Origin of the sequence: Clostridium sp. (genome assembly GCF_036781005.1) — a bacterium.
In the GTDB taxonomy this organism is placed as follows: Bacteria; Bacillota; Clostridia; order Clostridiales; family Clostridiaceae; genus Clostridium_B.
On sequence record NZ_DAIQBT010000005.1, the window covers coordinates 57,672 to 115,342 of the forward strand.

Sequence of the window (57,671 nt, forward strand, 5' to 3'; positions counted from 1 at the left end):
ACTAATTATTATGGAACAGATAAACAGCTTTTTGAGGCGGAAATTCACATGATTAAAGCTATAAAAGAAAATGAAGGTATTCATGTTACTGGTCTTGCAGAAAAATTGGGAGTGACGAAAGGAGCAGTTTCCCAAATAATCATGAGACTTCAGAAAAAAGGCATGATCATCAAAGAGATTGACCCACATAACTTATCAAGACTAATACTACGACTAACACCTAAAGGAGAAACTGCACATTTACACCATGAAAAAATCCATCAGGAGTTTGATGATCTTGTTAACAATATTTTAAAAGATAGTTCTGATGAAGAAAAAACATTCTTAAAAAAATTTTTAATCTCTCTTGAAGAAAAAGTTGATGTTTGCTACGGGAAAAAAAGTGGTTCAAGACATAATTAAATAGGAAATTGACTATTGGCAAACTTGTCTATTAATATAGTTTGCTAATTTTCTCATTTCAGATGCTACTATGGAAGAACCCCTACCATGTTCACCTGCTCTTGAAGCTTCTATTATTGTATTTAATCCCAAAAGATTTGATTGAAAGACTATTCTATTGTACTTGCACATCCAAGTTTCTAATATTCAATTAGGAAACGTTGCTTAGGACACTTTTAGTAAAAGTTCTACAAGAGTGCAATACTAATTCCGTGGTAAAAAGTGAAAAACACCCAGAAATTCGTAACCGATACGAAACATCGCTACCACAAGAAAGCAATCATTACTATAACAAGAATGCTTCTAACAGCATTATACAACACGTTGAAAAAAAAGAACTATATAATCCACAAAGGTATTCAAGTTTTTATTTTATATTGCACAAAGTTTTGATTATTTGATTTACCTAAATTAATATTTATAATTTTAACGAAAGGAATTTATATGTATAAATTACAAATCAAGCCAGAAAAAAGTATATTTTTAATAACTTTTAAGGGATTATTATCAAAGGAAAAAAGTGAGGAATTTTTATCAAATTATCAAGTAAGCTAAAAACCTTTGATACATCAAGATACAATTTTCTGGTTGATTACGCAGGAACTTAAAGCTTCCACACAAGATTCTACTGACAATATAAAAAATACTATAGAATTACTTGCTTTTCTTTCTATAACTTTCTAAACATTTCCCCACAATTTGTATGCTTAAAGCTAAACCTACGGACAGTAAATTTATAATTCCTGTACACTTGCCAGTTCTGAACTTTGTCATATATAATAATAATGGAAGTATTAATACATACGTCTGCAATGTGTTTATTAGTACCTAAAATTATTTTTAACTATTATAACAAAGGGAGGTTTTATTTTGAAAAGGGATCGTTGGAATTCTAAACTGGGTTTCCTATTAGCTGCAATCGGTTCCGCTGTGGGTCTCGGAAATATTTGGCGTTTTCCGTATACTGCAGTAGAAAACGGAGGCGGTGCGTTTCTTGTACCTTATTTTTTCGCAATTATTACGGCGGGTATTCCTATTCTTATTCTAGAATACACTATTGGTAAAAGCTACAGGGGAGGGGCACCTGTCGCTTTGGCTCGAATCAACAAAAAATTTGAATGGCTGGGCTGGTTTCAGGTCATGGTGGCCTTTATAATTACCGTTTATTACTTGGCCATCATCGTTTGGGTAATCAGTTATATCGGGTTTGCCTTTACTCAAGCATGGGGTAATGATCCGACTAACTTCTTTTTAAAGTATCTGGGGGTATCCTCGAGTGCCCTTAAACTGGGAGGTATACAGGGAAATCTTGTGGGACCTTTCCTGGCTATTTGGATCGTGGCCGCTTTTATAATGTATAGGGGCGTCAGCAAGGGAATTGAAATAGCATGCAAAATCGCATTGCCGGCATTGTTGATATTGACTGCAATACTGGTAGTAAGAGGCATCACACTGCCGGGGGCTATAGACGGTTTGAACTATCTATTCACTCCAAATTGGGAGAAGATTACCGATTCCAGCGTTTGGGTGGCCGCTTACGGTCAGGTCTTTTTCAGCTTGAGTATTGCATTTGCAATTATGATTGCATATTCCAGTTATCTACCAAAAGATACAGACGTAGTAAACAGTGCATTTATTACGGCCACTGCAAATCATGGATTTGAACTGTTTGCGGGGATCGGTGTGTTCAGCATCCTAGGATACATGGCTCACATGCAGGGTGTGGCCGTAAAAGAAGTAGCCGCAGGTGGAGTTGGACTAGCTTTCATGGTCTTTCCGGAAGCAATTAACTCACTGCCGGCAATGAACGGATTGATCGGAGTTTGCTTCTTCGGCACGCTGCTGTTTGCCGGGTTTACCTCACTAATCTCAATTATTCAGGCAGTTATTTCTGGTATTGCCGATAAATTTGAGCTCGAACATAAAAAAGCAACGACCATTGTCATTGTTCCGGCCTTTTTTATCAGCATCCTGTTTATTACCGGAGCGGGACTTAATATTTTGGATATCGTTGATGCGTTTATCAATAACATAGGCGTCGCAGGTGCAGGCTTGCTGGAAGTATTTTTGATTGGCTGGTTCTTTAATCTAGAAACTCTCCGTCAGGAGGCCAATGAATTCTCTAATTTCAGCATAGGAAAATGGTGGATTTACGCACTGAAAATCGTCACGGTCATCGTACTCGGCTTTATGGTCATATCCAATACCATTGGATATATCAGGAATGGTTATGGCAACTATGCCACCATTGACGTTGTTGTATTTGGATGGGGATCTCTTCTTGTCGGAATTATCGCAACAATTATCCTTACCTCTATGAAGGGTAAGGATGGTTATGCAGACCTGTCCAAACATAAGGAGGTTGAATAACATGAATACTGGAGCAATTATCATGATGATCATCGGATGCGGTGGTTTGTGGGGCGGATTCCTCGTGGCGGTTTCTATTGCATTAAAACATAGCAAGGCTAAGAAGGTGTAAGCTAGTGCAAAAAAGAACATCTTAGAGCTCAATACCATTTAGTTAAGATAATAACAGTGACAAATAAAGGACAGTGTATATAAGAAACATATACACTGTCCCTTTTTATGTCAAATTTCAAAAACCCCTTGACAAATATATAAAAATGTTCCTTATGGGAAATTGAAAGAAAAAGATATTATGGACAGCTAATTATATAGAAAAAATATTTAATTTTAACCGTTGTGCTAACTTGTACCTATTCAGGCATTAACAATATTTAATTTCACTGTTATTATAAATCTACAGAACACATGCGATAAGAGTCCCTGGTGGGTGCTATGCTCCTTTGTTTAATATTTCGCTGAATAAGATATTAAGCTGATTTACAACCATATCCCAATTTTCATAGGAACGGGTCCATTTCCTGCTTATTCTCTGTGTGGCAAGATATAACATTTTCATTAGACTATCGTCACTTGGAAATATAAGCTTAGTTTTGGTTATTTTCCTAAACTGACTGTTAAGGCTCTCTATGGCATTTGTAGTATACATGATTTTACGGATATAATCAGGAAACATGAAGAAGGTTACAAGGTTATCCCAGTTGTCTTCCCAACTTTTTATGGCATTTGGGTATTTGCTTTCCCATTTTTCTTTTGCATCCATGAGATTCTCAAGTGCGGCATCCTCATTTACTGCACCATAGACAGCTTTCAAGTCTTTTGCAAATGCCTTTTTATCTTTATATGGTATGTATTTCATACTGCTTCTCAGCTGATGAATTATACATCTCTGGATTTTGGCAAAAGGATATACAGCTCCTATTGCATCTTTAAATCCATTCCAAACTGGGTATCCATTTCTGCTTCCAGTGCTTCTTGAAGAACATCTTTAAACATTTCCTTCATAGCAGCTAGAACTTCATCAGGATTTCTAAACTTTTGTTCATTAACATAATTTCTTAAAATTTCTTTAGAAATATTCGACATAAAAAACTACTCCTCTATGTAAATAATTATAAATTTATCATCTAAAATTATTGCCTTGAAAGAGTGTTTTTTATTCACTTCACACAAAGTTTTTTAAAGGCTCAAAAAGAAAAACAGAGCAAACTATCTACTCTGTTTTCCATTTTTGTTTATCTTTCAACTGACAATCTACCTCTTTTATGAGGGACTCGGGAACTTACCTTAAGCCTTTCATTTCATCCATACCAAGCAGCCTGTAAAATTACTAATGTTTAAATTTCTCTATTTCCTCCACTGTCAAACCCGTTTTTTCAGCAATTATTTTTATATCTAATATATCGAGTAAACTTTTTGCTATTTTTATCTTTTCTTCTTTTCTACCTTCTTTTATGCCTTCTTTTATGCCCTCTTTTATCCCCTCTTCTCTGCCTTCTTCTCTGCCTTTCTGTGTGTAGTGTATTTTTCTTATTTCATCAACAGACATATTGAACACACCTCCCTGTGATTTTTTAAATTCATGATATTTGTTTTCTAATTCTGGATTTTCAATTAAAAATAAATATTCTAAAAAATCTACTAATGCCTTCACCTGTTCATTGTTTTTCACTTTATCATAACCTTTAAGTTCCCTCGCCAATTCTATTTTTGCATTATATATTTCTTCATCTGTTATACCTGTATTTAATAATTTTTTACCCATTTTAAATACCAATTTCAAAGGATTTTTATCACTTATACTTTCAAGTTTTATTTGCTCAACGTCTATGGTCCTGAAATTATATACAAGTATGTCTTCTGAAAGTTCCGGCAATTTGTATACGTATCTTTTATCTTTTCCTCTTTCTCCTTTATAGGTATAGATTGCCGCCGCCACTATTTCAGATTTATCATCATACTTATACCTAAACCTATCCCATATCCTGTAAAAATATCTGAACATCCTCTCCCCAAAGACTTCATGCCCACTGCTGTAACTTTGTACTTCCACATGTATAAATAGTATTTTGCTTTCCCCATGCTTAAATTTCACCTTTATAATCTTATCCGAAATTATTTTTTCACTACTCTTCTTGTCAAATATCTCTTTTTGTATTTCATTTAATTCCTTATCTAAAGATTCTGTCCCAAGTTCCCATGCTATTTTACAAAAAAGTTCCGGGAAAAGCAGCTCTACTATTTCTACTTCAAATGCTTCCAATATTGTTTTCCATGCTGTATCAAAATCATGTTTCTTTGTCAAAAGCTTTCACGTCCTCATATTTTGTGATTCATCTCTTAACTTTATTATATCAAATTTTTATTAATTTTTTCACTACTATTTTAATGAATTCATAATCAAAAAAATTAAAACAGAGCAGACTATCTACTCTGTTTTCTATTTCATTTCGCATCGATTCATATCCATTTTTTAACTTAAAGTCTAATACTTTTTAAAGACTTTCCCTAATGCTCTTCTTTCATTTTTTCTTATTCTCTACATTTTAGTGATAGAACGATGATTTAAATACAATCCTTGTTAAGGTTCAACCTAACGTAAATTAAGCATTTTTTATTTTTATTATAACCCTAAAAACATTGATAATAAAGAGTTTAATCGAAATTTTTCCAACCGTTTTCTATTTTTCAGAATAGACATAAAAAACTACCCAAAACCATTGTATTTAAACAGATAGAACTACTTTTACTTTAAAAGTCGGTTGGAAAAATTTTATTCTATTAAGAAAAATTTTTATAATCATCTGTTAGTGTAAATTATATAGGTACATTGTTAATAAACTATGCTTTGAAACAGTAGAACTGTTTGGTTTCTCTAATAGTTCTAAAATAATTTTAGCTCTTTCTTTGATTAAGTTATACATTGCTGCTACCTGCTATTTTTTCAAGAATTTTCAGCTGTTCAGGTGTTACATTAAAATTTTGTTGCGACTTAGTAAAGGCTGTATCTACAATTTTTGTTGATTTATCAGGTGATTCAACTCCTAAACACAGGTTCTCACTTTTTAATTTATCTATATCAATATTTTTTGTACTATTTTTCTTGAAAAAGTTTTTTAAACCATTTATAATTTTATTATGCATGATAGTTTCCTTCTTTTTTTAGGTGATTTTGGCAATACTATCATGCATATTTTTTATTCTTTTTACAAGTAACTATATGGAAATATTTTAATTTATTTACAAATTAGGTATCCACTTAATTACGTCTTGAACCACTATATAGTTTTCACTAACAGATAACTACAAAAATTTTTCTTAATGACTTTACCAGCTATTTAAGAGTTTTTTCAAGATTAGCTATGTGTTATTGTAAATTATATAGCTTGCTCAACATTATACTATAGTGTATAATTACACTATAATATAATTAATTGCTATAAAAGAATAACTATATCCTATTAAAAATATTATTAATGAGAGGACTACCATGACACAAGAAGAGTTTATAAAAATAGTAGATTCAAAAATCAAACTTTTAAGAAATGAAAAAAACTATACCCAAGATAAAATGGCTGATATGCTAGGTATATCGAAGAAAACCTTAATTCAAATAGAAAAAGGACGTCATTCCTTGGGATGGACTACTGCTGTTGCTGCATGCACTATTTTTAAAGACAGTGAAATTTTACAACTAGCTTTTGGAGATGATACAGAGAATATTATACTAACTTTAGCTTTCAACAGTTATGATAATAAAACTTATGAAAAAACCCTAGGTGGACATATATGGTGGAGAGATATTGAACTCAAAAGTACTTATAAAATTCAACAGAATATAATATCAAAACATTATAGAATTTTAAATAACAAAAATATGAGAATATGTTCATCCTTTGATTTTGATTATATACAAAAAAGATTAAAGGAACTTGAAAAATAGCTTTTTATATTGAAGGTCTCTGTAAAAAATGCAGTTATCTTTTCGCCCCCGAATTTTATCTTCTTTGCAGGAGAAATATTAAAGTTATTATTGATATGCTAAAAACTTATTTAAAATATGTTTAGGAGTGCTGCTTAATGATTACAAATTTATTGAGGTTCCTTTTTACAGGATCCTTAAAGCCCTTTATTTTTACCAATGAAGATAACTATAATTTTGATACAAATATTCAAGAGCTTGGTATATATATCCACATCCCCTTTTGCACCACTCTTTGTCCTTTTTGCCCTTATAACAAAGTAAAGTACGATAAGGCTTTGGCTTCTTCTTACAAGGATGCTTTAATAAAAGAAATCCATATGGTAAGTGCTTTAAATAACAAAAATAATGAAATAAGCAGTGTATATTTTGGAGGCGGTTCACCGGCACTTATGCTTGATGAACTTTCTGATATTTTGACTGTACTTAAAAATAACTTTCATATAAGATCCAACATAGGTATAGAACTTCATCCACAGGATATTAATGAGGAAGATCTTCTAAAGCTAAAAAATATTGGCTTTGATATGGTTAGCATAGGTATTCAGTCTTTTCAGGAAAAATGCTTAAAAATTTTAGATAGAGGGTACATAAATGGTACTGAAAAGGTAAAAATAGCAGCCGCTTCAGGCTTTACCACCATAGATGTGAATCTAATGTTTGGTATAAAGGGACAGACCAAGGAAGATTTAAAAAATGATTTTACTACTGCATTTAATTCAGGAGCAACTCAAGTTTCTACCTATCCTTTTATTGATTTTTCCTATGCAGATAATAAAAGTAAACCTTTAGGTAAAAAATACAAAAAGGAACTTTTTCAATGCCTTGAAACAATAAGCAGAGAACTTAATTGTAGCAGAACTGCTGTATGGACTTTTGGAAGGAAGGATATTCCCCAATACTCCTCTATTACAAGGGATAACTTTATAGGCTTTGGCTCAAGTGCTGCTACTATTTTAAAGGATTTTTTTAAAATTAATACTTTCTCAGTATCGGAGTATATAAACTGTATAAATAACAATAAGATACCCACTTCTCTTACTTTAAATTTTAGCAGGAAAACCCGTGCCCTTTACTGGCTGTTTTGGAATTGTTATACTTTAAAAATCCATAGTAACCACTTTAAAAAGCTTTTTGACACCAAATTAGAACATATATTCAAACTGGAATTATGGCTTGGAGTACTTCTAGGACTTATTATTAAAACAAAAGAGGGTTACGAATTAACCAAAAAAGGAGCCTATGCTTATCACCTAGTTGAACAAGCCTATACTCACTACTATATAGATAAAACCTGGAGAATATTAAAACAAGAAGCATGGCCTGATAAAATAAAATTGTATTAAAGATTAGTTTAATTATTTGAAAACCTTATTTCTCTGTATGATTATTTCCAATTTATCTCCATATCAGCACCCACTTCCCCTATAGGTAAAGATTTATACATTTCTGCTTTAACCTGAAAAGAAGTACAGTGACAGGGATATAATTCTTTTACATTATTTTTCCTTAAATACTCAATGGTTCTAACAGCTTGAAAATTCACCTGAAATAAATGCAGCCCCCTATAATTCCAAGTATTCTGTTATCACCACAAACCTTTTTAGCATATTCTTCTATATTACATATGCCGAACAAAGCTCCACCTACACCAACAACAAAACCTTCTAAGAAAGAAACCTTCGAACCTATTAAAAGAATTGCTGGCAATACAAATATCATACGCTGGCAATAGATTCCCCACCACTTGACATACCTTGAATCAAATTTTTACCGAGTATACCCTTTTGTTTAGCAAATATAGTTATAAATACGAAACCCAATATAGAACCAGGTATACCAGCAGCAACTGTAAGTCCTGCTTTCATACCTGAATAAGCAGTAGATGCCGAAAACAGCACAGCTAGAAGGATACCAATTATTAACACAGCAGTACTTCCTTCAGATTTAGAGCCGCTGGAAATATAGGGAACATAATCTTTACCAGATATTCCCCATAAGCACCTTTAGATAATTTTTTACTCACAATATATACCCTCTTTTATAGCACTGATTAAAATACATAAATTGCTATAAACTTCTCTAATTTTTGTAATGCTTATTCTTATTGCTTACTTAAGAGCTTTTAGCACTTCTACTAAATATTTCCATATTGTCTGGGTTGAAGGTATGCTAAGATGTTCCTCTGCAGTATGAACTCCAAACATAGTTGGCCCAAAAGATATCATGTCTAACTGTCCATTAAATTTTTCTTCAAAAAGTGCACATTCAAGTCCTGCATGAATTGCAGTTACCAAAGGTTTCTTTCCAAATAATTTCTCATAAACATCTATAAAAACTTCTCTTATTTTAGAATCAGGATTATACTTCCATTCTGGATAAGCCGATTCTGCAACTACTGTTCCATTTGTGACACTAGCTATAGCAACTATGGTATTAAATATATTCTCCTTTATACTTCCCACAGAACTTCTTATCGAACTTATAATCTCAATGCCATCCTCTTTAGTTTGAACTACCCCTAGATTCAATGAACTTTCTACCAAACCTTCTATATCCATACTCATACTTTGAACTCCATTTGGAATAAGATACAGAAAATCTATTATATTTTCTACAGTCTTTGCATCCATGACTCTTTTTGGCACTTCCTCTGCAGCCTTTAAATTAACTTTTAAATCTGGGTCTGTTCTATTGAATTCATCCTTGAATATTTTTTCTAAGATAGAAACCAGATCTTTTAATAGGGCTTTATCTTTATCATTGACACATATAACTGCGTTGGCTTCACAGGCAATAACATTATGCTTGGAGCCTCCCTTTATAGAACTTATACTATAATTTATTTTAGAACTTAAATTTTTAAGCAGCCTGGCTAATAATTTATTTGAATTAGCCCTTCCCTTATGTATTTCCGAACCAGAATGGCCACCTTTTAATCCTTCAATTTCAATTGTATAAGTATTAAAATCATTATCCATATTATTCCATGTTATGGGAATATTTATCTTTGCCGAACATCCTCCAGCACAACTTACAAGCAGTACCCCCTCTTCTTCTGAATCTATATTTATAAGTGTCTTGCCGGACACATTTTTAGGATCCAGTGCCAATGCTCCATCCATTCCTGTCTCCTCATCAGTTGTAACCACTAATTCAATTGGTGGATGAGCTATATTCTCTGATGCTAAAACTGCCAACCCCATAGCAACTGCTATACCGTCATCTCCTCCAAGAGTTGTATCTGTTGCATATAACATGTCATCTACTACTCTCAATTTAATTGGATCTTTCATAAAATCATGTTCTGTTCCAGATTTTTTCTCACAAACCATATCCATATGTCCTTGAATTATTATGCCGGGACTGGCTTCATATCCTTTGGAAGCCGATTTCTTTATAATTACATTTAATGCTTTATCTTGTATAGCATCCAAATTATATCTTGTTGCAAAAGAAATCAAATAATCGCTGATTTCCTTTTCATTACCTGAACCTCTCGGAATATTACTGATTTCTTCAAAGTACTTAAATACTTCAACAGGTTCAACCTTTTCCAATGTTCTATGTTCCATTTATAATCTCCTCCTAATATTTAGAACATTTATTTTTAATAATGTATTTATCAAGTGATTCTTAGGCTCAGGTGGAGTTTGCTTATAAGGAATACGCATCGTAATCTGAACCTTAGAAGAACTTATCCAAGGGCGTAGCAATGCTTATCCCCCCACTTTGAAAAAGATGGGGGGTGGTTAGCAATGGTAGTCTTCGGATAAAATAGTACTTATTTATATTTCATCATAAAAGCAAAAAAAAATCAATATATGTAATTATTTGATTTTTTGTTTTTTAGCTATCTATGTAAGGTATTGACAGGCTATATTAATAATTTTAATGACAATGATATAATAACAGGAAGCGTAACTATCATTAAAATCATACTCTGTATAACAGTCCTGGCAGCATACTCTGGATTACAATTATATTGTTCAGCTAATATAACATTTAAAGAACCTGATGGTAATCCAGTTAAAACAGCAATTATTACCGCCACTTCTCCTCTAATACCTATTAATAATAGTATTCCAATCACTGCTAAAGGGAATATCAGCAGCCTCAATAATGATACAAGATAAGAATATTTATCCTTTAATATTTCTTTTGGTCTTATATCAACTAATGTGCATCCAATTATTATCATGGACAGTGGAACCATCATTCCTCCAACTGTGGATAGGGATTCATTTATAAATACAGGAAATCTATAAGGAGATAAGTATATTATAACTGCTGCAAATGATGATAATGTAACTGAACTTTTAAATATTGAACTTATATTAAATTTTCCTTTATTATTTAACAAATTAATTCCATAGGTGAAGAAAAATATTTGATAAAACATATTATAAATCACGGTATAAAGCATTCCATTACTCCCAAATAATTCATCAGCTATTGGGAAACCTATGAATCCAACATTAGCAAATACAGACATTGTGATAAATATTTTCTTGGTTGAATTATCTGTTTTGAATGTACCTGTAATAAGATGGGTGAGTATCAATGTGGAAATATAATACATAAAGCACAATAAGGCAGTAATTAAAAGTCCTCTGGATAATTCTTTTGAAAATGGATTAGATGCTGATGAAAGAATACTTACTGGCAATATAGCCTTTAACAATAAATTGGATAACCCTTTTTGAAATTCATTAGTTATAATACCTGCTTTTTTCAGCATAAATCCAAATAAAATCATGAAAAATATTTTTCCAATAACCTCAATCAACGTACTTATTATCATAATGTGTATTTCCTTCCATAATTCATAATTGTGCTCAAATAAAACCGTTATATGGCTTTTGAGCAACGCTATTGTGAAGCCATTTAATTAAAGTGGTAAAATCAAAAACAGGTAATTTAACCGCTTTTTGAATTGCTGCTGCATAAGGAGGCATATCACTGCATTCTAATAAAATAGCTCCTGTATCCGGTTCTTTTTTAATAATCTCCATGGACTTTGCAACTACTTCTTGTTCTACAATACTATTATCAAACTCTCCCCTGCCTTCCAATATACATGAAAATTCCGCTTCATGCCTTAAATCTTCAATAATTAATTGTTCTTTATTTACAATTCCGCAATTTTGTAATAGTTTATCCGTTAGGGATGATTTATCTGCAGTTAAAACACCAATCTTTTGATTTGGTTTTATAATAGCAGCAATCCATGGTATTTGTATCAAACTTGAAATAGCTACAGGTACATCTAGAGCTTCCGCTAGTTCTTTTTGAAAATTTCCAAAAAAACCACAAGCTGCACTAATAGCTCGTATTCCTTCTTTTTCCAACTGTTTTCCTGCTTTTATTAAATCGTCTAAAACACTTTTCTCTGCTTTAAACAACCTAGGTATATCTAGTCCATCTACTGCCTTTAATCTAACTGGAAAATCAAATGTATAGGCATTGACAATATTGCCTGGTACCATAGGGTACCAGACATGTTCAATATATAAAATACCGATGGAATAACCTGCTATATTTTGTCCTTTTAACATTTTAACTTTACCGCAAGAATTTACTGAAGATATATATCCGTATGATCTGTTATTCATCAACATTCTCTCCCATCTAATTGAGCTGCTTTAGCCTTAAACCTGCTGAATTTCAGCTGACTAATATCAAAGTCTGTTTCTTCACCAGCTGCCATTTGTGCCATTAACTTTCCTGTAATAGGTGACAGACAAATTCCATCACCTTCATGACCTGCTGCTATATAAAAACCTGGAATTTCATCCACTTCAGATACTATAGGTAAATGATCTTCTACAAAGGGTCTGACACCAGCATAACTTCTTATACAATTGACATCTTTTAAGCAGGGAAAAAATCTCAATCCCCTTTCAGCAATAGCTTTCATGGCTTCAATTTCTGAACGATTATCAAATCCTCTAAATCCTCTGTATCCCCCTAATAATATATTCTCAGCATGGGTGTATTCAATATTAAATGCTACATTGTATTCTTCAACTAAAGCACTCACATTTCTTTTGAAATTAATATCATCAAATTTACTCATCATATATCCAAACTCTAATATTTTGTGAAATACAATTTTTTTAGTTTTTTCTGATACTAAATTCATGCCTTTTCTAGGCTGTATGGGAATGTCAATTCCTACCATATTCCCAATTACAGGTGCCCACACTCCAGCACAATTAATTATTTTCTTAGTGACTATTTCTCCTTCATCAAAAATAATTTTTTCAACTTCATTATTACTTCCTAATTTAATCTCCTTAATATTACAGTATGTAAATACCTCTAATCCCAACTTTTTTCCCTCTTCAATAAATGCAAAACATACTTTATAAGGACTCATTGCTGCATCTCCCGGAGTCCAAATTCCACCTACCATATCCTCTGCTAAATAGGGCTCCATATCCTGCAGCATTTTAGAATCAATCATGGACATATCATATCCATCTCTCCGCTGCTCAGCCACATAACTGGAGGCAGCTTCATATTCAGCTTCAGTTTCACAAACATACAAACATCCTTTTTGGTCAAATTCAAAATCATAGCTGAATTTTTCTGATAATTCCTTATAATGAGCAATGCTGGCGGCTCCCATTTTTGTATCAATTCCGGGTTTTTTATCACATATAAGTGCCACTGCGTCACAGTGGCTTGACGAGCCATGCGCTATATCTCCACTATCAATTATTGCTACACTAAAGCCTTTTTCAGCCAGATGGTATGCAACACTTGTTCCTATTGCACCTGCTCCAATTACTGTTACATCAAATATATTATTCATTGTACTTCCCCCTCTGCAAGTTCTCCAAAAGAAATTGGTCTCACCGGTGGCCTTGCAGTTGAGCTCCCTGCTTCCTTAAGTGTAATTCCAAGTTCCTGGCACAAAATTTGCTGAACCAACTTTTCGCAAGTTCTTCCCTGACATAACCCCATGCCAGCACGCACACGCCGCTTTACGCCAGTAACATCTCTTGCCCCTTGTCTGATTGCCTCTTTAATTTCTCCTAAAGTGACTTCTTCACAGCGGCATACTAATATATCATCAGTGAACTTTCCACTCACTACAATACCTCCCTTTTTATGCTGCGAACTTCATCAGCAAACTCCCACGGTATTTCTAAAGTAACAACACAAGTATGATCATAAAATTTAGGATTCATTGTTTTAACTATTTTTCCACCACAAACAACTTCCCCTTTCCTGTTTACTCCCTTCACAAAACTACCTACTTTGGGAATGGGATAATACTCATAGGGAAAAGTAACTGTTGCAGTAGTTTCAGAATAGGATTTATCAACAATAAATATTGCCATACCAGAACATTTAGCAACACATATTCCACATCCAACACATTTGTCAAAATCAACAGTAGGCAAATTTATTATAGGTTCACCTATTTTTATAGCTCCTTCTAAACATGCTGCCTCGCACGGATTACAAGGTATCTCCTGTACACACTCTATAACAGCTACAGGCCCTTTACTATACCTCTCATTACCGGGTAATTTTTGAATTGATTTTAATTCTTCATACTCTAAATAACCTGTATCAATTAATGCCATTTTATCCACCTTCTTATAACCTTATTTACAAATTGGTATCCTTATTTTGTATTCATATTCTTTCATAATTTGTTCTTTTGCCCTAAGACGTCTTTCTCCAAAGGGTCCTAATCTTAAACTTTTCAAACGCTGCCAAATTTTCTTTTTCTTATTTTCTGCAATATCATCATCTATATATCCAAGCTTTTGAGCAGCAGAAATGCCTGCAATACGTCCTTCTTCAAGTGCTGTATTAGCTTCTTCCACACCAGTTGTATCTCCCGCTACATATATTCCTTCATTTGATGTTTCCATATCTTTATTGTGTAGAGGTACCTCACCACCAAATATACCATTAAATGTAAATTGACATTTTAATAGTCTGGCCAATTCGACAGAAGGTTTTAATCCTACCCCAATTGCAACCACATCAGTTTTAATTATTTTTTCCGTTCCTACAATAGGCCGATACTTTTCATCTACCTCTGCAATTACCACTTCACAAACTTTATTGTCTCCTTTGACTTCAATTATAGTATGTTTAATATATATTGGGACCCCCGCTCTTCTGATTTTAGCAGCATGTACACCATATCCTCCTATTTTAGGAGCTGCTTCAACCAAAGCCATAACTTCACATCCTGCCTGCATAAGCTGATAAGATACTATTAAGCCAACATTGCCGCTTCCAAGCATGACAACTTTTTCACCTGGCTTTACATGATTGACATTTACCATGGTTTGTGCCGCACCAGCTCCCATAACTCCAGGCTTAGTCCATCCTTTGAATCTAACTATATTTTCAGATGCTCCAGCTGCAATTATTATTTTTTTAGCCTTAACAGTGATAAGTTTTCTTTTTTCATTATCATTACCTTTTTCTATTCCGACCTTATTACCTGGAAACAATCCTATAACAGTACTTCCAAGCCAAATTTCCACTCCATTCTCTTCTGCTTTTTTCACTAGCTCTCTGCCAATATCCATACCCCTTACACCGGATTTGTGAGCAGAAGAACCAAAAAACTTGTGTATTTGCTTGAACAACTGACCTCCAGGTTTCATATTCAGATCTACCATTAAGACTTCAGCACCTACTGAAGATGCTTCAATTCCTGCAGCCAATCCAGCAGGGCCAGCTCCAACTATTACAATATCCTTTTCTATCATAATTAAAATCTCTCCCTTCCCAAGCCATACTGGGTTTCTATTACCATGCCAGCTTTTACAGGAGTAATACATGTTCTTACATTTGGTATTCCATCTACAATCATGGCACAATCCGTACATTGGCCAATTCCACAAAACAATCCTCTTGGTTCTTTACGTTTTAATGTATACCTATTAATAAAAATATTATTTGCAAGTAATGCTGCAAGTATAGGTTCTCCCTCCCTAGCCATTATAGTTTTGCCATCAACAGTTATTTCCACCATAGTTGAAGGCTCATTAACATCCAGTACAATATGGTTTTCTACTCTTAAGCACACATCCAAGACCTGCCTTCTCTTTTAAATTTTATATTGCTGCTGTAATTGACATTTCTACTACAGCTCCACCTGACATTCCAGCTGCTTGTACACAGCATCGTGATGGGTACGGTTTGGTAAAATAGCTTGCATACACCTCATTCATAAAGGGGGCATCTTCCATATTTACAATATATATTGTGCATTGAATAATCTTGTCCATACTTGAACCTTCTGATTCCAAGATCAACTTAAAATTCTCCATAATCTGCTTTGTCTGTTCCTTAATTCCTCCTTCTGCCAAATTGCCTTCTTTATCTATTCCAATTTGAGAGGCATAAATCATTCCATTATAAACTAGTCCTTGGACATAGGGTCCTTGTGCTAATGCACAACTATCAATGCTTATTTCTCTTTTCATAACCAAATCCCCTTAAAATTTAATTTCTAATTCTTTATTTACCAAACTTTCAGGCTTTTCATTTTTCGCCAATCTCAAAACTAGCTGTTTTAAAGCTCTCCTTCTACCTTCATAAAATGAATCTTCAGATATAAATGCTGCATGGGGAGTAATAACTGTATTTTCTAATGAAAATAATTCACTTTGTTCATTATCTTCATCCTCAATAACATCTACTGCAGCTGCTTTAATCCACCCTCCTTTTAATGCTTTTATTAATGCAGTTTCATCTACAACCTTACCTCTAGCAGTATTTATAAGATATGCACTCTCCTTCATTAATTTCAATTCTCTCTCTGAAATTAAATGGGTTGTGGATGCCATTAACGGGCAATGTAATGAAACAAAATCTGATTTTATTAACAATTCATCAAATGTTTCTACCTTTTCTGCACCAAATTCTTCCAAATATTCTTTGGTTTTCGTAGGAGCATATACCAAAACATTTAATCCCATGGCCTTTAGCATTGGCATCATAACTTTGGGAATACTCCCAAAAAAATATAATCCTATTGTTTTATCTGTTAATCTGTATGTTTTATACCCACATAAAGGATCCCATTTACCTTTTCTTACTGACTTATCCAGAAATGTTATTTTTCTTACTAAATCAATGATCATTCCAATGGTATGCAGGGCAACTTCTTCTGTACAAAATCCTGGAATATTGGTGACACATACATTATTCTCAGTAGCTGCAGAAATATCTACATTATTATAGCCAATGCTTTGAAGAGTAATTATTTTCAGATTAGGCAGACTCTCTATAACTTCTTTTGTCATCTGCTGGTACTCTACTACTACACCATCAAAATCATAGGCATATTCAATAAAAGACTTTTTTCCTTCCCTGTCCTTAATTTCAACAAGTTCCAGACTGTCAATACCCCATTTTTTTAATAAAGAATTTTCATAATCTAAACTGTCATCAATATTATAATAAAGTACTCTTTTCTTATCCATTATTCTTCCTCCTATTTCTTCCATATCTCACTCAACACTTTATCAATAATTGTTATACCTTTATCTATTTCATCTTCAGTAACATTTAAAGGTGCAGCAAATCTCAGTCCATTTCCATAAACCCCACATGCCAGAGTCAATAGTTTATTCTTAAAACATTTATCTCTAACTTTTTCAAATAAATCACCTGCCGGAGTGCCATCTTTATAGGAAAATTCTATAGCTACCATTAACCCTAATCCTCTAATATCAGATATGCAGCTGTACTTTTCTTTTAAAAACTCTAATTTTTTTCGCAAATATGCCCCCATATTATTGACATTTTCTAAAATATTAGCATTCTTGTATTCCTCCAATACTGCTATTGCAGCTGCAGCGCATACAGGATTTCCTCCAAAAGTAGTACCATGCATACCAGCATGCCATTCATCCATTATTTCCGGAGTAGATATTACTGCACTCATTGGAAGCCCTCCTGCAATTGCCTTTCCTACGGTCATAATATCTGGAACTACATGAAAATTCTCTCCTGCAAACATCTTGCCAGTTCTGCCATAACCAGATTGAATTTCATCGAATATCAATAAAATTCCATGTTTGGTGCAAATATCTCTAACACCCTGTACAAATTCCTTGGTAGGTACCACATAACCCCCTTCACCTTGTACCGGCTCCATTATAATTGCCGCCACCATCTCCGGAGCCACAACATATTTAAACAAACTATCTAATTCATTTAAACAATACTCTGTTCTTTGCTTTTCATCAAAGCCTTTTGGGCATAGATCTTTAGAGGGATAAGTGGAAAAATAAACTGATCCAACCATAGGTTCATAATATTTTCTATACTTTGAGTTAGATGCCGTAATAGTTGTTGCACCTAAAGTTCTACCATGAAATGAGCCTTTAAAGGCTATTATTGCAGGTCTCTTAGTATATGCTTTAGCCAATTTTAATGCTCCATCAATTGCTTCTGCACCGCCATTTGAGAAAAATATTGAATTTAAATTTCCAGGGGTTACCTCAGATAATCTTTTAGCAAGTTCTAGAGTATTTGGAAAATTAACTAAATTAAATGAACCATTCATCAGTTTTTGGGTTTGATCTATAACAGCTTGTACAACCTTCGGATGGCAGTGACCTAATGCATTAACTGCAATACCCTGTACAAAATCCAAATACTCATCACCATTAATATCTGTCATATAACATCCTTTACCACTTTCCATAATTAAATCTGTAGCTTTAGCTAAGGCCGGACTTAAATACTGTTTATAATTTTCATAATTCATTTTTTACTCCCCTTTACTTACAAATTTTTATACCAAAACATCCAATATTTCATATACATCATTTTCTTCCAGTTTAATTGGATTTAAAGGTAATAATCTATACTCCATTGTTCCTTTGACTATTTGAGGAAACATCTCTTTTTTTACATTTACCTCTGATAATTTACCAGGTATTTTTAAATCTAAAGCCATCTCCCTTATTCTCTCAATAGTCTTTAAGGCTCCTTCTTTGACAGTGAGTCCCTCAACTTTCTCACCTAATAGTTTGGCTATTCTATAAAATTTTTCTAAATTTCCAACCATGTTCTTTTTCATTACAACTGGCAGCAGCATAGAATTGGCAACACCATGGGGTACATGAACTATCCCTCCCATAGCCTGGGAAATTCCATGTACTGCACCAAGTCCAGCATTTGCAAAAGCTACTGCAGCAAGTGTACTTGCAATAGCCATTTTCCCTCTAGCTTCTAAATTATCAGGTGTAAATACTGCAGTATAAATATTCTTTCCTATAAGCTCTATTGATTTTTCTGCATATGTATCACTAATTATTGATGCATTTTTTGAAACATAAGCCTCAATAGCATGTGTAAGTGCATCCATTCCCGTACTTGCAGTTACCAATTGGGGCATACTTGTTTGCATGGCGGGATCTAATACTGCAATTTCTGGTATTAGATAATTATGGGTTACTGACAGCTTTATATTATTTTCCTCATCTGATATTACACTTGCAGCAGTCACTTCACTGCCGCTGCCTGCTGTTGTGGAAACCACAATTAAAGGTAATGATTTGTTTTTTACAGTTTTATTTCCATTAAACAAATACTCTTTTACAGATCCTTCATTATTTTTTAACATACATATTGCTTTACAAATATCAATGGTACTTCCTCCACCAACTGCAATTACAACATCCGAGCAGCTGCTCTTTAATACTTCCGCAGCCCTGTCAACTACTTTTACAGTAGGTTCTGGAATAATATCTGTAAATAAAGTTACATCGAAATCCTTATCCATTAAATTAGATATGAATATCTTAAAACAATCTGTTTTTTCAAAAGACTTACCTGAAACTACAAATATTCTTTTAAAATTTAATTCCTTTAATAAACTATTTAATTTTAACGCTGAGTTAACCCCAAAAATAATTTTTGTAGGCATTTTAAATGTAAATTCCATTATTTTATCCCCCTATACAAGTTACTGTGCTAACTTTCTTCTATATTTTCCGGTATTTGCTTCAATCAAAGCAAAAAGTTTATCAAATGCTATACAAATAATCCAATATATTAATGCTGCTACTATATAAGTTTCCATAAATCTCTGGGTACCAGTAGCATAATTTTTAGCAGCTCCCATCATTTCAATAATACTTACCATATATGCCAGTGAGGTGGCTTTCAATATATTAACAAAATGATTGCCAAAAATAGGTACACATACAACTACCATCTGTGGAATTATTATTTTTTGCATAGTGTGAAAGGTTGTAAATCCGATTGAATCACATGCTTCAGTTTGTCCTCTTGGGATGGTATCATATGCTGATATTATCATGTCACACATATAGGGAATATAAGTTATTCCAAATGCAAATATGCCAAACATCAATTTGGGTGGATTTTTTATATCATATTTAAAACCTAAGCTATCTCCTAATGAAACCAGTATAGTGGGCATTGAATAATATAAAATATATAATATCACTAGTACTGGAATACCTTTTAAAAATGAGTTGATAAAGTGTATTACTTTAGACAATAAAAATATATTTTTCTTGACTATAGCTGAAAATATCAAGCCAACTACTAATGCTAGAATTGTAGCAGTTACAGCCATATATAATGTAATTGGTAACTTGGATATTATAGGTTTTATACACTGAATCATATATTCCATATCTAAATTCATAGTAAATCCGCCTTTCTTCTATTTGTAACTTGTAACAATTTTCAACTTGCTTTCCTACTAACTAAAACAGGATTATTATATCTATTAAGTCTAGCTGTTATATTATTGGAAACAATAGTAAGTATTAATCCCATTATCCAATATATAAATGCTGCCACTATAAAAGTTTCCGTTTGTCCAACACCATAATTGTTGTATGAAATTTGTTTGGCCATTCCCATTAAATCCGTTACTCCAATGGCTATACCTAATGAAGTATTTTTCATAAGTTCAATAATCATATTGGTTGTATTGGGCAGTGCCTTTGCTGCTACCTGTACAAATATTATTCTTCTAAATGTCTGGAACTTAGTCATTCCAATACTTTGTCCTGCTTCTATCTGTCCTTTGTCTATATCCAGATAGGCCGAACGGAATATTTCAGCAAAAAATGCAGCTTCATTGAGACTAAAAGCAATTATTGCATAAATTATATTGTTCCAATTTGCAGTTGATATTCCAAAACTATCTAAAATTAGTGGAATCCCGATAAAAGCCAATAAAAGTTGGACAATCATTGGTGTACCGCGCATAAATGATATATATATACTGGCAATACATCTAACAACCTTATTTTTGCCTACTTTTGCATATGTTAATATCATTCCCACTACCAGTGCTATTACCACTGAAAAAAATAATATTTCTAAAGTAATCGGCAGTGCATTTAATATAATTGGCATTTTACTAATCATAAATTCTAGTTTTTCCACAAAATACCCCCCTACTGAGCATATTTTTTTAATTTTGCCAGAGGAGACCATAACTCCCCCGGCATTTTTAGTTGAGTTTATTTTTTAAATACATCTGATAAAGCACCAGTTTGTTTTGCAATCTCCCAAACATCCTTATTTCCTAACCATTTTTTAGATAAATCAGATAATTTACCTTCTTCATACAATTTAACTATACATTTATTTATCTCATCTCTTAAATCAGTATAATTTTTATTTAATACAACTACACATGGAGCACAGTATATAGGTTCTGAACAAAAAAGATCCATTGGTTCTTTTTCCATAATGTCATAAAACATTGTATCCCCGCCAAACCAACAATCCCATTGTCCATTTGCCACGCCGCGGCATCCATCTGCATAAGGTATATAGTTTGAGACCTCTTCCTGTGTGAATTTAACATCAGGATATTTCTTAGCTAAATCATGCAATACTACATATAATCCATCATTAGGAGGATTGGGAACTAATGTTTTTCCATTTAAATCTTCAAATTTAGTAAAGCTATCCGCTTTACGGGATATCAAATTTACGGGATAATAAGATTGCGGATATGACAAAATAAAATTTTCTTGTCTTGCAGGAGTTATAAAATGTGCCGAGCAAGATAGGGCATAAGTACCTGCCTTAACTGCCGCTGCACCTGCATCTGGTTCAACAGAATTATAATGAAATTTGTACTCAGGTAACATATCGTCAACCATAGTCAAAAATTCGTAATCATAGCCTTGAAACTTACCATTATCGTCTACATATGTATAAGGTGCCATTCCAGTCAAAATAGCAATTTCTACTGTTTTCGGATTCTCTGCAGTAGGTTTGGCTGAAGTATTATCTGCTGTATTAGATTTACCACATCCCGATAAAAATATGGTAGATATCATTATTGCACTAATTAGTACATTAAATATTTTTTTCATTATCATTGCCCCCCAAATACTTTTATTCTTTAAAATTCATTAACAATTTGCTAACTATACACGGATTTTTCCTCTTCCTTCATAATTCTGGATAAAAACTGTTTTGTCCTTAATTTTTTGGGATTGTTAAATATTTTTCCAGGTAATCCTTCTTCAACTATTACTCCATTTTCCATAAACACCACATGTGTCGCAATTTCCTTTGCAAAAGCTATTTCATGAGTTACCACCACCATTGTAATACCTGTCTTAGCTACTTCTTTTATGGTATTTAATACTTCTCCCACTAATTCTGGATCTAATGCCGAAGTTGGTTCATCAAATAATATTACTTCAGGATTTAATATTAAAGCTCTTGCTATTCCTGCTCTCTGCTGCTGCCCTCCTGAAACCTGTGAGGGATAGTTATGCAACTTATCTCCAAGTCCTACACTTTGCAATAACTCTATACTCTTTTCCCTTGCTTCAGCTTTAGGCACCTTTTTTACTACTACTAGTCCCTCCATGACATTTTCAAGAATTGTTTTATTTCTGAATAGATTATACAGCTGAAAAACCATTGCAGTTTTACATCTTAATTTCCTTATATCCTTTTTAGAACCCTCTTTACAATCAACCTCAAAATTATCCACTGTTACACTGCCAAGATCAGCTCTTTCTAAAAAATTAATACATCTAAGTAAAGTTGTTTTACCAGAACCGCTTGGACCGAGTATTACCACAATCTCACCTTTTTTTACATTCATATTAATTCCTTTTAATATTTCACTTTTGCCAAAAGATTTATGAATATTATTAAGCTGTACCATATAATTCATATATATCCTCCTTGCGCAATTGGTATTACCGGTAATACCAATTATTAATTTATTAATAATTATATCATCATTTTAATAATTGTCAATATTTTTTCTGTATTTTTAGAAATTTAATATTGAAAGTTCTATATAAACCCTATTTTTTCAAAAAAGTAATAATATAAACAGAAAATTTCACGAACAAATTCAAGCTGCAAAAAATGGATTCACAACAAATGCAGATTACACCACAAAATATTGCTGAAAATGTGGACGTTCCTAAAAACCTACGATATAATGTGATTAAATAAAAATGTTCTTGACAATATATAAAAAAGGATGTACTGTTGATATAATCTCTTAGTATAATATAAGAAAATCTAAATATTTAATATAACAATTTTAATATAACAATAAATTTTCAAAGAAAAAACTTTGAAAATTGCAGAAAAGTATGAGGATTTTATACAAGTATTAAATTATTTTTCATATAATTAATCTACAATATTAGGAGTAGGCTAATGATCTATCAACTGGTACTACCGGTATTACAAATTTTAAAGCATTGGAGGTAATCACTATGAGTAAATTCTTATATGCCAATATTGTAGATGATTTAGAATCAAAAATTAAAAAAGGTGATTTAATTGATGGTACAAAATTACCATCTGAAAGATTAATGGCTGAAAAATATAATGTGAGTCGTAATGTAGTTAGAGAGGCTTTTAAAGTAATGGCTGAAAAGGGCCTGGTTGAAATACATATTGGCAAAGGCGCTTATGTATCTATTCCAAAGGAAAATGTAATAACCAGTAAATTGCAAGAAGCTATAATTATTAGCAAATCAAATCTAAATGAAATTTTGGAAGTAAGAAAAATTTTAGAAGAGGCTGTGGCCAAAAGAGCCATTCAAAAAGCTACTAAAGATAACATAAGAAATTTAGAAGAAATATATAATAGAATGGAATCTGCAATTGGAGATACATCAAAATTTACACAGGAGGATATTAATTTTCATATAGAATTGGCAAAATGTACAGGCAATTTGACTCTAGTGTTACTTATAAATACATTTAACAATATTTCAGATAAAAAATTATACAAATTAAATTCTTTATACCCTAATAGAGCATTAAAGGCTCAAGCTGAACATAAAGACATGATAAAATCCATAAAAAATAGGGATGAAAAGAAAATGATGATGGCTGTAGATTCACACATAAATTGCCTTGCTTCAGAAATGGAAATGTTAAACAGTTCTTTACGGAATAAACATATGGCAGATAAGTTGTAAAAAAGCACCTGCCTCTTTCACCTACCAAAATAGAAGTAGATTTACAGGGACGTATCTATATTTGAGTTTACAAATCTAAGTGCGCCCCTTGTTTCGGCCGTGAAAATAATTAAGTGTATTCTCTTTCTTTAAACAAATAATTTTGAAATGTTATGATTTGTAAACTCAATTACCACCCAAAATCTTTTTTCTATATTTTGTTATCCATACTAAATGGTATTTTAAATCAAAAGTAGCGTGAGCTGATTTTCTATACTTTTGCACTTAATCACCTCTAGCATTATTTTTTCACTGCTAGTCCCTATAAATGCACTAATTATATAACTATTTCTACCAGAAAATTCTAATACCACAAGAAATTCTATCCATTATACTGGCAGTGTTAGGCACATTATTTATTATCACAAAAGCTAACCTCCACATCCTATCTATTTCTAAGTCGGCTCTATTCTGGGGAATTGGCTCAGCCTTTACTGCAGCCTTCAATACACTTCAGCCCCGTTCCCATCTTGCAAGATGGGATTCTGCACTCATAGTAGGCTGGAGAATGTTAATTGGCGGACTAGCCTTTAATTTTATCAGTCCACCCTGGAACTTTAATGTTCAATGGTATATTGTCTTCTGTAGAACCATTATCCGCTACCTCTTTATCTGTACTATGGTTCCATGTCCATTTTGCTATATCCCAATGGCTTGGAACATTATGTATCATAGCTACCATTATAATTTTATCTACTGTAAAAAATAGAAAATCAGCATGTCCCCCCCTTGTAACTATACTTAATTTATTTTAATATAATAAATTTGAGGTGAATTATAATGTCACTTTTTGATTCAATAACTCCTAAAGATCTTTCTATATTAGCCAACCTGATTGCACTTGCACTTACAGAAGGAAAATCTCCTGATGAAAATAATGTTCTTGGAAATTTTTTGACTGCAGTTTCATCTAATATACTCAATATTGCATCTCAACAAGAAAATCTTAAATCTTCTGAAGAAAAAAAGAGCCAAATTAAAGACCTTCAAAAACAAATTAAAGATCTTAAAAAATAAGCTACGGTACATGGATAATCTTACTATCCATGTGCTTTTATAATAAAACTTTTATACAAATTAGCAGGAAATAAAAAATTTATATGGAATAATATGTAAATATAACTTATTTTTAGGAGGAACTTTGTTATGAAAAAAAATTTTAAGCTGACCCTTATTACCCTATTGATTTTATGTTTTACAATAATACCTTGTAAAGCCGCCAGTAATATTAAACAAAAATATATAACCTACAAAAAAGTAAAAATATATACTGAAGTCTATAATTATTCTCCAGAAAAAAAAGAAGCAATTATATTCTTACATGGTATGGGAGGTAATCACAGCCATGGTGAATTCTTATACAATGAAAATAATCCATACATGACAATAACTTTAGATTATCTTGATCATGGTAAAAGCAGTCACATACCTCTAGTTTCTTGGAAAACCCAATTGAACTCAATAAAAAAAGTACTGGACTGTTATGGTATAAAAAAAGTACATCTTGTGGGACATTCTTTTGGTGCAGATACAGCTATGATGTTTGCTAAAAAATATCCAGACAGAGTAAAAGACATAGTGCTTCTAGATAGAGCCTACTATAATTTTAAAGATTTGGAACAATTTAATATGACAAAAAATCTTAACTCTGTGTTAGAATACGATCCTCAGTCAGACTTATCAAAAGAAGAAGAAATGCAGTATATAAACTTATGCTGGGATAACGATATAACTAAAACTTGGAATATAAATAAAAACGTGTTGCTAATTGCTGCAGACACAAAAAATTTCACAGGAGATTCTTCTACAGATACTCCATCACTGGCTGGAATTATATCTATGATTAAAGAAAATCCAGAGGAATTTGGCGTAGATCCCTCTGATGCCGGGTTGCTTCCCGATATGACAAAAGATGATGTATTGAACATAGTTAATCTTTTAAATACAAAATCAAATAATTTTGCCCATGTAAATAATAAATTCAGTGTAGTACACACTTCCTATACTCACGGTGAAATGGTAAGAGATAAGAATGCTATGACTGAAATGAGAAGTTATATCATAAACTATCTTGAAAACAAAAATACTACTGTGAAATAACTCCAAGGTTCGGCGGAGTTTCATATGGAATAATACCATCTCCGTTGAACCTTTTAAAGAACTCATCCAGTGGCATATCAGTGCTTATTCCTACTTTGAAGAAGATTGGGGGTTAGCAACAGCAGCCTTCGGATAAATGTATATATTTACTTATCTGTCACTTTAAAATCATAATAGTTATCTGCCATAAAACAGGTGCTATAAAAACAGTAACAATTCCTGAAATAGCCATAGCTAGTCCACTCATAGCCCCTTCAGTTTCTCCTATTTCCATAGTTTTAGCCGTACCAATAGCATGGGAAGAAGTACCCATGGCCACTCCAAATGCAACCTTATCCTTGATTTTTAAAAGCTTGAATAAAAAAGGTCCTACAATGGAACCTAATATTCCCGTGATTATAATAGCAATAACCGTAATAGAAGGTAATCCTCCTAATTGTTTTGACAGAGCCATTCCAATAGGAGTAGTTATAGATTTAGGTATCAAAGATTGTATAAGTACATTAGATAACCCAAAAATTTTTGAAAATGCAATAATAGATAAAATTCCTACAATACATCCACATAATATGCCTGTAAGAATAGGTATTACATTTTTCTTAAATAAGGAAAATTCTTTATATAAAGGTACTGCCAATGCCACTGTAGCAGGATATAAGAAAAATGATATTATATCACCTCCAATATTAAAACTTTCATATTTTATATGAAAACCCATTAAAAAAAATATTATTAAAACTATTGCAATCAATAATGGATTAAAAATAGAAATATTGGTGTTTTTGTTTATGTACATTCCTATTTCATAAGCAATCAATGATGTTAAAATTCCAAATATACCTGTATTAATTAAATTATTCATTTAAATGCACCTTTCTTAAAAGAAGAACTATGTAAAAAGTTACAATCCAGACTATTATAGTAGATATTCCAACTATAAACATAAAAAGTACCCACTTGCCTTTTAATATATTAAAAGATACCATAAGTCCTACTCCTGCTGGAATAAACAAAAAAGACATATGAGATAATAATACATTACTTATATCTTCTACCATTTCAATTTTTATTATACCTGCACATAGTGACAAAAAAAGTAGAATAAGTCCTATTACAACACCTGGAATAGGTATAAGACATATCTTTTCTAATAACTGCCCTAGAAAGCACATTATCAAAATAATCATCAGTTGTCTTAAATATTTCATTGTACCACCTGCTCACTTTTATGTTTTAATGATTCTGCTACAAATAACTTATTTCTACATAAAACTTTATATTCCTTCTTAATTTTATGCTAATGTAGAATTAACAATATTTTTTATATGTCGTATGTTGTGTAAATTCCTTATTTTTAGATTTAATACAAATTTCTTAAACTTATTATTGAATAAAATTTATTTTAATGATATCATTTACTTGCAAGACTATATTAATCATACTAAATATAGTAAAAACCTGCACTATAACCATGGTGCAGGTTTTATTTTTATATAAGTAATTAAATTAATATTTCTCTGTAAGTATTTCAAAATATGCTTGAGGATGTGCACAGGCAGGACAAACTTCCGGTGCTGAACTTCCTTCATGAATATATCCACAATTAGCACACTTCCATCTAACTACTTCATCTTTCTTAAATACAGTACCATTTTCTACATTTTTAAGTAATTCTAAATATCTTTCTTCATGGTGTTTTTCAACTTCGGCTATTTTTCTAAAAACTACTGCTATAGCACGGAATCCTTCTTCATCTGCTACATCTGCAAATGCAGGATACAGCTGGGACCACTCTTCATTTTCCCCTTCTGCTGCTGACTTCAAAGCAGCTTTGGTATCCCCTAGAGAAACCGGGAAAGAGGCAGTTATTTCTACAGATTCTCCTTGCAAATCCTTATTCAAAAACTTGAAAAATCTTTTTGCATGTTCCTTTTCATTCTCTGCAGTTTCTAAAAATATATTAGAAATTTGGACATATCCTTCCTTTTTAGCCACAGATGCATAATAAGTATATCTGTTTCTTGCCTGAGATTCTCCTGCAAAAGCCTTCATTAAATTTTCAGCGGTTTTTGTACCCTTTAAAGATGGCATAAAAATTACCTCCTAAAATAAATTTTATTATAAAACAATTTTTGCTTAATTTGTGGTTATAATAATATCTTATAATATATTTACATTATATTCAACTATTACAAACATCTTAATTTACATATTAAGCCTTATTCTTATAAAATGTGCAAAATATTGGCGTAGTTCAAGTATGATGGAGATTTTCATTATTTATTTTTAAAACGTGTTCTAAAAGGCAAATTTTTAGATTTACTACAGTTTTACTTAAACACCAGGAAATATCTAAACAGTAGGGTTGAGGAACGTAAGGGTAAAAGTCCCTTAGAACTTTTAACCGGGAAAAATTATGGAAACTGGCTGGACATATTAGGATATTGATTTAACTCTGTGGATATCAATAATGGTAAATTTACATTTTCCAATTGGAAATAACGCTGTATTTTTTATAGTCTTTTTTTAATGGGACAGGCACCATTAAGTTTATTTTGAACTACGCCAAAATATTTAGGCAAAAAATTTGAAACACCTATAGATAGTTACATTAATTTAATTAATGGCTAAAACTAAATACAAGGTGTTTCTAAGTGACATATATGTACGTATTATATTACTACATAAATAAAAATAATTCTACACGAAATACTATTTTAATCTAAAATAATCATGGTGTTATTTACAGCAGCTTCCAACTCATCATTAATTCAAATCCTATTATATAGAAAATATTATTTGTACTTTTAAAGATTTATAAATAAAAAAACTGATATAATTATAATGTATGGTAAATACCCCTTCATTACACAGAGCCATAGTAAAATAATTTTTAAAATATTTATATGTGAAGGAGATAGATATGGATAAAGATAAAAAAATTGCTGTTTTAATTGATGCTGATAATGTATCTGAAAAATATATAAAATACATTTTCGATGAAATCTCAAATCATGGTACACCCACTTATAAGAGAATTTATGGTGACTGGACCAACCCCCAGCTGGCTTCATGGAAAAATGTACTTCTTAATTATTCTATTAGCCCAATACAACAATATGGCTACACCACAGGTAAAAATTCAACAGATACCGCTCTTATAATTGATGCTATGGATATACTCTATTCAAGTAATGTAGATGGGTTCTGCATTGTATCTAGTGACAGTGACTTTACCAAACTGGCAGCACGTTTAAGAGAAGCGGGTATGTTTGTTATTGGTATGGGAGAAAAGAAAACTCCCACCCCTTTCATATCTGCCTGCGAAAAATTTAAATACCTTGAAGTATTAGCTTCAATGGCTTCAAAGCCTGCTGAAAATACAAATAACAAAGAATCACAAAAGCAGGAGGAACCAAAGGTGGGTATGACCAGTATGGATAAATTAATAGAAGCTATAAAGACTATTATAACTGAAATATCCGACGAAGATGGCTGGGCATTTTTAGGTGAAGTTGGCAGTACCTTAAACAAAAGATATCCAGACTTTGATACCAGAAACTACGGTTACTCAAAACTTACCCCTTTTGTATCTTCCTTAAAACATTTTGAAATCAGATCTATAAAGACCAGTAATCCAAGTATAAGTCTCAAATACATTAGAAATAAGGACTGAGTAGCATTATAAAAGTCAGGCATAAATTAAAATTTTATACCTGACTTTTATAATGTAAAAATCACATTATTTTAACACAATTATGCCATTATTTTGATACATTCTCCTGTTATTATTTGAATATATAAGTTTAGGAGAGGTGAAATATATGACTACTGTTAAAAATATCTATAATACCTTTGTAAATAATAAAAACTTTAAACATATTACAAAATTTAGTTGTGTAGGTGGTTTAAACACTACAGTTGACTTTATACTATTTTGCGTATTAAATAGCATATTTGGCGTTAACTATATTATAAGTCAGATAGTTTCCTACAGCGGTGGTACATTAAACAGCTACATTTTAAATAAATTTTGGACTTTCAATGATACAAAAGTGAAAAAGAAAACATTAAAGGAAGTCATTCAATTTATTACAGTGAACTTGGCTTCTTTAGCTATAAGCTTGATAGTGTTAAGTATATTAATGAATAATTCTATGAATTCTTTTTTAGCAAAAATTATTTCTACTCTATTAGTTCAAATAATTAATTTTTTAGGATATAAATTTTGGGTTTTTGGAAGATTCATAAATTCAGTGCATACCAATAAAACAGCAGCATAAAATTTGCATCTTATATTTAAATATAAGATGCAAAATATCTGAATAATGATTGTTTCCTTTTCAAAAAATTCCTTTTAATTTCTACAAAATAGTTTTAATGTTAAAATATATTTATTATGCCAATAGTATTTTTATATTTCTGAAAAAACTATATTTTTTTAAATTTAATAAAAAGTCAATGCTTTATTTTAGAGATATAATTATTTATATTTTTACGATGGAAATCCATATATATTTATGGTTACCATTGTTACTACTAAGTTTCACACACTTATGAAATAAAGTTATTTTTATGACCATCTCTATTATGGCATTATATTCTATAAGATATATTGTTATAATCAGCTTATATATAACGAATTTTCCTTAACAGCTTATTATATATAATGATTAAATTTGCTTTAAAACATTTTTACCCCTTTAAATCCATTAATTTAATAATGATACGCCCTAAAAATACTGTTAATATAACAACCATAGCATAAGCCTAAATTTCTGAAAATGAAATCTAAAGGCGAAAACAAACTAAAAATTATATAACAACAGAAATTAGGAGGAGTTTAAAAATGTTAAAATTTAAACATAAAATACTTTCAGCTTTAATACTTGCAGCACCATTATTATTAAATACAGGGATTGCTACAAGTGTCCATGCATCTGATGGGAAAAATATATCTTCATTTTGTCAATCTTCTTGTGCTTCAACGACATCAAATAACTGTACAGATCCTTCCAATTGCAAGGATTCCAAAGATTGTACCAATTGCTCCAATTGTATAAATGTTAACGGAGTAAAATACAATTGTGGAAATTTTGATTGTTCATCCCTTAGTAAATTGGAAATTAACTGTTCAAAATAAAATAGATTTTTGATAATTATAAGGTTTATCAGATATATTTAAATGAAACTTTAGTCACACGTAAAATTCCACTTACGTGTGACGTAACCTTCCAAAAAATATTCTGTAAATAGTTATATATCAGTAATCTCCCCTACCTTCAGTATTTACCTTGAATTTTACATTAACTTGTATTTCAGAATCACATACCACCTTATTCCAATCAGTGCCAGTACCTCTTCCATATTTTGCTATGGCCACTTTACCCAAGTCTAAAACATCCGTTTTATACTTGCATTTAATATTTTTTATTGATTCATTAGCTTTTTTTTCTACATAATTTTTCATATCTGTTTCATATTTTTTCAATACCTGATAATCTGAAGATAAATTGCTGTATAGTTCATTAGACATCATGTTGCCCTGTATATCCAAATATATTATGAATTTATATTTGCCATCTTCCCTATAACACTTCACCTTCCTTTTTGAATATGCATAACAATTTATATAATGCCTTAAATCTTTTTGTAATGTCAATATACCCTTCACCTTGTTTTCCTTTAAAATATTAATTATTTTTGTTTCAATCATATCTGCTTTTCCTACCATAACATCCCCCCTGAATATGGCAAGTCCTGTAGTTTCCATGCTATTATTTTTCAGCTCTATGTATGGCAATAACACATTTCTTCCCTCAGCATCTACTCTAACTATCAAATCCATAGCAGTATACTGCATAGAAAAAAAATTGTATTCACGGAGACTTTTTATCATTACTTCAATATATTCTGCAGCATTTGAAAACTCCTTACCCTTGTATTTAAATACATCTTCAGCTTTTCCATTACACACTGCACATAATGCGCTGTCATTTGTGGCCTGATTCTTTACCCATATATCCAAAAAATTTTTTATGCCAGACCTTGCAGATTCTTCACTAAATAAGAATACTCTATTAAGCCCCATAACGGATTTTCTTCCCTCTTTTAATTGTCTATTTTGAATTGTCTGTCCTAAATTACCATTACTTCCAATAATAGTAGTACTCATAACCTGATTTGCATTTTTAAAAGAATATACTAAAAGTGGTATACTATAAAATGCATTCTCAGAATTCTTTTCTATATCAGCTCCCACCCCTACTGGTATTTCCATATTTTCTACAAGCATTCCACTTGTGCCCAAAAAGCACAGGATAAATATTACAACTACAGTAATATGCAGAAAAACCTTGAATTTATTCATGACTATCACCTTTTAAAATTGCATTTGTATATATAGTTCCCTAAAATCATTGAAATATTTATCAGAGTATTTCCAATAATTTATCCCTTGCTTTGAAAAAGATTAAAATATTATATAATACATGCCAAAGATGAATTTAATATCCCAAATTCTCATTAAATATAAATACATAGATCCTTGAATCATCAAGTTGGTTTCTTATGAAAGTATATTCATTACATATTCTGTTTTTACTGATGCAATCTGTACAACAGCCTGTGGTAGTACAGGGTGTTGCACAATTGAGTCTTCTGGCATTGGCAGGAGCAGCCACTCTCTTATTTCTCTCTATGGCTTCTTCCAAGTTCCTCACAATTTTGTTTACTCCACAGACTACAATAACTTTATCAGGCCCAAAGAGCATAGCAGCCACCCTATTGCCTGTACCGTCCACATTAAACAATTCTCCCTCTTCAGTTAAAGCATTTACACTGGTGAAAAAGGCATCTGCAAAAAAAGTTTCCCTGTGTATCTGCTTTTTTCTTTCCGGAGTTATTCCCTCCTGTGCCCTGTCTAAAAATTTATATCTTCCACTTCTTAGATATTTCAGTACACCAGCTTGCTCCAAAGTAGCAGAACCTCCACAGCTCACTACAGAATCTTTCTTTAGCAGCTGTTCTATTTTACTGAGAAATTCCTGTCTGTCTTTCACATAAAATCCATTCATATTATTCCTCTTTAAAGCTTTAATAGTTCTATCTATTTTTTTTTCGTTTACCCAGAAAACATTTTTATCCATAAAACCACCTCCAAAATTTACTTAAAAACTATAATTACAATATTGCCCTATTATATAATTGAAATATGGCATATTATATATTATAATGATTATATAATAATTAAATACTTAATGCTAGGGGTGCCTTACAGGCTGAGAAACACCAGTTGTTAACCCTTCTACCTGATCTGGATAACACCAGCGTAGGGAAGCGGATTCGGATTTTTTGAAAAATAACAAGTCGCATTCCCAGGAATGCGGCTTTTTTAGCACCTGAGCTTAAGTAAGGAGGCTTTTTATGTTTTTAATAAAAAATATTACAGAGATTCTATCTCATCCAACTTCTATTTTTGCATTAATGGCGGTGATTATTTTCATACTATTCTGGGCTAAAGTTAAAAATGTTAAATTTACCACACAGCTTATAACTCAAATAGGTATAGCCCTGGCACTAGCTACCATACTTAAAATATTTAAAATATATCATCTTCCTCAAGGTGGAAGCATAACCCTTGGGAGCATGATACCTATACTTCTTATGGCACTGCTTTATGGGCCGGAAGTTGGTTTTATTACTGGATTTTTATATGGAATTATAACTTTGATACTAGATCCTTATATACTTCATCCCGTGCAGGTTATATTTGATTATCCACTGCCATTTATGGCACTGGGTATAGCTGGATATTTTAAAAACAAAAAAATTATAGGTACATTTCTAGCCCTTTTGGGAAGATTTATATGTCATTTTATATCTGGAGTAATCTTTTTTGGAAGTTTTGCCCCTAAGGGAATGTCTCCCGCTATTTATTCTCTTACCTTAAATGGTATATTTATGTCTATTGAAGGTGTAATATGTATAGCAATAATAGTAGTACTTCCTATAAAACACCTGGAGACAATTGTAAATAGAAAAATAACATCTAATTGAACTGATAAGGCTAATAGCAATAAAGCTACTAGCCTTTAAATTAAATCTTAAATTTTTGCACCAGTTCATTAAGATTTTGAGAAAGTTCTGCCTGACTTTGTGCAACTACAGCTACCTGCCTTATTTCTTTGCTTGTCTCATCTAATTTGAATTTTATGGTTCCTGAACTTTCATTAGACTTTTGGGCAATTTGTGACATATGCTGCATTGCCTGATTTACTTGATTCACTGATGTTGTAATCTGTTCAGACATAGCTGCTATATCCAATGACATATCACTTAAAAAATCTGAATCATTTTGATATTGTTCTCCCATAATTCCAAATTCCTCTAACCTTTCATGAATACTCTCATTTATAAACCCTAAAACTTCATTACCATTTTCAGATAAATTTTCAAATGCCTTTTCAACTTTTATAACAGTATTCTTTATATTTGTTACAGACTTGGCTGATTGCTGTGCAAGCTTTTTCACCTCTTCTGCAACAACTGCAAAACCTTTTCCCTTTTCTCCCGCTCTAGCTGCTTCTATAGCAGCATTTAATGCCAGTAAATTAGTCTGCTCTGCTATATCTGAAATAGTATCTGCCATAACCTTTATGCTTCTAACTACAGTTCCTTCTTTAATTGCCTGCAGCATATTATTTTTCTTCTTTAAATACAGATTTTTTGATTCTCTGATAGCTTGTTCCCCTTTTTGTTGAACCAAAGTTGCTCTTTTCTTGGATTCATTGGCGGTATTACTCCCTTTCTCAGCCTTTTCAGACAGTTCATTGATACCTGAATTAATTTCTTCTACAGAGGATGTTATTTCCTCTGAGGACAAACTTGTATCGTGAATTCCAACAATTATATTATTCAATGACTTTTCTATTTTTTCAATTTTTATAGACAATTGCTCCACGGTTGCAAAAAGTTCTTCACTGGATGCACTGACTTCTTCAGAATTCGCCATAATATTTTTAATTAGACTATCTACATTTAAAAGTGCCCTATTTAAGGCCACTCCTGTCTTACCAAATTCATCACTTCTTGTAATAACAATAGGAGTAGAAAAATCATACAGAGCTAATTTTTCTGCAAGGGATTTTATTTTTATCAAAGGAACAGTTATATCCCGTGAAATAATAAGTCCAAGCGCCACTGCAAACAGCAGTCCTCCAATCATGAATAAAAGCATAATTTTATGATTTTTCAAATACAAGGAATAACTTTCTGAATTTGCTTTTTCTGCAGCTTTTACCTGTTTATATATTAATTTATCAATATTATTCATCATCATTTCTTCTGAATTCAATATACTTTCATATTCCTCCACTGCCTCACTAAAATTTCCACTATTAACAAAATAAATAATATTATTTATACTGCTTTTATAATTATTAAATTCACTTCTATAAGTTGTCCATATTTGTTTTTCAACATTATTTATAGCCAACTTTTCGTAGTGTAGAATATTTTTCTCACTTAACACCATATCATCTTTTATACTTTTTTCTAATTCATTTCGCTTAGATCCGTTGTTTTCATACATGAGCTGAAAGATATCACTTTTAATTTCAGTAAAACTTTGCTTCATATTCATCAACATATATATTTTCTTTAATTTATTATTATACATATCATCAGAACCTGAATTTATAGTTTTTAAAGACCCTATTCCTATAACTCCCACCACTGTAATCAATATGGCAATAATACTAAAGGATAAAATTAATTTTACTTTCACCTTAATGTTCTTTAGAAAATTCATACTGATTTTCCTCCTCTATGGTGTAAATCTATTAATTTGTAATAATTAACTTATCCTTATAGACTATGTTTAATTTCAATATAGGGTGTAACAATAACAATATATTTTTTGATACTTTATTTATGATATTTTTTACTACGCTTTTCAAAAGGCTTTCTTTTTTCAATAAATTCTTTAGAAAGTTCCATAAGAAAGCCCTTCCTATGTTCCTTTGCATTAAATTTACTCTCTAAGCCATCTTGCTTTTTAATTTTTATATAATATTTCATAATTGTATAAACTATCATATAAAAAACAATAATTATAATACCTGCTATAAGACCTGATGACTGCCCGGGAATAAAAGGCATGCTTAAAATAATAACAATAAGACTCATGATAGTAATCCATGAAATATAGCTGTGACCTTTCTTTTCCATGATATGCTTGTAATTTCTACGCAGTGAAATTTGCGAAGCTATAATCATTACATATGTAAAAAGCAGTGAAAACCCTCCGCAACTTACTAAAAATAAATATACCCTAGGGAATAAGAGTCCAAGCATTAATCCTAGAAACATAGCTCCACCTGAAAATATAATACCTTTGTATGGAATATTTGAATCACCTTTTAACCACCTGGGTGCATAAGATTCATTTGCAAGAGAACGAATCATTCTTCCTATACCGAACATGGCTGCCAGCATTGTAGAAAGTATTGCTATAATCATTACTATATTTATTACATTTCCAGCCCAGTTCATTCCCCATCTATTGAGGGCAGCTACCATAGGGCTTACATTTTCTCCCAGGACATCAGTGGGAATTAATAAAATCACCGCCAATACAGAAACTATATAAAGGATTACAAGACTTGATACAGTATACTTTATAGCTTTGGGAATGGTTTTTTTAGGATTATCAGTTTCCGAAGCCGCAAGACCTATTATTTCAAACCCTGCATAAGCAAACATAACCGTAAGCATACTGCCTGCAATACTTTTTATTCCTCCTGGAAGAAAAAAAGAGAACTTTACACTTTCAATCCCCATACTTCCGGCATTTGATTTTAAAATACCTGTAGTTAAAAGTAGAGCTATTACTATAAAAGATATCACCGCAAGTAATTTAACAGCTGCAAGACCGCTTTCCAGCTTACTTAATTTATCAGCACCTAATAAATTAAGCAGTGTAATTACAAGTATAATTATACTGCCAAGAAAGGATATGGATATTCCAGGAAACCATCTGCGCACCAAAATAGATACAGCAGCAGCTTCACTGGACATGGCAAGAACCATCCCGGTCCAATACACCCACCCCACAATAAATCCAGCTCCTGAGCCAAAGGCTTTTCTTGCAAAAGTAAAAAAAGAGCCTGGAGAGGGATCTCTAACTGTCATTTCTGAAAGTGCAGAAAGAATAAAATATACTAAAATTCCTCCCAATATGTAGGAAATAATTATAAAAGGACCCAGAGCATGAATGGCCACAGAAGATCCAAGAAAAAAAGAACCTCCTATTACGGTTCCAAGAGCCATCATTGTAAGCTGTAAAACAGATAATCCTTTACGTTCCTTCTCCATAATTCACCTCCTGCTTATATAATTCTAAAAATAGTATGTATCAATAATAAAAAAATATTCGAATTTTCATCCTGCTTTGATGTTTTTTTAGTTTCTCTATTCAAATTAAATCTCTGCTCCAGAATTTTGTGTATGTTGCTATTTATTATAGAAATAATACAAGAGAACCAAAACGGTTCTCAGCATAAATTTTTTATCTATATAATTTTCACTAACAGATAATTACAAAAATTTTTCTTAATGACTTTACCAGCTATTTAAGAATTTTTTCAAGATTAGCTATGTGTTATTGTAAATTATATAAATAATAAAAAGCATAAAAATAATAATAAAAAGCATAAAAATATTACATAATATAATTACATCTAATAATTTTAGTTACATTAAATTCTCTTTTACCGATTAAAATTTTTTCAAAATAATATGAATTATAAACTTTTATTCCATATATTGAAAAATAAGTAAGCGGTGATCGTTGCGTTATATTTTTGAATTTGCCATCTCACTTAAGGTATCTGACATTTCTGAAACTTGTTGAACATTAGATGTAATTTCCTGTATTGCTGCCGTTTGCTGTTCTGTAGTTTCAAGAGTGGAATTGGAGGTTTCAATGGTATTATCTACCGACTGCTGTATCTTTTTAGTGAGATCTACTATAGTAGAAGCCGTTTTTTTCGAGTCCTCAGATAACTTTCTTATTTCGCTGGCTACAACTCCGAAGCCTCTTCCTAATTCTCCAGCTCTGGCTGCTTCTATAGCGGCATTTAACCCGAGCATTTTTGTCTGTTCTGCTATGTTTTTTATGGCATTCAATACACTGTTTATTTCAAGAGAAATGCTTTTCACTCTGGTAATCTCTTCATTTAAAATCTTCTGATTGCTGCTTACATCTACAGAAGATGCCGCTAATTCTTCCATAGTAGCTGATATCTGTTCAAAGTTTTCAGAAAGGTTTGATGCAACTGTTCCCACCAGGATAGATTCATAACCTATTTTACAAAGTGCATTAGCAACTACATAGAGAACTTCAGATGCCGCCTTTACATTCTTCTCATCTACCTTATAAACATTGTTTGAAGCTTCCACATATTTATCCGGATCCACACCTATTTCAGCAGCAGTATCTCTAAAACGCGATTCTCCAAGGTGTGAATACATAACCTGTCCACCAAGTATAGTCCCTATGGTTTTTCCTTTTACCATTATAGGTGCAGCAAAATCAATGAGTCCTGCATGACAGGTGTAAACATAAGGCTTTCCAAGTCTTGTAGCCTCTTCTCCTCCCCTTTTATGAGACTCTGCACAGCGTGCCTCCCCCACAGAAGTTGACTGGGTGAGATTTAAACAAAAATTAGTATAGGAACTAGGTTTTGTCACAGGTTTTCCATGCTTATCCACTGTTACACTAGCAATATTCATGCCTTCAGCAAAATTATCCTGAAATTTTTGCAATATATTTATATCTATAACATCCTCTACTTCCAAAAAATCTAAATCTACTTCTCCATTATCCAATATTTTTATCATTATAATGCCTCCCTTATAAATAAAATTTAAATCTTTATTATACTATATATTATATATTATATACGCACAAAATTCTTAACTCTATATAAAGTTTTAATGGCATTTATGCTTGTATTTATAAGAATTTTCAACTATAATGTAAACTATATCACAGTATAATACATAATTTTCATCTATATTTATATTCGTATAATTTATAAAAATTATTATATCTATACATAATATGGAGGTAATTTTAAAAGATAAAGGATTCCTGAATTTGAACTAAATTTACACATAAATCAAGTTTCAAATCAGAAATCCTATAAATTCCAGCATTTGCTTTAATGCTTTAAAGGGGGGAAGATAAAAATATAATTACATCTAAATAGATACTTAAATTTAAATATGGATTTTTCTATAAGTAATCTAAAATTATCAGCTCTAAACTGTAAACTAAATAGGGGGTTAAAAATGAATGCATCATTAATAATTATTATACTTTATATTGCAATGCTCTTTGTAATAAGCTCCTTTGCCAAGCGAAGAGTATCCAAGGGGGGAGAAAGTTATACCTTAGCAGGCAGAGGTCTTTCAACTCCTCTTGTAGCATGTTCACTTATAGGTCTTGCAATTGGGGGTGCTTCTACCATAGGTGTTGCAGAGCAAGCCTACGGTATAGGTCTTGCTGCAGGGTGGTACACTGTAGCCTGGGGAGTTGCAGCCATAGTTATGGGACTTGTCACTGCTGAAAAATACAGAAACTTTAATGTATCCACAGTACCAGAACTTTTTGGAAAGTTTTACGATGAAAAAGGAAGATTTATTTGTGTTATATGTCAAATGATTATTCTTATAGTAGTTGTGTCACTTCAATATATTGCTGGAGGTTCTATTTTATCTTCACTTTTACCTGGAGTATTTACATTAAAATCTGGTATGGTAGTCAGTGCCTGTGTATTTATAGGCATAACTTTTATGGGCGGAATGTGGTCTGCAGGATTATGCAATCTATTTAACGTGCCCTTAAAATATGCAGGAATTATACTCTGTACCCTATTAGCCGTGGCATCCACCGGAGGACTTGAAAACATAAGATTAAATTTACCACAAAATGTACCTTATTTCAGTTTTACCCAGGGTACTGGTATATGGATAATTTTAAGCTGGTTTTTAATTATGATAACTCAAGTCATGTCTATGCAAGGCCCTGTGCAATTGGCCTTTGCCGCCAAGGACTCCCAAACTGCAAAAAAAGGATTCATAATAGGGGGATTGTGTATGATTCCCATAGGATTTTTATGTGCACTTATAGGTATGTCAGCCAAGGTAGCTTTTCCTGATGTAAGTGCAACTTTAGCACTGCCTAAGATGATATTATCATTAAATCCTGTAGCAGCAGGCATAACTCTTGCGGCACTTTGGGCTGCAGATGTATCTACTGCTTGTAATTTGTTACTGGGAGCATCTACATTATTTTCACAGGATATATATAAAAAATCCATAAATCCAAAAGTAGATGACAAAAAATATCTTATAATAAATAAAGTATCAGTTATTGTGCTTGGAGTATTTACTTTTATACTGGCTCTATCCATATCAGGTATACTAAAGACTATCTCCATAGGTTTAAGTCTATGTACTGCCTTTACAATAGTATTTTTATTTACCATATTCTGCCCTAAGTTATGTAGAAAGGGTTCTGCTTTTTATACTACTTTAGCAAGTATAATAGTTTTATTTGTATGGCAGGTGGTGCCTTCATTCAGGATATTTCCTCATGTAATATTCATGGAATGGCTGGTATGTCTTTGTATCTTCTTGTTAATAGCTGTAATAGACAAACACAATATATTTACACCTGAACAATTAAAATCCATTAAAGACATTGGATAAAACTATAATAAACTAAAATTTATATTTATGTTAAAAGCTGGATAGAATGCCCCTTTAAAGGATTCCTATCCAGTTTTTATTTTATCAATCCTTTGAGAGATACCTTTTCCACAAAATATTAACCTGATTAAGATGATGCAAAATATTTAAAATATAATCCGCTTTCTTCTGCGACCCCATAATTAGCCCTTCAAATTGACCTTTATCCTCATTAGATTTTTTAATTATATTCATAAGTTCATGGTTTATCTCTTCCACATCACTTAAATTATTTTTCTGAGAATTTTTTACCTTGTCAAAATGTTTTAAAAATTCTCCCTGAGACAATACAATATCATCCATAAGTACATCAGATCTTTTAATTCCCGAAGCTGTACTTAAAATTTTATCCATACCCTCTTTAGATTTGCACATGAGCTGCTCTATAATTTCTGTCATACCTTTTCTTTAATAGAACTTTCAATTGGTGTTTTTACTATTTTTTTCCAAATCCCTAAGATGTTCCTCTACTTTTTTTACCTGACGTTCTGTATAACCGGACTCATTTAAAAGCATATCTATATTGGATTTAGATATTTGCTCTTCTCCTATTATATTATTGATTTCCTTTTCTATTTCTCTATTTAACTCAAATACCTGAGTTATATATGGAAATGTATACCTCTTATTATCTTCATCAATATTTTTGGGATGTATCTTTTTATTAAAAATTTCTACCATATGCTTCCATATACAAACTCCTTATTTAAATTATATTAAATATTATATCATGTTTTGCATAATTTCTTAAATTTTATTATTAATAGATAATTCAAGTTACTTTCCTTAATAACGATATCATAAACAAAGGAGGTATAAGCTTTGATTATATTTAAGAATACTACTATAAATTTTTCTAACATAATTAAAAATATCCACACCGAAAATAAAAAACTCTCATTAACGCCTTTTAAAGATTTATCTGAAAAATTAAATAACAATTTACTACATGACATAAGCTATATATCCGAAGACTCAAAATTACAATATGAATATATGCAAAAACTAAAAGGAGTGGAAGATAATATAGAAAATAAGTCCTCTACAGAAGCTCCAGAAAGTATACAGGGCAGTGGAGATACATTCATATCTGAAAATGCAATAGATGCCGACTTTATTGGAAAATATGCTTTAAATTATTCAAAGATAAGAAAAGAAATTACAGAACAATTTTCTCCAGAAGAAGCAGAGAAAAAAATAGCTGTCTTAGACAAAGCCTACAATGATGCTATTAATACTGCAGCCCAAAATGTATCTAGGGATTTTAAATACTTTTTTGACTATGCTTCCACTAAGTGGAACTATGGAAATACTACAAATGATAATAAATTTGATGCAGAATCCTTTAAAAACAACCTTCTTTCTCTGGCTGACAAAGCCATTTCTGTGGTAAGACAAGCTTTTCAAAAAGGAGATTCAGACACATTAAATAATCTGGAATATAATATTGAAATAAACCTTTCCAGTGATAACTCACCTTCAAATATTGAAAATATCAGTTATAATGATATAAAAGAAATTCATAATTTTCTAAAAGAATTACCTAAATTCAAGGATCATATTACAGAATACTTCTCAGATGGCACATATAACCCAGTACCTGGCAACTGGTCTACAGAAAATGCAGCAAATGCCATAAACAAAGCATACAACATGACGGAAGATTTAGCGAAATCAGGTAAAATATCTGATTTTGCAGGAAAGAAAATTTTTAATACCATGTTAAAAAACATCTCTGCATATCACAAAAGTTTCGCATTTAGCTACCAATCAGATAAATATCAAAATCAAATCAATAAGGATAGAGCCTACTATGAGTTATTGAAAAAACAATATGAAAGCTATGAAAAAAAACTTGCAGAAGTTCAAAAACAGAAAAAAATGAAATTAATGTTGATGTATCTTGAAATAATGTCTCCTATTAAAGATCAGCTTATAGAGGCAAAAAATAGACTGGATGAATCCATATCCAAAAAGGAATCATTAGAACAAAATCCTGAAAGTGTAGTAAACACAGGAGCCTACAAGGATATAAGCAAACATGAAATATTCAACGAAGAAGCTCTTCTTAGCAATTCCAAAATTTAAATTTTACCATAAGGAAGAAGTACCTAAAAAGCACTTTTTCCTTATAATTTAACGATTTCATATTTCATCATGCCAGTATATCTATTGAAGACTTCTCATCTGAAGCAGAATTACCATATTTATCTTTTTTTGAAATGTCCTCTAAATCTTTTTTACTATCTTCATTAACCTTATGTGAGCCTTTTTCTTTGGTTTTATCTGTTATATCCTTTACATTGTCATTTATATCACTGTTTAATTTGCCAATTTTAGATTCCAGTGCATAGGACTTTCCTCTAAGTGAAGCAGCTTCAGCACTTTTTCTTCCAGCAGACTTGGTATTACCCCTTTTAGCATCAAGGGAAGCTTCTGAACTCAATACCTTGGATTTTCCTATTAAATCTTTTCTTATGGAATTAACACCTCTAATTTGTTCATATGTGCTTGACATATTAAAAAATAGAACATCTCTTGAAAGCTTTTCACTTTCTTCTGTTGTACCGGTAAAGGAAGATTCTTTTTTTACCTTTGCTCTTGAACCATTATCTTTATCACTGCCTTGTTCCATTTGTTTCTGCTGTATTTGTGCATCAATACTCTGTATCTGCTCTTCTAAAGGTGCTATAAGCTCTTGCTTGGTTTTGGGATCTGCATCTCCATTTTTTATATTATCTATCTGCTTCTGAATTACCGCCTGTTGATGTCTAAGCAATTTTATCTGTTCATCAGATTTATTATTTTTATTTTGAACTACTCCCTGACTATTACCAGATAAAATTGAATTTATCATATATATCACTTCCTTAGTTAAAGTATCTTTTCATACTTTGTTATTCTGCTCTCTTCATCCAATGCCCTTACTTGTTGGGCCAAATTATTGATACTATAGTTTAACTCTTGAATCTCTTTCTTACTAATATTATTCTGCTGAGCTTGTACTACAAATTCCTTCATCTTTATAAGCTTTTTCTCTATGACATTCAGCATTTTTTGTCTGTATTGAATCCACTGCAGTTCCTCATGCAACATCAGTTTCAATTTTTCACTTTTGTCCATAAACATTATGCCTTTACATCCAGTTTACTTCCTAAATTAGGATCAACTGAAATGCTATTTATCATATCTGTCATATTTACAGCATTTTGCTCCGATGCATTCATAGCCATTTTAGTAATAGCTATGCCTGCAGATTGTTTAACACTATAATCACTCATTGCCACAGAAAGCGCCGCTATATCCATACTATCCCTCCTCTAATATTTACAATCTATATTAGTTTTCGTATATTTTAATATTTACTTTAAATTATTAAATGTTTCTTAATCATAATCAATTAACGTGAAAAATTAAATTTTGATTGGAAATATAGTTGGAATACAAATTTTAACTAAGTCATTTGATGAAAACAAACTCAAAAAAATAGAAGCATTTGATCTGCAAATTTTTTTAAATCATATATATGTTTTTCAATTACTTCCTTTACTATATCTAAATTTACTGTCTGATAATCATGAGCAGCTATATTTCTAAATCCAACCATAGATTTTAAATTACCGGCAAGTTCTTCATTTATAATATTGTTATAAAATAAAAACTCAAATACATCCCTGCTATTCTGAGGTATACCTAGTTTTTTTTCAGATACTATATTCATAGCCAAATCTATAGAAGCTTCACACGCCCTTTGAATATTCAAAATTATAGAATCCTGCTTAGTATAATTTTTTGAATTTTTAGGATTATTATCATATTCTTCATTTATCCTGTTTATACATCTTTCAATAACGGATATTTTATTTATATCATTTTTATCTATATTCAAATAATTCACTCCCATTCTAAACAAAGTTCTATATTGGATATAAAATTCACATCATAATTTAATCTGCAAATTGCAAATCTACGTGAAATTTCTTCTATAGTAAGTATTATAATTTTCTATAAATTTTCTTCATTATATCTACTACCTTTTTCATTTTATTTTTATTTTCTTCTAAAAAACTTATAATTTCATCTATGTCAGGCTGCTTATAAACATGAGCTATTCTATTCCTATATCTTCTATATACATTTAAAAAATCCAGTAGTTTTTTATCTATAATTCTATTTTCGTATAATTTTATTAAAGATTTTTCCATATCATCACTAATCTTATACAATTTCAGCTCTTTTAAACACATAGATGTAAAACTCTCAATCAATATAAAATACTCTAAAAAAGTTTGTTTTATGGATGATTTTATCAAACTACTTAAATCTTCATCTTCAATCTCCCCTAATTTAAATAATGCTTTATTTAAAAGGCTTATGGTTTCCTCTATGTTTTTTATCAAATCATACAATCTAAGTTTATTCATCAAAAATCAAATCCCTTTCTCTGAAAAATCTAAAGGTTTCATTTTCCTTATATACCCTTTCCACTTCCATATAATCTAAATTATATAAATTACAATGATCATCATCATATATAATTTTTCCGTTATCATATATATTAACTTTCATATTTAGTTGAGTATCTTTTGATTTTAAATCAACTATATCTACCTCTCTATTTAAAAGCTTTTCAAAGGATTCTTCCATAATCATTATTACATCCGTGGTAATTTTATTTTTACTTAAAATTGCAATATCTACATCAGAGTATTCCTGAAAGTCCCCTGTTAAAATACTGCCAAATACTATAGCTGTGTTTATTTTATTTTGTTTGAATATATCTACTGCCTCTTTTGATTTCAGTTTATTCAATATATTTACTTTACCACTATCCATAGTAATCTTATCACTTCCTTTATATTTTGAAAATGGAACCTTTCTTACATTTTATCACATTATCCAGTGTTTAAACACTTAAAAAATATGAGGACTAAGTGCAGTATTTACTTGATCCAAAAGCCGCAATCAGCTAACCCTCCTAGCTTATTCAAAAATGAAAGTAATAAAAAAGATGACAGCTGCAACATACTGCCATCTTTTTTATTATAAATTTGTTCTTTCTATATAGTGACAATTAACTGGACAGGCTTGTTAAGCATATAAACTTTTGACTGTCCAGTTCATCTATATATGTATTGTTATTCACTAAAACCTTTAATTTCATTTTCCTCACCCTAAAAAATAATTTTTACTACTACAAAATTTTTTATTTTCGTTTCATTCTTTTAATAACCAATTTTATCTCATTATCAACTCTAAAAGATTCTGTTATTTTTTGAAGCGACTTATTATATGTAAAATCGTCTAAAGAATTGTTTTTTAAATATACCATTGTAATTTCAGGAAATTTTATATAGCAAACTGATACTGACCAGGCAACCGCCATTTTCACATAATAACCAGAGTGTTTTATTTTATCCAAGGCATAAAGCACCCTAGTTATATAAGCTTCATCTATATAGAAATCCAGTAAAACCACCACTGCAAAGCGAACATAAAATTCCTGATCTGACTTTAAATAAGGCTGTATAAAATTCCACATTCTTTCTTTATTCGATTTTATAAATTTAAGTCCATTGCAAAAGCTGTCGCAAATACCCCATCCATCAATTTGGGGAATAAACTCACTAATAAGCTGAAGCCTTTCTTCCACATCAACTTTTACACACCCTATCACTATTCCCTGAAGCATTATTTCCTCATAGTATTCATTTTCAGCTGTTTTTAGATATTCTCTCCAATCTCCCTTGGCTATTTCCTTTGCAAGTTTTCTTAAAAGAGGCATCCTAACTCCAATTATATTGGAATCAGTTGGAGATAATTTATTATGGAATTCTTTGTATCTTTCATCTGCCAGTTCAAAGATTTTTTTTCTTACTTTGTCTTTTATTTTATCACTCAATTTGATTCTCCTTATTTTGATTTGTAAATTTAAAAGTTTAAAAGGCAATGAATATAAAAAACTCTCTGAAAAGAAATTTCTACTAAGAGGTAATTTTAATTATTCCATCATTAATCTTGAATAAATATTTTAAGGTCTGTTATTTGGTGGGTAGTGGTATTTTCAGTATATTACAAATTTTTCCAACTCTTTCTGAAGTTTTATCAATTTTACCTTTCTTAGATATTTTATATTTCCATTTATTTTTACTCAACAAATACTCTTTAAAAAATCTCGCAAATAATACTTTTTCTGCAGTATCTAAAGCATCAAGCCTTTCATTATAAATATTCATTATTTTATCATTTTTTTCATATTCATCTTTACTTTGTTCTATTTTATATAATTCTTTTTCGAACTCACTCATTCCTAATGTGGCTTTATTAAATTCTTCTTCTGCCTTAAGGTTCTTTATTTTTTCCAATTCTTTTTTTCTTTTTAATTCATTCTCTTTTAACTTTTTTTCATAGTTTTTATCAACTTCAAATTGGCCATATCCTACATTTGTTTTAGCCCCAATTCCGAAGTCTAAAATAATTTGTTTAAATATATTCCTCTTAATATTGGATGGTAAAATTTTATCTTTCAAATTAAATCTAAAACACCAAACTACATTTGGCATAATCTTTAAAAATTTTAGTGGTATTGGATTTTTAAATACATCTTTGTGTGGTGTTATAAAATCTTCTCCCAGTATATTTTTACTATCTCCAATTGTTTTTTCTGTCCCTTCCACATCTATCATGGCATCATAAAATATATCTCTTTCACAGATAGGTATATTTTTTCCATCTACTTTACCATCAAATATTGCCTCCGTCAGATCCTTAAAACTAAAACTCTCACTAAAGCCTAAGTTTTTAATAATACCATTTATATACTCTTTTTTCGACTCCTGCAGCACTTCCTCATCTTGAGCATTATAAAAAGTACTTCTAAGTAGTCCTTTCACTGATGACCCATTTATTACAGGAAGACCTGTAGTATAATCAAATTCAAGTCCTAATTTAAACTCTCCTTTTTCGCTAATAATATGACTATACCCACTTCCAATTAAAAGTCCTGGATATGTTGTTTTTAAAAAAATTTCTTGATCATCTTCCTTAACCTTGCAATTATACACACTTTTAATTTTCTTCACTTTATCAAAGTTGCTATTGTCAATTATACTTTTATTTTTTTCATTAAAACGCTCTTTTATATCTTTCTCAATCTTTTCATTCTTACTCTTATTTATAATATGGTCATAATATTTGTCATCTTTAATTATTTCATCATAGTATTTCTTATAATATAGGTATCCTAAATTAGAACTAGACATTAACTACTCACCTTGCTTTCATCATTTCCAGTAAATTCAAATACTCTCATTGATAATTTAAGAGCTGTAGCAGCATTTATAATTTCTTCCTTAACTAAATTTAATTTTCCATCCTTATCTGCCTCTAACACATACTTCAGCAAGCTTTCATATTTACCCTCTTGTTCTTTTTTATTTTTTAATATAATTTTTAAAATTAATTCTGATATTTTTTTTCTATCCCTATTTGAATTAGAATTTCTTATACAAAAAAATGCAACTGTTGATATCAATCCACTTTGCACTATGCTTGATCCAAAACTTGATATATATCCATTAAATTCTCTATTTATCTTATAAATCTTCTTATGATTAACTTCTTCCACTTCAAAAAAACTTTCTTCTGATTCTGCATCACTCTTTAATTTGTCTATTTCATCAATGGAAATAGGAATAAGTTTATCTATTTCTCTTTTATTCACTATTAATCACCTACCACTTTTTCAATATTACAGTACCCATACCCAATAGTGGCATTTCCCCCTATTTGTACCGGTTCTTCTGTTATTTTTTTAAAATCTAATTGATTGTCTTCTCCATTAATAACACCAAAATAAAATCTACTTTCTCTTGGAACTACTTCTTCATACCATAAATTTTGACTTTCCCCATTTTCAAGTTTATTTCTTGCTATAATTGGAAGCTCTGAAACTATTTTCAAAAACGTAGCATCATCTAATATTATTAAGTCTTGTCCAAACATACTATTTATTTTGCTAGTAATAATAGAATCATCAACTTTTGTTATGTTGCATTTATAATTTTCTATATTTACTTCTCCTTCTATACAATTTGAAATAGACTTTTCTTCATTTAACTGCTCGATAAGTTTTTCCAATTCTAATTTTAATTCTAATTTCTTATAATGAAAGCTATCAATAAGATTCTTAAAATCTCTTATTATCCTTTGACATGTAGCTCTAAAAAAAGGTTTTTGATCGCTTCTCACAGGTATAGATAATAACATTCCAGGGAAAATTTTATATTTACCTATACCATGTTCTTTGTCATCACCAAATATATATTTTACTATTTCATTACCAATTTTATTTTTTAGATATTCTCTTAAACTTCCCTTTAAACTTGAAGAGTTTATTGTTGGAAAATTTGTAATTACATCTCGTTGAACTTGATTGTCTATAATACTATATGACGCATTACCACTTCCCACATGCATATTAGTTAAACATTTAATTATATAAACTTCAAAATTACTCATCTTTGTCCCCCTCCATATACAAACAGTTATATCCTATTTTTCTTAAATTTTTATTATCTATACTTTCCGTAATTTTTTCACATTTGTAGCTTTTTACAAATAAAACTGAGCCTTTCTCTAAAAATGAATATTTACAGTCAGTCTTTTTAAAACTTTTATAATAGCTTCCCTCTATTTTTTTATAGCTATTTCTTCCTATATTCCTAAAATCAATACTCTCCGCTATAGAATAATCACAATATTCCTCATATATTTCTTTATTAATATAAGTATCTGATAATAACACTATTTTCTTATAAAATTCATTGTTACAATTATATTTTAAGAATTTAATTTTTTCTGTAATATCATAATCTACTCTTTTAAAGTTAATATAAAAGTATGACCCTTCACCACCTAAAGAAACCATATTTTTATACCCATCTATTTTTTCATTTTTGTCAAATAAACTTTCATCGATATCAACTGTAAATACAAATCTAATATCATTCTTACAATCACAGTTTAGTCTATATTTAACCAATCTAAAAAGAGAATTTTTTTTCGTAATTTTCTTATCATTTAATCTTATTCCAATATAATCATCAACTTTAAAAATATCTTCACTCTTTATTATTTCTCCGTTTTCTACATTTACAAAATCATTAGATATTCCTATCTTACCATTATAATTATTTGGTATATATACTTCATTTTCAAAATTACATCGGCATTTATTACCCTTGCTAAATTCAAGAGGTGTATATTCACATATTTTTTCTAAAGATTTATTATGATCTTTAGGAATCCTCATCATAAAATTATATTTGCCATTATGAATTTGTGCTAAAAACACTGGTGATATTTTTTTTATTATTCCAAAGTCCTGTTCTTTTTCATCTATATTAAAACTTTCTGAGCCTATATATTTTTTTATTCTTTCTTTATCTGAATCTTTATAATCCCAATCTTCTTTAATTAATTTTTTTATATTTAATATTTCTTTTCTAAGCATGCCAAGTATCGATGTCTGCTGAGGAAACATGCTTGACTTTATTATATTGTTTTGAAGCTCCTTTTTATCGTTCTCATCATAAAATTCAAAAGTCCTTTCGCCCCCAAAGAAAAAAGCTTCTACTGGTTTTAACGTAACTAAATATCTACTCATTCTTTATCACCTTTTTCTTTTATAAATTCTGATTTTTCATCCATAAATCTTACAAATTTAAGGCATGAATATATCAAATTAATATAATAACTCTCATCATCATTTTTAACTTTTTCATCACTAGAGTATACTGTGTGTATAAATTCTATTATTATATTTATATATTCTTTTACTTTAGAATTTTTGTGAATTTCATCATTGAAATTATTTTGGAAGTAATTTTTAAGCATATCCTTATTAACACCTATTTTGTTTATTATAGCTTTATCATTCCAAAGTTTTATATGAATGCTTTTTAAGTAATTATTTAATTTTTCGTCTTTATCAGCTTGAAAAGTTTTACTAATTAATAAATTAAATTTTTCTTTATATACAAAACTGTTCTTTCCAATAACAGTTTTAAAGCTTTCTCCACTACTTTTTATAATCTTAAATGCTATAGCATTCTTTTTCTCATTTATTGTCTCAAATTTCTTTGCTTCTGAAAGTAAACTTCGTGCTTCTTCAATTGCATAATATAATGGGAATTTATGATGGATAATTGCTACACCAAATGATGCTGTAGGACTTTTTTCATTTTCCTTAATGTTAATATTGAAATGATCGGACAAATCATTTATGAGACTGAAAATATTCTTATCTTTATTAATAACAGGTGCTATAAAAAGCAAATCATCTCCACCTGCAAATATTGAGAAGCCTCCATATTCTTTTATTTTACTATTGGCGTATTGTGCATACTTCAATAAATTTTTAGAAAATCTTTTATAACTTTCAAATTCATCACTCTTACTCTTATCTATTTCTAATTCTTTTATAACTTCTCGAATAGAGTCTCCATCTGCTTGTACTAATGCTACATATTCATGAACTTTTTTAAAGTTATATTCTTTATAATTTTCATTAATATAATCGATAATCTTACTATCTTCCATAGGTAACTTTTTATCTTTTAAACTAGCTAGCGCTATATTGATCAAAGATGGATACCCTTCTTTTTTTCCTTCTTGGCCATATGCATCTTCTGATAAAAAGCTACTTTTTACAGACTTATTCTTTAATATTTCAAATAAGTACGGTTTTTCCTCTTTATCAACAAAATTTTCTCTAAGTTCTAATGCATCAAGATATTTTGATACTTTAAGTATTATGTTTTTATTATCTTCATTTTCGTCATTTGGGTTTACTTCTACTTCTAAAAAATATATTTTCAAATAATCATCTATGTATTTATACACAATGTCTTTAGATATTTCTTCTTTACGTATCTTCTCTAATTCTTTAAAAACATTTTCCTTAAAACAATTTTTTACCTCTCCTACTGCCAAGCTTACCTTTTTAAAATCACCTTTATTCGACTTAAATATAAATCTGTCATGAAATAACCCTACTTCAGTTTTATCCTTAAATATTTCTTCTTCATTTACATATGGAACAATAAATCTATCTTTGATTGAAGTATCTACAATCAACTTACTTATTATATTTTTTATTATATATGAAAACATGTAACTGCTTCCCCATAGCTCACCAGTTTCTTTTGCATAATTAATAGTCTTAAATATTGGTCCTATTGTAAGTCCTATATAAGTATTATTAAAATCAGTATTATTCAATTAACTCACCTTCTTTTTTAAGATAATTCTATCTTTAAACTTTTATCCTTATTATTTTTAATAACATATTTCATAAAATCATCAATATTAAAATTTTTAGGTGTTTTAAGTTGCAAATCTCCACTTCCATCTTTTTTTATATTAAATGCTTGATCTAAGAACTGTTTTGGTATATCCCTGCCTTCAAAATAAACAATAAATTTATTTTGAGACTTTCTTATAGGCTTAAAAAATATTGGGGACTGAAATCTTTCAATTTCCCCATTAATATGTGTTTTGGTTATTGTAAATCCTTGCTTATGCCATTTTTCCATTACTGATAGACCAAGTAAATCTTTTATTAAATATGCTGGATAATTTAATTCTATTTTTTTGTTAGCATACTCAGATTTTATTTTATCTTTGTCCCATGTCATTTTGTTCTCTAAGGCATATCCTTTTATATATGGGTCTTGTTTTTTCAACTTTGATCTCAATGACATATAAAATTCATTAATTTGTTCAAATAATGCATACTGTTCCTTATATTTCTCATCTTTACTTTTAATAATTTTATCATCATAAGTAGCTTTAACTTCAAACCTATGTTTCAACTTTTTACATTTTTCCACTTCATCCTTTTCATACTTCTTTTTACTTCCATTATAAAAATATTCATTCAAGTCATTAATGTAAAAAGACCCAAACCCTTTTGATTGCCTTTGTCCAAAATTTGTTTTCATCAAAAATCCAGGCAACCATTTTATTATTTTATCTATGATTTCATTGTGAAATGAAATAAGCTCTACATCTAAAGTATCACAAAATACAAATTTACTTCTATTGAAATTATTTTTTCCCATATTTCCAAAGTAAAGAGGAAAATCTTTTTGAATTTCACATGAAGATTTTAATTTCACTACATTACAAATTCTTAATTTATAATTAAATGCTTTTTTATCTTGAAAATCTTCATATTTATCTCTAACATTTTTCTTATAACCAACTAAATATTTTTTGTATCTTTCAAAATTTTCTTTCGGTTTTTCATTATTTCCAAAAGCATAGTTTATTAAAAACCTATCCAATTTAGGCTTAAACTCAGTTGCTCTCAATATTGCTCCCTGCTGTTCTGGTTGAAAATGAATTAAAGGAGTATGCTGCCTTAAAGTTATTCTTAACTTTGACATAATTATCACCTGCCTATAAAATTATTTTTTAATAATTCAAACCCAATTCTTAGCAAACATAAGTATAATAAATGTTATAATAAAAGCAATCCAAAATATTCTTTTAGTAATTTTAAAATAATAGCTATTTATTACCTTCTTGAATAGTGCTATAATAATCGCTATACCTGCAACGCTAATCATGACCCTTTCCAAAAGCCAAGAAGAAAACTTATCATTTATATTCCATTCTCCAAATGAAATAACATCATTTCCAAACACCTTAATTAAAAATGAACACACTGTAAATCCAAGTCCCAAATATGTTATTATTCTCAATAATGTACTTATTCTTTCACTTGAAATCATAGATGTATACTTTTGTATTCCATCTATCTCTTCTCCCAGTCGTTTTACATCCCTTTCAATTTCCATCATTTGAACTAATTTATTATAAATTTCTATACCCTGCTCTTGTGCTGTGACCTCCCTAAAGTACAAATCATTAATAAATTCAGTATAATATCTTTGAAGCTTCTTAACATTTTCTAATGCCTCATCCTCATCAAATATTGCTATTTTTGATGCCTCATCTGACAATCTCAATATTGAGGCTCTTTGAATCAATACTAGTAAAGCCATTTCATAATACATAGTATAAAAATGGTTCATCAAAACATCTTCTTTAGATTTATTTTTGTTTTTAAGTACAACAAATGAGTACCTACTAATACCATAAAATGTTCCATAATTTCTCCATCTTAAATAAGTGGATTTTTTTATCAATTCCTTAAACATTTCATCATCTTGGCAGGTTAAACTTTCATTATCTACGAATATATATTTGTACCAAAATTCATAACTCTTTTTAAAACTATTGCCCATTGGATTAATCAAACCCTTACTTTTATTATTATTTCTATAAATAGACAATAGAAACATCCTATCATCCATTATAGGAGAAATAAATACTTGTCCTTTTTTTAAATTCTCTTCATCATAAGTAAATTTATCTCCCAATAACTTCATTATGGTATTTGATATTCTATTTGGGCATACTTTTGCATCATAATTAAATTCCTCACTATACTTGTTGTTTGATAGATTAAGAGTAATATTCTTGGCTAGAAAACTATTTTGAACACTTTCAAGTGGTAAAAATTGAGGAAATATTCTTCTACCATAATCATTTATATTTAAAATATCTTCTGGAGTAGAATCTTGATCATAATTTTCCAGAAAAAATGATAATGCAGCAACACCTGTATCATAAATTTTAAGTTTTATAGATTTAATATTTAGTGAATATATTTTTTCTTTTTTTGAAATTTTTATATTATAAGTTGATTTATCATTTAATTTATTATATTTAAAACATTGAACTACTCTGTTTCTTATATCTTTTCTTATTATCTCTCTAAGTAGAAAACTCCTTTTATTAAAGTTATGATATAATTCTTTTTTTATATTCCTATATTTACCTTTGCCATATATGGCATCTCTAACATTATCATAAAAATAAATATACTTATTATATTCAACCTCCTCATTTTCTATATTAGGCTTATCTTCCTCCCAACAATTACTTTCCATTAATATTCTTCCTACTTTATCTACATTTAATCTTTTATCTATAGATCCATATACGGATTCGCCATTTGAAATATAATCCCATCTAAAAGGAAATACAAAAATATGAGAACTTATTATCTCATTTTTATTATCCATTACAACACATCCTCAATATCAGTCCAGCTCTTATATTATTATTTAAAATAATGCAATTCAGTCTCTAAAAATTCACAAGTTAAAGTTGATTGCTTAAGTTCTTCTTTTATATACTTTGCCAATTTTATGACAGTATTTTTCCACTTTTCTATATCGTCTATAAACTCTTTATTAGCAATTCCTGTAATTACTACAGTTTCTTCTCCATCTTTAGGACATCCCCAGTCTTCATGATAAACCGTTTTGCTACTTTTAATCACTGCAGATACGTATATTCCACTTACTTCAAATTCTTTTTTAGCAATTTTCTGCCATAAATTTGCTATAATGTCTACCACATATCTATACTTATTATTATGAAAATAGCCTTTATTTACACCTGATACAATTTCGAATCGCAATGTTTTATACATAATTTAACCTCTTTACTTAATATTCTGAAAATAAATTATAATTAAAAGTATTATTTTTAAAGTTTCTATCCATAATTTTATATACATTGTACCATAATTTTCATTTATTTCGTCTAATAATTACAATTTCATCAACTATTTATACTAAAATACAATTTTATGCTTTTAAAATTGTAAAAATTAATATCATCTAATATATTTTTAGCGAATTCGATGCATACTCTTCAAAAAAAGAAAAATAGAGCAGACTATCTACTCTATTTTCCACTTTGCTTTACTTTCCCAACTGAAAATATTCCTCTTTTTATAAAGTACTTACTAAACTCTTAATTTCATCCATACCCAGCAGTCTAAAAATGACTAATATTTAAATTTCTCTATTTCTTCCACCGTCAATCCTGTTTTTCCAGTAATTATTTTTATGTCTAATATATCAAGCAAACTTTTCGCTATTTTTATCTTCTCTTCTTTTCTGCCTTCTTCTCTGCCTTCCGCCCTACCTTCTTCTCTAGCCTTTTGTGTATAGTGTATTTTTCTTATTTCATCAACAGACATATTGAACACATCTCCCTGGGATTTTTTAAATCTCTTATATTTCTTTTCCAATTACGGATCTCCAATCAAAACTAAGTATTCTAAAAATGGGTTGGAAAAATCTCTTATCTGCGTCTCATGCTTAAAACATGAGTTGATGCTGCAATTATTTGAAAAATTATTCCGATAATACATACTCCAATCCATCCAAATAATCCCCAGAGAAATGTACCCAATAGTGATCCTAATGCCCCGCCGCAAAAATAAAATGTCATATATATGGCATTATTACGGCTGCGAGCTGCAGCATCCAAGGCATTTATACGCGCCTGATTTGAAATTTGACCAGACTGAATACCTAAATCCAACAAAATTACTCCTATAACAAGTCCCCACATCTGATATCCAAAAATCAAAAAACAAATATAGGACAAAGATGAAAGTATTATAGCTATAGTTAAAGTGAACTGTGGACTTTTCCTATCAGCAATTCGTCCTACTATTGAAGCTGCCAAAGCTCCCAAAACTCCAACCAACCCAAATACTCCAGCAGTTTTAGCTCCTAGGTTATAGGTTGGTGATTTAAGCAAAAAAGATAGAGTAGCCCAAAATATGCTAAAAGTTCCAAACATCATTGCACCAATTAATGAAGCTTCCTTTAAAACGAGCTGATTTTTCAGTAATCCAACTAAAGATTTTAATAATTGACCATAATTCATATAAGTATCTGGAACAGATTTGGGAAGCCATAAATTAAATATTATAATTAGTAATCCCATCATTCCTGCAGCTATCCTATAAACAACCTGCCATCCTAAAACTGAGCCTATAATTCCGCTAAAAACACGAGATACTAGAATACCGATTAAAAGGCCACTCATTACAGTCCCAATCACCTTGCCTCTTTCTGCTGGATTTGCCAGATGTGCAGCTAAAGGCACAATCAACATGGGGATAATAGAAGTCAGTCCAACTAATAGAGAACTAATTAACAGCCAGTATATGTTTGATGCAAAGGAAAGAAAAATCAATGATATTGACGAGCAAAATAACATTGTAATAATTAAACCCCTGCGTTCTTTAATGTCTCCCAATGGAACTAGGAAAATCAGTCCCAGGGCATAACCAATTTGAATCAGCATAGCCGAAATTCCAATTATAGATGATGATACGTTAAAAAACCTAGAAAGTTCTTCCAGAAGAGGTTGAGAATAATATAAATTAGCCACACTAACTCCGCAGGCAATTGACATCAATACAATTAAAAATCTGCTGATTTTAGCCTCTTTATGTATATTTACATCTATATACTGGTTCATAAAAATCAATCCTCCAATTATTTATATATTATTTT

Annotated in this window: 63 protein-coding genes, 5 pseudogenes and 1 riboswitch (1 of these 69 only partly in view); of the genes and pseudogenes, 15 read left to right on the plus strand and 53 right to left on the minus strand. The window is 30.6% G+C overall.

Annotated features, from left to right (window positions below; all coding sequences use genetic code 11):
* Positions 1 to 402, plus strand: the 3' portion of a protein-coding gene (locus V7Q02_RS03070) for a MarR family winged helix-turn-helix transcriptional regulator (protein ID WP_333859501.1). Its footprint begins 87 nt before the window's first position; only the last 402 of its 489 coding nucleotides appear in the window; its start codon lies beyond the left edge, outside the window; it ends in the stop codon at positions 400 to 402.
* Positions 403 to 429: 27 nt separating this feature from the next.
* Here the strand turns inward: V7Q02_RS03070 and V7Q02_RS03075 are convergent.
* A pseudogene (locus V7Q02_RS03075) lies at positions 430 to 558 on the minus strand (methyl-accepting chemotaxis protein); the annotation flags it as partial.
* Between the two features lie 68 nt (positions 559 to 626).
* Between V7Q02_RS03075 and V7Q02_RS15905 the strand changes: the two are divergent.
* The 3 genes and pseudogenes from V7Q02_RS15905 to V7Q02_RS03085 form a co-directional block, all read left to right on the plus strand.
* Positions 627 to 777: pseudogene (locus tag V7Q02_RS15905) on the plus strand (IS110 family transposase); the annotation flags it as partial.
* 531 nt (positions 778 to 1,308) lie between these two features.
* On the plus strand, positions 1,309 to 2,811 hold the full coding sequence (locus V7Q02_RS03080; RefSeq protein ID WP_373845139.1) for a sodium-dependent transporter: 1,503 nt from the start codon (positions 1,309 to 1,311) through the stop codon (positions 2,809 to 2,811).
* 1 nt (position 2,812) lies between these two features.
* The gene (locus tag V7Q02_RS03085) at positions 2,813 to 2,923 is read left to right on the plus strand and encodes a MetS family NSS transporter small subunit (protein ID WP_333859503.1); all 111 of its coding nucleotides are present in this window, start codon (positions 2,813 to 2,815) and stop codon (positions 2,921 to 2,923) included.
* Positions 2,924 to 3,241: 318 nt separating this feature from the next.
* On the opposite strand, the pseudogene V7Q02_RS03090 reads toward V7Q02_RS03085, so the two are convergent.
* From V7Q02_RS03090 to V7Q02_RS03105, 4 genes and pseudogenes are all read right to left on the minus strand, one after another.
* A pseudogene (locus tag V7Q02_RS03090) lies at positions 3,242 to 3,745 on the minus strand (IS256 family transposase); the annotation flags it as partial.
* On the minus strand, positions 3,727 to 3,894 hold the full coding sequence (locus V7Q02_RS03095; RefSeq protein WP_333859504.1) for a hypothetical protein: 168 nt from the start codon (positions 3,892 to 3,894) through the stop codon (positions 3,727 to 3,729). The pseudogene V7Q02_RS03090 and the gene V7Q02_RS03095, both read right to left, overlap by 19 nt.
* A 244-nt stretch (positions 3,895 to 4,138) precedes the next feature.
* Positions 4,139 to 5,113, minus strand: a complete 975-nt coding sequence (locus V7Q02_RS03100; protein ID WP_333859505.1) for an Rpn family recombination-promoting nuclease/putative transposase — start codon at positions 5,111 to 5,113, stop codon at positions 4,139 to 4,141.
* A 611-nt stretch (positions 5,114 to 5,724) separates the two neighbouring features.
* A complete protein-coding gene (locus tag V7Q02_RS03105) occupies positions 5,725 to 5,952 on the minus strand; it encodes a hypothetical protein (protein WP_333859506.1) in 228 nt (75 codons plus the stop codon).
* A gap of 346 nt (positions 5,953 to 6,298) precedes the next feature.
* On the opposite strand from V7Q02_RS03105, the gene V7Q02_RS03110 reads away from it, so the two are divergent.
* On the plus strand, positions 6,299 to 6,751 hold the full coding sequence (locus V7Q02_RS03110) for a helix-turn-helix transcriptional regulator (RefSeq protein ID WP_333859507.1): 453 nt from the start codon (positions 6,299 to 6,301) through the stop codon (positions 6,749 to 6,751).
* 137 nt (positions 6,752 to 6,888) lie between these two features.
* Positions 6,889 to 8,136, plus strand: a complete 1,248-nt coding sequence (locus tag V7Q02_RS03115) for a radical SAM protein (protein WP_333859508.1) — start codon at positions 6,889 to 6,891, stop codon at positions 8,134 to 8,136.
* A gap of 41 nt (positions 8,137 to 8,177) precedes the next feature.
* On the opposite strand, the pseudogene V7Q02_RS03120 reads toward V7Q02_RS03115, so the two are convergent.
* The 18 genes and pseudogenes from V7Q02_RS03120 to V7Q02_RS03205 all read right to left on the minus strand — a co-directional run.
* Positions 8,178 to 8,428: pseudogene (locus V7Q02_RS03120) on the minus strand (MBL fold metallo-hydrolase); the annotation flags it as partial.
* Positions 8,417 to 8,816, minus strand: a pseudogene (locus V7Q02_RS03125) (OPT/YSL family transporter); the annotation flags it as partial. The pseudogenes V7Q02_RS03125 and V7Q02_RS03120, both read right to left, overlap by 12 nt.
* Before the next feature lie 85 nt (positions 8,817 to 8,901).
* Positions 8,902 to 10,365, minus strand: coding sequence for an aminoacyl-histidine dipeptidase (locus tag V7Q02_RS03130; RefSeq protein ID WP_333859509.1), 1,464 nt, complete (start codon positions 10,363 to 10,365; stop codon positions 8,902 to 8,904).
* Between the two features lie 302 nt (positions 10,366 to 10,667).
* Positions 10,668 to 11,594, minus strand: coding sequence for an AEC family transporter (locus tag V7Q02_RS03135; protein WP_333859510.1), 927 nt, complete (start codon positions 11,592 to 11,594; stop codon positions 10,668 to 10,670).
* Positions 11,595 to 11,628: 34 nt separating this feature from the next.
* Positions 11,629 to 12,405: an aspartate/glutamate racemase family protein gene (locus V7Q02_RS03140; protein WP_333859511.1), complete on the minus strand. Its 777-nt coding sequence runs from the start codon at positions 12,403 to 12,405 to the stop codon at positions 11,629 to 11,631.
* Positions 12,405 to 13,610 carry an NAD(P)/FAD-dependent oxidoreductase gene (locus tag V7Q02_RS03145; RefSeq protein WP_333859512.1) on the minus strand — a complete coding sequence of 402 codons (1,206 nt, stop codon included), beginning with the start codon at positions 13,608 to 13,610 and terminating at the stop codon, positions 12,405 to 12,407. Before V7Q02_RS03145 ends, V7Q02_RS03140 begins: the two co-directional genes overlap by 1 nt.
* Positions 13,607 to 13,891: a (2Fe-2S)-binding protein gene (locus V7Q02_RS03150; protein WP_333859513.1), complete on the minus strand. Its 285-nt coding sequence runs from the start codon at positions 13,889 to 13,891 to the stop codon at positions 13,607 to 13,609. Before V7Q02_RS03150 ends, V7Q02_RS03145 begins: the two co-directional genes overlap by 4 nt.
* Entirely contained in the window at positions 13,891 to 14,391 is a 501-nt protein-coding gene (locus V7Q02_RS03155) for a 4Fe-4S binding protein (RefSeq protein ID WP_333859514.1), read from the minus strand. Before V7Q02_RS03155 ends, V7Q02_RS03150 begins: the two co-directional genes overlap by 1 nt.
* 21 nt (positions 14,392 to 14,412) lie before the next feature.
* Positions 14,413 to 15,540: an NAD(P)/FAD-dependent oxidoreductase gene (locus tag V7Q02_RS03160; protein ID WP_333859515.1), complete on the minus strand. Its 1,128-nt coding sequence runs from the start codon at positions 15,538 to 15,540 to the stop codon at positions 14,413 to 14,415.
* A gap of 2 nt (positions 15,541 to 15,542) precedes the next feature.
* Entirely contained in the window at positions 15,543 to 15,866 is a 324-nt protein-coding gene (locus V7Q02_RS03165) for a (2Fe-2S)-binding protein (protein ID WP_333859516.1), read from the minus strand.
* A 22-nt stretch (positions 15,867 to 15,888) separates the two neighbouring features.
* Positions 15,889 to 16,260: a RidA family protein gene (locus tag V7Q02_RS03170; protein WP_333859517.1), complete on the minus strand. Its 372-nt coding sequence runs from the start codon at positions 16,258 to 16,260 to the stop codon at positions 15,889 to 15,891.
* A gap of 12 nt (positions 16,261 to 16,272) precedes the next feature.
* The gene (locus V7Q02_RS03175; protein ID WP_333859518.1) at positions 16,273 to 17,262 is read right to left on the minus strand and encodes a C-terminal binding protein; all 990 of its coding nucleotides are present in this window, start codon (positions 17,260 to 17,262) and stop codon (positions 16,273 to 16,275) included.
* A gap of 11 nt (positions 17,263 to 17,273) precedes the next feature.
* On the minus strand, positions 17,274 to 18,554 hold the full coding sequence (locus V7Q02_RS03180) for an aspartate aminotransferase family protein (RefSeq protein ID WP_333859519.1): 1,281 nt from the start codon (positions 18,552 to 18,554) through the stop codon (positions 17,274 to 17,276).
* A gap of 27 nt (positions 18,555 to 18,581) precedes the next feature.
* Positions 18,582 to 19,736 (minus strand): iron-containing alcohol dehydrogenase, encoded by a 1,155-nt coding sequence (locus tag V7Q02_RS03185; protein WP_333859520.1) that lies wholly within the window; start codon positions 19,734 to 19,736, stop codon positions 18,582 to 18,584.
* Between the two features lie 21 nt (positions 19,737 to 19,757).
* Entirely contained in the window at positions 19,758 to 20,468 is a 711-nt protein-coding gene (locus V7Q02_RS03190; protein WP_333859521.1) for an amino acid ABC transporter permease, read from the minus strand.
* 41 nt (positions 20,469 to 20,509) lie between these two features.
* Positions 20,510 to 21,220, minus strand: a complete 711-nt coding sequence (locus V7Q02_RS03195; protein ID WP_333859523.1) for an amino acid ABC transporter permease — start codon at positions 21,218 to 21,220, stop codon at positions 20,510 to 20,512.
* A 77-nt stretch (positions 21,221 to 21,297) separates the two neighbouring features.
* Entirely contained in the window at positions 21,298 to 22,164 is an 867-nt protein-coding gene (locus tag V7Q02_RS03200) for an ABC transporter substrate-binding protein (RefSeq protein WP_333859524.1), read from the minus strand.
* Positions 22,165 to 22,214: 50 nt separating this feature from the next.
* A complete protein-coding gene (locus tag V7Q02_RS03205; RefSeq protein WP_333859575.1) occupies positions 22,215 to 22,973 on the minus strand; it encodes an amino acid ABC transporter ATP-binding protein in 759 nt (252 codons plus the stop codon).
* 568 nt (positions 22,974 to 23,541) lie between these two features.
* Between V7Q02_RS03205 and V7Q02_RS03210 the strand changes: the two genes are divergently transcribed.
* Positions 23,542 to 24,255: a FadR/GntR family transcriptional regulator gene (locus tag V7Q02_RS03210; protein ID WP_333859525.1), complete on the plus strand. Its 714-nt coding sequence runs from the start codon at positions 23,542 to 23,544 to the stop codon at positions 24,253 to 24,255.
* A gap of 165 nt (positions 24,256 to 24,420) precedes the next feature.
* Here the strand turns inward: V7Q02_RS03210 and V7Q02_RS15910 are convergent, their stop codons facing one another.
* The 3 genes from V7Q02_RS15910 to V7Q02_RS03220 form a co-directional block, all read right to left on the minus strand.
* Positions 24,421 to 24,519 (minus strand): transposase, encoded by a 99-nt coding sequence (locus V7Q02_RS15910; RefSeq protein ID WP_373845120.1) that lies wholly within the window; start codon positions 24,517 to 24,519, stop codon positions 24,421 to 24,423.
* Positions 24,520 to 24,585: 66 nt separating this feature from the next.
* Positions 24,586 to 24,741 (minus strand): hypothetical protein, encoded by a 156-nt coding sequence (locus V7Q02_RS03215; RefSeq protein WP_333859526.1) that lies wholly within the window; start codon positions 24,739 to 24,741, stop codon positions 24,586 to 24,588.
* A gap of 76 nt (positions 24,742 to 24,817) precedes the next feature.
* Complete coding sequence (locus V7Q02_RS03220; protein ID WP_333859527.1) at positions 24,818 to 24,967, minus strand: hypothetical protein; 150 nt, start codon at positions 24,965 to 24,967, stop codon at positions 24,818 to 24,820.
* A 107-nt stretch (positions 24,968 to 25,074) separates the two neighbouring features.
* Here V7Q02_RS03220 and V7Q02_RS03225 point away from each other — a divergent pair, with 107 nt between their 5' ends.
* Positions 25,075 to 25,311 (plus strand): hypothetical protein, encoded by a 237-nt coding sequence (locus V7Q02_RS03225; RefSeq protein WP_333859528.1) that lies wholly within the window; start codon positions 25,075 to 25,077, stop codon positions 25,309 to 25,311.
* A 129-nt stretch (positions 25,312 to 25,440) separates the two neighbouring features.
* A complete protein-coding gene (locus V7Q02_RS03230; protein ID WP_333859529.1) occupies positions 25,441 to 26,394 on the plus strand; it encodes an alpha/beta fold hydrolase in 954 nt (317 codons plus the stop codon).
* Positions 26,395 to 26,551: 157 nt separating this feature from the next.
* Here V7Q02_RS03230 and V7Q02_RS03235 read toward each other — a convergent pair whose 3' ends face one another.
* The 3 genes from V7Q02_RS03235 to rbr all read right to left on the minus strand — a co-directional run bounded on the left by V7Q02_RS03235 (position 26,552) and on the right by rbr (position 28,485).
* Positions 26,552 to 27,256, minus strand: a complete 705-nt coding sequence (locus tag V7Q02_RS03235) for an LrgB family protein (RefSeq protein WP_333859530.1) — start codon at positions 27,254 to 27,256, stop codon at positions 26,552 to 26,554.
* A complete protein-coding gene (locus tag V7Q02_RS03240) occupies positions 27,249 to 27,602 on the minus strand; it encodes a CidA/LrgA family protein (RefSeq protein ID WP_333859531.1) in 354 nt (117 codons plus the stop codon). Before V7Q02_RS03240 ends, V7Q02_RS03235 begins: the two co-directional genes overlap by 8 nt.
* Before the next feature lie 298 nt (positions 27,603 to 27,900).
* Complete coding sequence (rbr, locus tag V7Q02_RS03245) at positions 27,901 to 28,485, minus strand: rubrerythrin (RefSeq protein WP_333859532.1); 585 nt, start codon at positions 28,483 to 28,485, stop codon at positions 27,901 to 27,903.
* Between the two features lie 832 nt (positions 28,486 to 29,317).
* Between rbr and V7Q02_RS03250 the strand changes: the two genes are divergently transcribed.
* From V7Q02_RS03250 to V7Q02_RS03260, 3 genes are all read left to right on the plus strand, one after another.
* Positions 29,318 to 30,070, plus strand: coding sequence for an NYN domain-containing protein (locus V7Q02_RS03250; RefSeq protein ID WP_333859533.1), 753 nt, complete (start codon positions 29,318 to 29,320; stop codon positions 30,068 to 30,070).
* A gap of 148 nt (positions 30,071 to 30,218) precedes the next feature.
* A complete protein-coding gene (locus V7Q02_RS03255) occupies positions 30,219 to 30,677 on the plus strand; it encodes a GtrA family protein (RefSeq protein ID WP_333859534.1) in 459 nt (152 codons plus the stop codon).
* A 566-nt stretch (positions 30,678 to 31,243) separates the two neighbouring features.
* On the plus strand, positions 31,244 to 31,537 hold the full coding sequence (locus V7Q02_RS03260) for a hypothetical protein (RefSeq protein WP_333859535.1): 294 nt from the start codon (positions 31,244 to 31,246) through the stop codon (positions 31,535 to 31,537).
* 120 nt (positions 31,538 to 31,657) lie between these two features.
* Here the strand turns inward: V7Q02_RS03260 and V7Q02_RS03265 are convergent, their stop codons facing one another.
* Positions 31,658 to 32,764, minus strand: coding sequence for a Ger(x)C family spore germination C-terminal domain-containing protein (locus tag V7Q02_RS03265; RefSeq protein WP_333859536.1), 1,107 nt, complete (start codon positions 32,762 to 32,764; stop codon positions 31,658 to 31,660).
* A 136-nt stretch (positions 32,765 to 32,900) separates the two neighbouring features.
* On the minus strand, positions 32,901 to 33,542 hold the full coding sequence (locus tag V7Q02_RS03270) for a lactate utilization protein (protein WP_333859537.1): 642 nt from the start codon (positions 33,540 to 33,542) through the stop codon (positions 32,901 to 32,903).
* 106 nt (positions 33,543 to 33,648) lie between these two features.
* A riboswitch (TPP riboswitch) is annotated at positions 33,649 to 33,748 on the plus strand.
* Positions 33,749 to 33,819: 71 nt separating this feature from the next.
* Here V7Q02_RS03270 and thiT point away from each other — a divergent pair.
* Entirely contained in the window at positions 33,820 to 34,452 is a 633-nt protein-coding gene (thiT, locus tag V7Q02_RS03275) for an energy-coupled thiamine transporter ThiT (protein WP_333859538.1), read from the plus strand.
* Positions 34,453 to 34,492: 40 nt separating this feature from the next.
* Here the strand turns inward: thiT and V7Q02_RS03280 are convergent, their stop codons facing one another.
* From V7Q02_RS03280 to V7Q02_RS03290, 3 genes are all read right to left on the minus strand, one after another.
* Positions 34,493 to 36,205, minus strand: a complete 1,713-nt coding sequence (locus tag V7Q02_RS03280; RefSeq protein ID WP_333859539.1) for a methyl-accepting chemotaxis protein — start codon at positions 36,203 to 36,205, stop codon at positions 34,493 to 34,495.
* Between the two features lie 116 nt (positions 36,206 to 36,321).
* Complete coding sequence (locus tag V7Q02_RS03285; protein WP_333859540.1) at positions 36,322 to 37,770, minus strand: amino acid permease; 1,449 nt, start codon at positions 37,768 to 37,770, stop codon at positions 36,322 to 36,324.
* Positions 37,771 to 38,250: 480 nt separating this feature from the next.
* A complete protein-coding gene (locus V7Q02_RS03290) occupies positions 38,251 to 39,297 on the minus strand; it encodes a PocR ligand-binding domain-containing protein (RefSeq protein WP_333859541.1) in 1,047 nt (348 codons plus the stop codon).
* Positions 39,298 to 39,750: 453 nt separating this feature from the next.
* Between V7Q02_RS03290 and V7Q02_RS03295 the strand changes: the two genes are divergently transcribed.
* Positions 39,751 to 41,172, plus strand: a complete 1,422-nt coding sequence (locus tag V7Q02_RS03295; RefSeq protein ID WP_333859542.1) for a sodium:solute symporter family protein — start codon at positions 39,751 to 39,753, stop codon at positions 41,170 to 41,172.
* Between the two features lie 84 nt (positions 41,173 to 41,256).
* Here V7Q02_RS03295 and V7Q02_RS03300 read toward each other — a convergent pair whose 3' ends face one another.
* Together V7Q02_RS03300 and V7Q02_RS03305 are read right to left on the minus strand one after the other, a co-directional pair.
* Positions 41,257 to 41,610 carry a hypothetical protein gene (locus V7Q02_RS03300; RefSeq protein WP_333859543.1) on the minus strand — a complete coding sequence of 118 codons (354 nt, stop codon included), beginning with the start codon at positions 41,608 to 41,610 and terminating at the stop codon, positions 41,257 to 41,259.
* Positions 41,611 to 41,631: 21 nt separating this feature from the next.
* Entirely contained in the window at positions 41,632 to 41,892 is a 261-nt protein-coding gene (locus tag V7Q02_RS03305; RefSeq protein ID WP_333859544.1) for a hypothetical protein, read from the minus strand.
* A 141-nt stretch (positions 41,893 to 42,033) separates the two neighbouring features.
* Here V7Q02_RS03305 and V7Q02_RS03310 point away from each other — a divergent pair, with 141 nt between their 5' ends.
* Positions 42,034 to 43,299 (plus strand): hypothetical protein, encoded by a 1,266-nt coding sequence (locus tag V7Q02_RS03310; RefSeq protein WP_333859545.1) that lies wholly within the window; start codon positions 42,034 to 42,036, stop codon positions 43,297 to 43,299.
* 67 nt (positions 43,300 to 43,366) lie between these two features.
* Here the strand turns inward: V7Q02_RS03310 and V7Q02_RS03315 are convergent, their stop codons facing one another.
* The 17 genes from V7Q02_RS03315 to V7Q02_RS03395 all read right to left on the minus strand — a co-directional run bounded on the left by V7Q02_RS03315 (position 43,367) and on the right by V7Q02_RS03395 (position 57,636).
* A complete protein-coding gene (locus V7Q02_RS03315) occupies positions 43,367 to 44,068 on the minus strand; it encodes a FlxA-like family protein (protein WP_333859546.1) in 702 nt (233 codons plus the stop codon).
* A 17-nt stretch (positions 44,069 to 44,085) separates the two neighbouring features.
* Entirely contained in the window at positions 44,086 to 44,334 is a 249-nt protein-coding gene (locus V7Q02_RS03320; RefSeq protein ID WP_333859547.1) for a hypothetical protein, read from the minus strand.
* A gap of 5 nt (positions 44,335 to 44,339) precedes the next feature.
* The gene (locus V7Q02_RS03325; protein WP_333859548.1) at positions 44,340 to 44,519 is read right to left on the minus strand and encodes a YjfB family protein; all 180 of its coding nucleotides are present in this window, start codon (positions 44,517 to 44,519) and stop codon (positions 44,340 to 44,342) included.
* Positions 44,520 to 44,689: 170 nt separating this feature from the next.
* The gene (gene hepT / locus V7Q02_RS03330; RefSeq protein ID WP_333859576.1) at positions 44,690 to 45,094 is read right to left on the minus strand and encodes a type VII toxin-antitoxin system HepT family RNase toxin; all 405 of its coding nucleotides are present in this window, start codon (positions 45,092 to 45,094) and stop codon (positions 44,690 to 44,692) included.
* A 112-nt stretch (positions 45,095 to 45,206) separates the two neighbouring features.
* Positions 45,207 to 45,635 carry a HepT-like ribonuclease domain-containing protein gene (locus V7Q02_RS03335; protein ID WP_333859549.1) on the minus strand — a complete coding sequence of 143 codons (429 nt, stop codon included), beginning with the start codon at positions 45,633 to 45,635 and terminating at the stop codon, positions 45,207 to 45,209.
* Positions 45,628 to 46,047 (minus strand): type VII toxin-antitoxin system MntA family adenylyltransferase antitoxin, encoded by a 420-nt coding sequence (gene mntA, locus V7Q02_RS03340; RefSeq protein ID WP_333859550.1) that lies wholly within the window; start codon positions 46,045 to 46,047, stop codon positions 45,628 to 45,630. Before mntA ends, V7Q02_RS03335 begins: the two co-directional genes overlap by 8 nt.
* Positions 46,048 to 46,417: 370 nt before the next feature.
* Positions 46,418 to 47,101, minus strand: a complete 684-nt coding sequence (locus tag V7Q02_RS03345; RefSeq protein WP_333859577.1) for a DNA alkylation repair protein — start codon at positions 47,099 to 47,101, stop codon at positions 46,418 to 46,420.
* A 151-nt stretch (positions 47,102 to 47,252) separates the two neighbouring features.
* On the minus strand, positions 47,253 to 48,473 hold the full coding sequence (cmr6, locus tag V7Q02_RS03350; RefSeq protein ID WP_333859551.1) for a type III-B CRISPR module RAMP protein Cmr6: 1,221 nt from the start codon (positions 48,471 to 48,473) through the stop codon (positions 47,253 to 47,255).
* On the minus strand, positions 48,473 to 48,934 hold the full coding sequence (gene cmr5, locus V7Q02_RS03355; RefSeq protein WP_333859552.1) for a type III-B CRISPR module-associated protein Cmr5: 462 nt from the start codon (positions 48,932 to 48,934) through the stop codon (positions 48,473 to 48,475). Before cmr5 ends, cmr6 begins: the two co-directional genes overlap by 1 nt.
* A gap of 2 nt (positions 48,935 to 48,936) precedes the next feature.
* The gene (gene cmr4, locus V7Q02_RS03360; protein ID WP_333859553.1) at positions 48,937 to 49,731 is read right to left on the minus strand and encodes a type III-B CRISPR module RAMP protein Cmr4; all 795 of its coding nucleotides are present in this window, start codon (positions 49,729 to 49,731) and stop codon (positions 48,937 to 48,939) included.
* On the minus strand, positions 49,724 to 50,878 hold the full coding sequence (locus V7Q02_RS03365; RefSeq protein ID WP_333859554.1) for a type III-B CRISPR module-associated Cmr3 family protein: 1,155 nt from the start codon (positions 50,876 to 50,878) through the stop codon (positions 49,724 to 49,726). The genes cmr4 and V7Q02_RS03365 overlap by 8 nt, the downstream gene beginning before the upstream one ends.
* A complete protein-coding gene (cas10, locus tag V7Q02_RS03370) occupies positions 50,875 to 52,494 on the minus strand; it encodes a type III-B CRISPR-associated protein Cas10/Cmr2 (protein ID WP_333859555.1) in 1,620 nt (539 codons plus the stop codon). Before cas10 ends, V7Q02_RS03365 begins: the two co-directional genes overlap by 4 nt.
* Before the next feature lie 17 nt (positions 52,495 to 52,511).
* On the minus strand, positions 52,512 to 53,663 hold the full coding sequence (locus tag V7Q02_RS03375) for a hypothetical protein (protein ID WP_333859556.1): 1,152 nt from the start codon (positions 53,661 to 53,663) through the stop codon (positions 52,512 to 52,514).
* Positions 53,664 to 53,699: 36 nt separating this feature from the next.
* On the minus strand, positions 53,700 to 55,370 hold the full coding sequence (locus V7Q02_RS03380) for a hypothetical protein (RefSeq protein WP_333859557.1): 1,671 nt from the start codon (positions 55,368 to 55,370) through the stop codon (positions 53,700 to 53,702).
* 38 nt (positions 55,371 to 55,408) lie between these two features.
* The gene (locus V7Q02_RS03385; protein WP_333859558.1) at positions 55,409 to 55,783 is read right to left on the minus strand and encodes a hypothetical protein; all 375 of its coding nucleotides are present in this window, start codon (positions 55,781 to 55,783) and stop codon (positions 55,409 to 55,411) included.
* A 360-nt stretch (positions 55,784 to 56,143) separates the two neighbouring features.
* Positions 56,144 to 56,389, minus strand: a complete 246-nt coding sequence (locus tag V7Q02_RS03390; protein ID WP_333859559.1) for a hypothetical protein — start codon at positions 56,387 to 56,389, stop codon at positions 56,144 to 56,146.
* Positions 56,390 to 56,442: 53 nt separating this feature from the next.
* The gene (locus tag V7Q02_RS03395; protein WP_333859560.1) at positions 56,443 to 57,636 is read right to left on the minus strand and encodes an MFS transporter; all 1,194 of its coding nucleotides are present in this window, start codon (positions 57,634 to 57,636) and stop codon (positions 56,443 to 56,445) included.
* Between the last annotated feature and the right edge of the window lie 35 nt (positions 57,637 to 57,671).

Bases quoted from the DNA above. Each gene is read 5' to 3' on its own strand.
- V7Q02_RS03255 (WP_333859534.1), top strand. From the start codon at position 30,219: ATGACTACTGTTAAAAATATCTATAATACCTTTGTAAATAATAAAAAC.
- thiT (WP_333859538.1), top strand. From the start codon at position 33,820: ATGTTTTTAATAAAAAATATTACAGAGATTCTATCTCATCCAACTTCT.
- mntA (WP_333859550.1), bottom strand. From the start codon at position 46,047: ATGGATAGTGGTAAAGTAAATATATTGAATAAACTGAAATCAAAAGAG.
- V7Q02_RS03265 (WP_333859536.1), bottom strand. From the start codon at position 32,764: ATGAATAAATTCAAGGTTTTTCTGCATATTACTGTAGTTGTAATATTT.
- V7Q02_RS03260 (WP_333859535.1), top strand. From the start codon at position 31,244: ATGTTAAAATTTAAACATAAAATACTTTCAGCTTTAATACTTGCAGCA.
- V7Q02_RS03300 (WP_333859543.1), bottom strand. From the start codon at position 41,610: ATGACAGAAATTATAGAGCAGCTCATGTGCAAATCTAAAGAGGGTATG.
- V7Q02_RS03325 (WP_333859548.1), bottom strand. From the start codon at position 44,519: ATGGATATAGCGGCGCTTTCTGTGGCAATGAGTGATTATAGTGTTAAA.
- V7Q02_RS03190 (WP_333859521.1), bottom strand. From the start codon at position 20,468: ATGAATTTAGATATGGAATATATGATTCAGTGTATAAAACCTATAATA.
- V7Q02_RS03180 (WP_333859519.1), bottom strand. From the start codon at position 18,554: ATGAATTATGAAAATTATAAACAGTATTTAAGTCCGGCCTTAGCTAAA.
- V7Q02_RS03220 (WP_333859527.1), bottom strand. From the start codon at position 24,967: ATGATACATAATGTTCCAAGCCATTGGGATATAGCAAAATGGACATGG.
- V7Q02_RS03110 (WP_333859507.1), top strand. From the start codon at position 6,299: ATGACACAAGAAGAGTTTATAAAAATAGTAGATTCAAAAATCAAACTT.
- V7Q02_RS03335 (WP_333859549.1), bottom strand. From the start codon at position 45,635: ATGAATAAACTTAGATTGTATGATTTGATAAAAAACATAGAGGAAACC.
- V7Q02_RS03135 (WP_333859510.1), bottom strand. From the start codon at position 11,594: ATGATAATAAGTACGTTGATTGAGGTTATTGGAAAAATATTTTTCATG.
- V7Q02_RS03280 (WP_333859539.1), bottom strand. From the start codon at position 36,205: ATGAATTTTCTAAAGAACATTAAGGTGAAAGTAAAATTAATTTTATCC.
- V7Q02_RS03115 (WP_333859508.1), top strand. From the start codon at position 6,889: ATGATTACAAATTTATTGAGGTTCCTTTTTACAGGATCCTTAAAGCCC.
- V7Q02_RS03085 (WP_333859503.1), top strand. From the start codon at position 2,813: ATGAATACTGGAGCAATTATCATGATGATCATCGGATGCGGTGGTTTG.
- V7Q02_RS03290 (WP_333859541.1), bottom strand. From the start codon at position 39,297: ATGATAAAAATATTGGATAATGGAGAAGTAGATTTAGATTTTTTGGAA.
- V7Q02_RS03105 (WP_333859506.1), bottom strand. From the start codon at position 5,952: ATGCATAATAAAATTATAAATGGTTTAAAAAACTTTTTCAAGAAAAAT.
- V7Q02_RS03235 (WP_333859530.1), bottom strand. From the start codon at position 27,256: ATGAATAATTTAATTAATACAGGTATATTTGGAATTTTAACATCATTG.
- V7Q02_RS03365 (WP_333859554.1), bottom strand. From the start codon at position 50,878: ATGAGTAGATATTTAGTTACGTTAAAACCAGTAGAAGCTTTTTTCTTT.
- V7Q02_RS03270 (WP_333859537.1), bottom strand. From the start codon at position 33,542: ATGGATAAAAATGTTTTCTGGGTAAACGAAAAAAAAATAGATAGAACT.
- V7Q02_RS03210 (WP_333859525.1), top strand. From the start codon at position 23,542: ATGAGTAAATTCTTATATGCCAATATTGTAGATGATTTAGAATCAAAA.
- V7Q02_RS03170 (WP_333859517.1), bottom strand. From the start codon at position 16,260: ATGAAAAGAGAAATAAGCATTGATAGTTGTGCATTAGCACAAGGACCC.
- V7Q02_RS03230 (WP_333859529.1), top strand. From the start codon at position 25,441: ATGAAAAAAAATTTTAAGCTGACCCTTATTACCCTATTGATTTTATGT.
- V7Q02_RS03250 (WP_333859533.1), top strand. From the start codon at position 29,318: ATGGATAAAGATAAAAAAATTGCTGTTTTAATTGATGCTGATAATGTA.
- V7Q02_RS03130 (WP_333859509.1), bottom strand. From the start codon at position 10,365: ATGGAACATAGAACATTGGAAAAGGTTGAACCTGTTGAAGTATTTAAG.
- V7Q02_RS03225 (WP_333859528.1), top strand. From the start codon at position 25,075: ATGTCACTTTTTGATTCAATAACTCCTAAAGATCTTTCTATATTAGCC.
- cmr6 (WP_333859551.1), bottom strand. From the start codon at position 48,473: ATGTCTAGTTCTAATTTAGGATACCTATATTATAAGAAATACTATGAT.
- V7Q02_RS03385 (WP_333859558.1), bottom strand. From the start codon at position 55,783: ATGTATAAAACATTGCGATTCGAAATTGTATCAGGTGTAAATAAAGGC.
- V7Q02_RS03205 (WP_333859575.1), bottom strand. From the start codon at position 22,973: ATGGTACAGCTTAATAATATTCATAAATCTTTTGGCAAAAGTGAAATA.
- V7Q02_RS03200 (WP_333859524.1), bottom strand. From the start codon at position 22,164: ATGAAAAAAATATTTAATGTACTAATTAGTGCAATAATGATATCTACC.
- V7Q02_RS03095 (WP_333859504.1), bottom strand. From the start codon at position 3,894: ATGTCGAATATTTCTAAAGAAATTTTAAGAAATTATGTTAATGAACAA.
- V7Q02_RS03375 (WP_333859556.1), bottom strand. From the start codon at position 53,663: ATGTCAAAGTTAAGAATAACTTTAAGGCAGCATACTCCTTTAATTCAT.
- V7Q02_RS03320 (WP_333859547.1), bottom strand. From the start codon at position 44,334: ATGGACAAAAGTGAAAAATTGAAACTGATGTTGCATGAGGAACTGCAG.
- V7Q02_RS03185 (WP_333859520.1), bottom strand. From the start codon at position 19,736: ATGGAATTTACATTTAAAATGCCTACAAAAATTATTTTTGGGGTTAAC.
- cmr4 (WP_333859553.1), bottom strand. From the start codon at position 49,731: ATGAGTAATTTTGAAGTTTATATAATTAAATGTTTAACTAATATGCAT.
- V7Q02_RS03155 (WP_333859514.1), bottom strand. From the start codon at position 14,391: ATGGCATTAATTGATACAGGTTATTTAGAGTATGAAGAATTAAAATCA.
- V7Q02_RS03145 (WP_333859512.1), bottom strand. From the start codon at position 13,610: ATGAATAATATATTTGATGTAACAGTAATTGGAGCAGGTGCAATAGGA.
- V7Q02_RS03160 (WP_333859515.1), bottom strand. From the start codon at position 15,540: ATGATAGAAAAGGATATTGTAATAGTTGGAGCTGGCCCTGCTGGATTG.
- V7Q02_RS03175 (WP_333859518.1), bottom strand. From the start codon at position 17,262: ATGGATAAGAAAAGAGTACTTTATTATAATATTGATGACAGTTTAGAT.
- V7Q02_RS03305 (WP_333859544.1), bottom strand. From the start codon at position 41,892: ATGGTAGAAATTTTTAATAAAAAGATACATCCCAAAAATATTGATGAA.
- V7Q02_RS03395 (WP_333859560.1), bottom strand. From the start codon at position 57,636: ATGAACCAGTATATAGATGTAAATATACATAAAGAGGCTAAAATCAGC.
- V7Q02_RS03380 (WP_333859557.1), bottom strand. From the start codon at position 55,370: ATGGATAATAAAAATGAGATAATAAGTTCTCATATTTTTGTATTTCCT.
- V7Q02_RS03315 (WP_333859546.1), bottom strand. From the start codon at position 44,068: ATGATAAATTCAATTTTATCTGGTAATAGTCAGGGAGTAGTTCAAAAT.
- rbr (WP_333859532.1), bottom strand. From the start codon at position 28,485: ATGCCATCTTTAAAGGGTACAAAAACCGCTGAAAATTTAATGAAGGCT.
- V7Q02_RS03295 (WP_333859542.1), top strand. From the start codon at position 39,751: ATGAATGCATCATTAATAATTATTATACTTTATATTGCAATGCTCTTT.
- V7Q02_RS03140 (WP_333859511.1), bottom strand. From the start codon at position 12,405: ATGAATAACAGATCATACGGATATATATCTTCAGTAAATTCTTGCGGT.
- V7Q02_RS03240 (WP_333859531.1), bottom strand. From the start codon at position 27,602: ATGAAATATTTAAGACAACTGATGATTATTTTGATAATGTGCTTTCTA.
- V7Q02_RS03285 (WP_333859540.1), bottom strand. From the start codon at position 37,770: ATGGAGAAGGAACGTAAAGGATTATCTGTTTTACAGCTTACAATGATG.